50 protein-coding genes, 1 tRNA gene, 2 rRNA genes, 1 pseudogene and 3 riboswitches (2 of these 57 running past the window's edge) are annotated in these 57,671 nt (G+C 46.0%); of the genes and pseudogenes, 6 read left to right on the top strand and 48 right to left on the bottom strand.

Features of this window, described 5'->3' with window-relative positions; all coding sequences use genetic code 11:
* The 3 genes from NYR53_RS01145 to NYR53_RS01135 all read right to left on the bottom strand — a co-directional run.
* Positions 1-323, bottom strand: the 5' end (the start) of a protein-coding gene (locus tag NYR53_RS01145; RefSeq protein WP_261303572.1) for a collagen binding domain-containing protein. 3,079 nt of this gene lie to the left of the window's left edge; the window shows 323 of its 3,402 coding nt (coding positions 1-323); it begins with the start codon at positions 321-323; its stop codon lies off the left edge, out of view.
* Between the two features lie 194 nt (positions 324-517).
* Positions 518-1,324: a transglutaminase-like domain-containing protein gene (locus NYR53_RS01140; protein WP_261303571.1), complete on the bottom strand. Its 807-nt coding sequence runs from the start codon at positions 1,322-1,324 to the stop codon at positions 518-520.
* 12 nt (positions 1,325-1,336) lie between these two features.
* Positions 1,337-1,424, bottom strand: a riboswitch (cyclic di-GMP riboswitch).
* Positions 1,425-1,509: 85 nt separating this feature from the next.
* On the bottom strand, positions 1,510-2,217 hold the full coding sequence (locus NYR53_RS01135) for a class D sortase (RefSeq protein WP_261303570.1): 708 nt from the start codon (positions 2,215-2,217) through the stop codon (positions 1,510-1,512).
* A gap of 511 nt (positions 2,218-2,728) precedes the next feature.
* On the opposite strand from NYR53_RS01135, the gene NYR53_RS01130 reads away from it, so the two are divergent.
* Positions 2,729-8,122, top strand: coding sequence for an SdrD B-like domain-containing protein (locus NYR53_RS01130; protein ID WP_261303569.1), 5,394 nt, complete (start codon positions 2,729-2,731; stop codon positions 8,120-8,122).
* An 84-nt stretch (positions 8,123-8,206) separates the two neighbouring features.
* Positions 8,207-9,019, top strand: a complete 813-nt coding sequence (gene srtB / locus NYR53_RS01125; protein ID WP_261303568.1) for a class B sortase — start codon at positions 8,207-8,209, stop codon at positions 9,017-9,019.
* Positions 9,020-9,043: 24 nt separating this feature from the next.
* Here srtB and NYR53_RS01120 read toward each other — a convergent pair whose 3' ends face one another.
* The 30 genes and pseudogenes from NYR53_RS01120 to NYR53_RS00975 all read right to left on the bottom strand — a co-directional run bounded on the left by NYR53_RS01120 (position 9,044) and on the right by NYR53_RS00975 (position 40,137).
* Positions 9,044-9,883, bottom strand: coding sequence for a transglutaminase domain-containing protein (locus NYR53_RS01120; RefSeq protein WP_261303567.1), 840 nt, complete (start codon positions 9,881-9,883; stop codon positions 9,044-9,046).
* 54 nt (positions 9,884-9,937) lie between these two features.
* Positions 9,938-10,021: riboswitch (cyclic di-GMP riboswitch) on the bottom strand.
* Positions 10,022-10,069: 48 nt separating this feature from the next.
* Complete coding sequence (locus tag NYR53_RS01115) at positions 10,070-11,200, bottom strand: response regulator (protein WP_261303566.1); 1,131 nt, start codon at positions 11,198-11,200, stop codon at positions 10,070-10,072.
* Between the two features lie 259 nt (positions 11,201-11,459).
* Entirely contained in the window at positions 11,460-13,952 is a 2,493-nt protein-coding gene (gene spoIIE, locus NYR53_RS01110) for a stage II sporulation protein E (RefSeq protein WP_261303565.1), read from the bottom strand.
* Positions 13,953-14,430: 478 nt separating this feature from the next.
* Positions 14,431-15,024: a S1 domain-containing RNA-binding protein gene (locus tag NYR53_RS01105; protein WP_261303564.1), complete on the bottom strand. Its 594-nt coding sequence runs from the start codon at positions 15,022-15,024 to the stop codon at positions 14,431-14,433.
* A 108-nt stretch (positions 15,025-15,132) separates the two neighbouring features.
* Entirely contained in the window at positions 15,133-15,456 is a 324-nt protein-coding gene (locus NYR53_RS01100) for an FtsB family cell division protein (protein ID WP_261303563.1), read from the bottom strand.
* A 15-nt stretch (positions 15,457-15,471) separates the two neighbouring features.
* The gene (gene yabQ, locus NYR53_RS01095; RefSeq protein ID WP_261303562.1) at positions 15,472-16,047 is read right to left on the bottom strand and encodes a spore cortex biosynthesis protein YabQ; all 576 of its coding nucleotides are present in this window, start codon (positions 16,045-16,047) and stop codon (positions 15,472-15,474) included.
* Positions 16,044-16,331, bottom strand: a complete 288-nt coding sequence (yabP, locus tag NYR53_RS01090) for a sporulation protein YabP (protein ID WP_029197777.1) — start codon at positions 16,329-16,331, stop codon at positions 16,044-16,046. The genes yabQ and yabP overlap by 4 nt, the downstream gene beginning before the upstream one ends.
* A 139-nt stretch (positions 16,332-16,470) precedes the next feature.
* The gene (locus NYR53_RS01085) at positions 16,471-16,734 is read right to left on the bottom strand and encodes an RNA-binding S4 domain-containing protein (protein WP_029197990.1); all 264 of its coding nucleotides are present in this window, start codon (positions 16,732-16,734) and stop codon (positions 16,471-16,473) included.
* Positions 16,734-17,006 carry an HU family DNA-binding protein gene (locus tag NYR53_RS01080; protein ID WP_029197991.1) on the bottom strand — a complete coding sequence of 91 codons (273 nt, stop codon included), beginning with the start codon at positions 17,004-17,006 and terminating at the stop codon, positions 16,734-16,736. Before NYR53_RS01080 ends, NYR53_RS01085 begins: the two co-directional genes overlap by 1 nt.
* Before the next feature lie 165 nt (positions 17,007-17,171).
* Positions 17,172-18,698 carry a bifunctional methyltransferase/pyrophosphohydrolase YabN gene (gene yabN, locus NYR53_RS01075; protein WP_261303561.1) on the bottom strand — a complete coding sequence of 509 codons (1,527 nt, stop codon included), beginning with the start codon at positions 18,696-18,698 and terminating at the stop codon, positions 17,172-17,174.
* A gap of 355 nt (positions 18,699-19,053) precedes the next feature.
* Positions 19,054-20,946: a putative polysaccharide biosynthesis protein gene (locus NYR53_RS01070; RefSeq protein WP_261303560.1), complete on the bottom strand. Its 1,893-nt coding sequence runs from the start codon at positions 20,944-20,946 to the stop codon at positions 19,054-19,056.
* A gap of 131 nt (positions 20,947-21,077) precedes the next feature.
* Positions 21,078-21,620, bottom strand: coding sequence for a stage V sporulation protein T (spoVT, locus tag NYR53_RS01065; RefSeq protein ID WP_261303559.1), 543 nt, complete (start codon positions 21,618-21,620; stop codon positions 21,078-21,080).
* A 243-nt stretch (positions 21,621-21,863) separates the two neighbouring features.
* Complete coding sequence (locus tag NYR53_RS01060; protein ID WP_261303558.1) at positions 21,864-22,922, bottom strand: peptidylprolyl isomerase; 1,059 nt, start codon at positions 22,920-22,922, stop codon at positions 21,864-21,866.
* Between the two features lie 43 nt (positions 22,923-22,965).
* Complete coding sequence (gene mfd / locus NYR53_RS01055; RefSeq protein ID WP_261303557.1) at positions 22,966-26,487, bottom strand: transcription-repair coupling factor; 3,522 nt, start codon at positions 26,485-26,487, stop codon at positions 22,966-22,968.
* 74 nt (positions 26,488-26,561) lie between these two features.
* A complete protein-coding gene (gene fin, locus NYR53_RS01050; protein WP_261306234.1) occupies positions 26,562-26,792 on the bottom strand; it encodes an anti-sigma-F factor Fin in 231 nt (76 codons plus the stop codon).
* A gap of 127 nt (positions 26,793-26,919) precedes the next feature.
* Positions 26,920-27,480: an aminoacyl-tRNA hydrolase gene (gene pth, locus NYR53_RS01045; protein WP_261303556.1), complete on the bottom strand. Its 561-nt coding sequence runs from the start codon at positions 27,478-27,480 to the stop codon at positions 26,920-26,922.
* Between the two features lie 391 nt (positions 27,481-27,871).
* Positions 27,872-28,519 (bottom strand): 50S ribosomal protein L25, encoded by a 648-nt coding sequence (locus NYR53_RS01040; RefSeq protein ID WP_261303555.1) that lies wholly within the window; start codon positions 28,517-28,519, stop codon positions 27,872-27,874.
* Between the two features lie 154 nt (positions 28,520-28,673).
* Entirely contained in the window at positions 28,674-30,086 is a 1,413-nt protein-coding gene (gene glmU / locus NYR53_RS01035) for a bifunctional UDP-N-acetylglucosamine diphosphorylase/glucosamine-1-phosphate N-acetyltransferase GlmU (RefSeq protein ID WP_290428982.1), read from the bottom strand.
* Between the two features lie 130 nt (positions 30,087-30,216).
* Complete coding sequence (gene spoVG / locus NYR53_RS01030; RefSeq protein WP_028557369.1) at positions 30,217-30,501, bottom strand: septation regulator SpoVG; 285 nt, start codon at positions 30,499-30,501, stop codon at positions 30,217-30,219.
* Between the two features lie 118 nt (positions 30,502-30,619).
* Positions 30,620-31,003 (bottom strand): RidA family protein, encoded by a 384-nt coding sequence (locus tag NYR53_RS01025; protein WP_171690726.1) that lies wholly within the window; start codon positions 31,001-31,003, stop codon positions 30,620-30,622.
* A gap of 4 nt (positions 31,004-31,007) precedes the next feature.
* Positions 31,008-31,844, bottom strand: a complete 837-nt coding sequence (purR, locus tag NYR53_RS01020) for a pur operon repressor (protein WP_261303553.1) — start codon at positions 31,842-31,844, stop codon at positions 31,008-31,010.
* 199 nt (positions 31,845-32,043) lie between these two features.
* Positions 32,044-32,898, bottom strand: a complete 855-nt coding sequence (gene ispE, locus NYR53_RS01015; RefSeq protein WP_261303552.1) for a 4-(cytidine 5'-diphospho)-2-C-methyl-D-erythritol kinase — start codon at positions 32,896-32,898, stop codon at positions 32,044-32,046.
* A gap of 480 nt (positions 32,899-33,378) precedes the next feature.
* Positions 33,379-33,549: pseudogene (locus NYR53_RS01010) on the bottom strand (small, acid-soluble spore protein, alpha/beta type); the annotation flags it as partial.
* Positions 33,550-33,654: 105 nt separating this feature from the next.
* Positions 33,655-33,930: a biofilm formation stimulator Veg gene (gene veg / locus NYR53_RS01005; protein ID WP_028557365.1), complete on the bottom strand. Its 276-nt coding sequence runs from the start codon at positions 33,928-33,930 to the stop codon at positions 33,655-33,657.
* A 294-nt stretch (positions 33,931-34,224) separates the two neighbouring features.
* The gene (yabG, locus tag NYR53_RS01000; protein WP_261303551.1) at positions 34,225-35,097 is read right to left on the bottom strand and encodes a sporulation peptidase YabG; all 873 of its coding nucleotides are present in this window, start codon (positions 35,095-35,097) and stop codon (positions 34,225-34,227) included.
* 54 nt (positions 35,098-35,151) lie between these two features.
* Positions 35,152-36,060, bottom strand: coding sequence for a 16S rRNA (adenine(1518)-N(6)/adenine(1519)-N(6))-dimethyltransferase RsmA (rsmA, locus tag NYR53_RS00995; RefSeq protein ID WP_261303550.1), 909 nt, complete (start codon positions 36,058-36,060; stop codon positions 35,152-35,154).
* Between the two features lie 667 nt (positions 36,061-36,727).
* Positions 36,728-37,648: an IS3 family transposase gene (locus NYR53_RS00990; protein ID WP_261306233.1), complete on the bottom strand. Its 921-nt coding sequence runs from the start codon at positions 37,646-37,648 to the stop codon at positions 36,728-36,730.
* An 11-nt stretch (positions 37,649-37,659) separates the two neighbouring features.
* Positions 37,660-37,980, bottom strand: a complete 321-nt coding sequence (locus NYR53_RS00985) for a helix-turn-helix domain-containing protein (RefSeq protein WP_261300830.1) — start codon at positions 37,978-37,980, stop codon at positions 37,660-37,662.
* A gap of 264 nt (positions 37,981-38,244) precedes the next feature.
* Positions 38,245-38,787 carry a ribonuclease M5 gene (gene rnmV, locus NYR53_RS00980; protein WP_261303549.1) on the bottom strand — a complete coding sequence of 181 codons (543 nt, stop codon included), beginning with the start codon at positions 38,785-38,787 and terminating at the stop codon, positions 38,245-38,247.
* A gap of 210 nt (positions 38,788-38,997) precedes the next feature.
* Positions 38,998-40,137 (bottom strand): resuscitation-promoting factor, encoded by a 1,140-nt coding sequence (locus NYR53_RS00975; RefSeq protein WP_261303548.1) that lies wholly within the window; start codon positions 40,135-40,137, stop codon positions 38,998-39,000.
* A 293-nt stretch (positions 40,138-40,430) separates the two neighbouring features.
* Positions 40,431-40,616: riboswitch (cyclic di-AMP (ydaO/yuaA leader) on the bottom strand.
* Between the two features lie 282 nt (positions 40,617-40,898).
* Between NYR53_RS00975 and NYR53_RS00970 the strand changes: the two genes are divergently transcribed.
* Both NYR53_RS00970 and NYR53_RS00965 read left to right on the top strand, forming a co-directional pair.
* Complete coding sequence (locus NYR53_RS00970) at positions 40,899-41,642, top strand: ABC transporter ATP-binding protein (protein ID WP_261303547.1); 744 nt, start codon at positions 40,899-40,901, stop codon at positions 41,640-41,642.
* Entirely contained in the window at positions 41,639-42,871 is a 1,233-nt protein-coding gene (locus NYR53_RS00965) for an ABC transporter permease (RefSeq protein ID WP_261303546.1), read from the top strand. Before NYR53_RS00970 ends, NYR53_RS00965 begins: the two co-directional genes overlap by 4 nt.
* On the opposite strand, the gene NYR53_RS00960 is transcribed toward NYR53_RS00965, so the two are convergent.
* Both NYR53_RS00960 and NYR53_RS00955 read right to left on the bottom strand, forming a co-directional pair.
* Entirely contained in the window at positions 42,857-43,624 is a 768-nt protein-coding gene (locus NYR53_RS00960; RefSeq protein WP_261303545.1) for a TatD family hydrolase, read from the bottom strand. The two genes, NYR53_RS00965 and NYR53_RS00960, sit on opposite strands and share 15 nt — an antisense overlap.
* Before the next feature lie 47 nt (positions 43,625-43,671).
* Positions 43,672-44,949, bottom strand: a complete 1,278-nt coding sequence (locus tag NYR53_RS00955) for an HD domain-containing protein (RefSeq protein WP_261303544.1) — start codon at positions 44,947-44,949, stop codon at positions 43,672-43,674.
* Between the two features lie 370 nt (positions 44,950-45,319).
* On the opposite strand from NYR53_RS00955, the gene NYR53_RS00950 reads away from it, so the two are divergent.
* On the top strand, positions 45,320-45,574 hold the full coding sequence (locus NYR53_RS00950) for an AbrB/MazE/SpoVT family DNA-binding domain-containing protein (RefSeq protein WP_028609554.1): 255 nt from the start codon (positions 45,320-45,322) through the stop codon (positions 45,572-45,574).
* Positions 45,575-45,744: 170 nt separating this feature from the next.
* Here NYR53_RS00950 and rsmI read toward each other — a convergent pair whose 3' ends face one another.
* The 10 genes from rsmI to NYR53_RS00900 form a co-directional block, all read right to left on the bottom strand.
* Complete coding sequence (rsmI, locus tag NYR53_RS00945; protein ID WP_261303543.1) at positions 45,745-46,632, bottom strand: 16S rRNA (cytidine(1402)-2'-O)-methyltransferase; 888 nt, start codon at positions 46,630-46,632, stop codon at positions 45,745-45,747.
* Positions 46,633-46,705: 73 nt separating this feature from the next.
* Positions 46,706-47,467 (bottom strand): tRNA1(Val) (adenine(37)-N6)-methyltransferase, encoded by a 762-nt coding sequence (locus tag NYR53_RS00940; protein ID WP_261303542.1) that lies wholly within the window; start codon positions 47,465-47,467, stop codon positions 46,706-46,708.
* Positions 47,468-47,548: 81 nt separating this feature from the next.
* The gene (gene yabA / locus NYR53_RS00935; RefSeq protein ID WP_029198494.1) at positions 47,549-47,890 is read right to left on the bottom strand and encodes a DNA replication initiation control protein YabA; all 342 of its coding nucleotides are present in this window, start codon (positions 47,888-47,890) and stop codon (positions 47,549-47,551) included.
* Positions 47,891-47,949: 59 nt separating this feature from the next.
* Positions 47,950-48,753 (bottom strand): PSP1 domain-containing protein, encoded by an 804-nt coding sequence (locus NYR53_RS00930; RefSeq protein WP_171649141.1) that lies wholly within the window; start codon positions 48,751-48,753, stop codon positions 47,950-47,952.
* A 1-nt stretch (position 48,754) separates the two neighbouring features.
* Positions 48,755-49,732, bottom strand: coding sequence for a DNA polymerase III subunit delta' (gene holB, locus NYR53_RS00925; RefSeq protein WP_261303541.1), 978 nt, complete (start codon positions 49,730-49,732; stop codon positions 48,755-48,757).
* Between the two features lie 40 nt (positions 49,733-49,772).
* Entirely contained in the window at positions 49,773-50,219 is a 447-nt protein-coding gene (locus tag NYR53_RS00920) for a YaaR family protein (protein WP_261303540.1), read from the bottom strand.
* 135 nt (positions 50,220-50,354) lie between these two features.
* A complete protein-coding gene (gene darA / locus NYR53_RS00915; RefSeq protein ID WP_029198490.1) occupies positions 50,355-50,684 on the bottom strand; it encodes a cyclic di-AMP receptor DarA in 330 nt (109 codons plus the stop codon).
* A gap of 46 nt (positions 50,685-50,730) precedes the next feature.
* A complete protein-coding gene (gene tmk / locus NYR53_RS00910) occupies positions 50,731-51,390 on the bottom strand; it encodes a dTMP kinase (RefSeq protein WP_261303539.1) in 660 nt (219 codons plus the stop codon).
* 40 nt (positions 51,391-51,430) lie between these two features.
* Complete coding sequence (locus tag NYR53_RS00905; protein WP_261303538.1) at positions 51,431-52,933, bottom strand: aminotransferase class I/II-fold pyridoxal phosphate-dependent enzyme; 1,503 nt, start codon at positions 52,931-52,933, stop codon at positions 51,431-51,433.
* A gap of 104 nt (positions 52,934-53,037) precedes the next feature.
* Positions 53,038-53,238, bottom strand: a complete 201-nt coding sequence (locus NYR53_RS00900; RefSeq protein ID WP_261303537.1) for a sigma factor G inhibitor Gin — start codon at positions 53,236-53,238, stop codon at positions 53,038-53,040.
* 135 nt (positions 53,239-53,373) lie between these two features.
* Between NYR53_RS00900 and NYR53_RS00895 the strand changes: the two genes are divergently transcribed.
* A complete protein-coding gene (locus tag NYR53_RS00895; protein ID WP_261303536.1) occupies positions 53,374-53,901 on the top strand; it encodes a hypothetical protein in 528 nt (175 codons plus the stop codon).
* Between the two features lie 311 nt (positions 53,902-54,212).
* On the opposite strand, the gene rrf is transcribed toward NYR53_RS00895, so the two are convergent.
* The 3 genes from rrf to NYR53_RS00880 all read right to left on the bottom strand — a co-directional run.
* Positions 54,213-54,329, bottom strand: a 5S ribosomal RNA gene (gene rrf / locus NYR53_RS00890).
* A gap of 66 nt (positions 54,330-54,395) precedes the next feature.
* Positions 54,396-57,313 (bottom strand): 23S ribosomal RNA (locus NYR53_RS00885).
* Positions 57,314-57,625: 312 nt separating this feature from the next.
* Positions 57,626-57,671 (bottom strand) — tRNA-Ala (locus NYR53_RS00880) (it continues 30 nt past the right edge of the window).

Here is a 57,671-nt window from a genome sequence, read left to right as displayed (position 1 = left end):
TGCCCCATGACCAAACCACCGCTGATATTGTTGAAAAGCAAAAATTGCTGCGGCAGAGTGAATGTAAACGTATCACCACTATGGTACCCATGACCGTTTGGCAGCGACCATGTATAGTCTAGCTGCACTGTGGAGTTTGGCTCATAAACATTGCCGGTCACGACTTGACCTGCGCTGTCATATACAGCCATCGTCACGCTGTCAAGAATATTGTTTGAAATCGTGTTCGCACTGGCCTTAGTAATAAAGCCAATCCCGTAAATACTCTGCATAAAAATTAATAAAGTAATCAGCAGTGCACTCGTTTTTTTCTTCAACATCATTTCATACCTCCATTCATGGATCAATGTTTATAGAGATTATTTATGTGTGCTACCTCCTATGACTTTGAAACAAAATGTATCATTATCAATGATATATGATACAAGATGTATTGTAAATATTGGAATTTATTGTTTTTCACATGGGAAGCACAAAAAAACCTGTACTCCGTTGAGTACAGGTTTCATCATTTCTTCTAATATATTTTGGAAATTTGATAATTATGATCGTTTTTTATAATATCTATTGTTTCACCAGCTTGTATATGTATAGCGTCATACGTGGTGTCGATCGTCACCCATTCCTTACTTTCCTTTAGGAAAACTTGATTCCACGCATGATAAGTATTTGGCGCATGGCTTTCATATCCCATAACCAGACGTGTTGGAATTCCCTCGCTTCTTGCCATTGCCGCAAAAGTAGCTGCAAAGTCATAACAAATTCCGCCCGACGCTTCGTAGGCCGTATCCAGATTAGGCACGTAACTATCTGCTACAGTTTGGGCCTTCTCATAATCATACTGAAAATGTGTCGTGATATATCCATAAATGGCCCTTATTTTGTCGATATCTTTGTCTTTATCTCCAACTAATTGCTTAGCTTCAACGACCGCCTTCGATTCATCGTTCCAATCGATCAACGGAATGGACTGCAGAAATACGGCATTCTCGTCTTCCATTTCTAAATCTATTTGTTCTTGCGCAACAACTTTATATTTATTAGCTCCTATGGACTCGCCAATCAGCACTTTATACGGTCCGTTTCCCAGCTGCAAAGGGTACTGATCCCCTTCTTCGAAGGTGTAGTCATATTTGATATTTTCTCTCATTATTCGAACGAGAACTTTGGTGTTTTTATCTTTTGAATAATGAACCGATATAATTCCTTTATTCAGAGCCTCTTTATCTATCATGGATGGATTGGAAGCTGCAAATATCCCTTGCGGAGCGAAAGTAAACAGAAATACTGCTAGGATCACTGGTATAAATGGTTTCTTAAGCACAAAAAATCCCCTTTCGGTAACTGGCTGCCAACTTAGTTCGGCTAAGGAAGGCCCTTTAGTTTTGCGTCTCTAGTTTTCGCTAGATTTGCCTTTATCGGAGGAACGCACCGAATCCCTATAATCACTATAGTGATAGTGCAATCTTAACATAGGCTTGTCTCTCTGAATAGACAAAATATTACATTTTATTCCTTAGACTGCACCATAATTCCCTTAATCGCAATACGGTGAGTCGGATTTTCCATAGGATGGCAAGTTATTAGCGTAATCTCCCGATCTTTGCCGTTGCCCTTCAGCACCCAGACATCCTCTGGGAGGACATACAGTTTGTCCACTACCTTGTAGATATACGTTTTACTCCCTGTATTCACTTCTATGAAATCCCCTTCGGTGACTTCATCTAATCGATTAAAATTTTTCCCGTAGGTCAGGTTTCGATGACCAGCAATCGCATAATTACCAACAGCTCCTGCTTTGCCCGTTTTGGCGATACTGGCAACGGAAATCTTCAAATTATTCACGGTTGCATCTGTCAGAATAGGGAGCTTCAAATCAATTTTATCAATAGTGAGGACACCCTCTATATTCTTCTGCGGCAAAGTTAATGGCTTCGGTGTCATTTTCATTTCCGCGGCCAAGGGGCTTGGCTGGCTAGTTGGCTGGCCGCTTGACGGCAGAGCTTCCACATCGGGACTGGAAGAAGGCACGACCAACACCGTATCTGTCTCCTCCTCGATGTCAGAAGCTGTCTGATCCATGTTCTGCAGATTTTCCTGCCATTGTTTCAAAATTTTGTTCTGCTGATAGCTCTCATAACGATCGTTTAGCGTTGGATAAAGAAAAAGGATAATCCCAAGAACGATAACTAACAGTGATAGCTTTTTTCTAATCACCAGCGGTACCACCTTTCTCTTGGATCTCATACAACCACAATCATTCCGAAAAAGTTTCCGTTAAGAATATGCCTATTTCTATTCTAGATATTTGAGTAAATTCCTTTCTTATCTTTCCAGCAGGTGTTACAGCAAATAATGATTCGGTAACATAGAATTTTGTCGTTTTTGCAAGAAATTGTTCAGAATTTGTTCAGTCTTATTTGGTGTAATAAAAAGAATTCTTTTTTTGGCATAGTTCGTTTTATAGTCATTAACTGGTAAAAGTTTATCATTTTTCCGAGGAGGTGAAGGACAAATAGAGCAATCTCCACGACTACACAGGCATTTCTTACTCTGATTACAGGATTGTTCGTCCTCATACATAGATTAACGCAGAAACAATAGCACTTATTTCTTATGCCAGGAAGAAGAATCAGGATTTACAGTTGTTTAAGAGACATGCAGTTGGAATATTTTGAAAATAAAATACATTGCCAGCTCATGTTATCTGATTATGGGGGAGCAATGTATGGAACATTTATTGGGTTTGAAAAGAAGCAGAACCCTCTTGCATTTGCCTAAAAGAGTGCTGTTCTTGCTTATGGCTTTATCATTGGCGGTATTACCTTATTACAATTTTGTTGCGTCTGCCGCTATTTCTTTGTCTTTGGAAAAAACAGTAGATAAAACATCAGCAGTACCTGGGGAAACGATCACGTATACGATCAAGTATGCGAATCCGAGTACGACGGAAGATGCCGTGAATATGGTCATCACTGACGTTTTGCCAAATACATTGGACTACGTAGGCGTCGACACCTCGGCTGATGTCGATCATGTCGATTTAAGTACTCCTGGTACAGTTAAATTCGTCATGGATAACCCGCTACCTGCTGGTACAACGGGCGTGCTTAAGCTGAAGACCAAATTCAAGTCAGGGGTAACTCAGCAAGGAGACACCGCGCAGAATACCGCAACAGCTAAAGCTGATAATAGCGGCTCGGTTTCGTCAACTGCACAAGTAGTTACGGCAACTCTGAATCCTGATAACTGGTCGATATCTAAAACCAAAATCCTCCCTACGGTTGATCCTGTTTTGAACAGTGATGTCACCTATCAGGTTAAGCTAAAAGGGAACAGCGCACTTGGTGGCGCAAATATTCAAAACGTTGGAATTTACGACACTCTGCCTGTCGGCTCTACATTTGTTTCAGCCACTGGCGGCGGGGTTTATAGTTCCGTGTACGGCAATGTCTACTGGAGTCTTCCTACATTAAATGCTGGACAGGAAGTCACCTATAATGTCGTGTTAAACTTTCCGAGTCCTACGTTTCAAGTAGGCAATTCGGTAACGAATTCCGTTTACGCTGCAGGTACCAGCCTGAGTGGGGCTGCTCTTACTACAAATACAGCATCCGCTACCCACCTACTTTCAGCTCCAACGCCAGGCGTTTACGGTATCAACAAAGACTCCCGCCAGACTAATGATGAGTATGCTGTCGGTCAGACCGTAGATTACAAAATCAATGGCTTTGGGAATAGCGGCAATGTCCCTTTGAATAGCTTTATTGTCGAGGACAATATACCGAAAGAAATTAATTTAACCCAGATTTCAACAGGTACCTACGCGAATAACACGGATGTCAAAGTCACCTTAGACTACCAGAAAAATGGCGTCGGCGTCTGGATTCCGTGGACTGGTGGCGCGGGTCTCGACACAAGCATCAACCAAACTTTAGATGTATCTTCCTTAGGCCTTATAGGCTCAGATTATGTATCTAAGGTCCGCTGGACCTACGGAACAACGTCAGATGGAACGGTACCAAGCGGTTTCCGCATTGCTTCTGATATGCATGTGAAAGGCACTCTGCTTAGCACCGATCATCTCGGAGGCGCTGTGGTTCCCGATGTAACCACCTTTGACAACACAGCTACACTTAATGCTAAGTATTTGTCAACCCCGCTGACTCAGAGTAGTGATACCAGCACCGTCAAGGTTGTTCACCCTCGACCTTGGATATTAGCAGATAAATCAGTCACAAGCAGTTCCTCTGTTAGAGAAGGCGATACAGTTACTTATAAACTGAGGGTTCAGAATCATCCTTTTGCGACTGGGGATTTGGATTCACCGGTTGTCCTTGATTTTTTCCCTAACGAATTAGAGAACTTTACAGTCGTCGGTGTTCCAGATCAACATACTACGACACCCAGTGTTGCACCCACGTTCTCCAACCATCCTGAAACGATAAGTACAGTTTCGTATTCGGTTTACCGCTGGGAATTCCCAGGTGCCATTTTGAAACCAGGCGATTACATTGATGTTACCGTTAGCGGTAAAGTCAAAAGCCATACAGTTAATGGTAATTTCAGTAATACCATGTATGCAACGTCTGCAATCACAAATGATTATAAAGGCACGACAGTGAATGACAGCCCCGACGATTGGGATGATATTCCAGCTACGACGCAATTCGTAAAGGACATATCCAACGTATACGTGATATTCACTGGATCACTTGAATCCGTCAAATGGGTAAAAGGTGAAGTCGATGGAGCGTTCACGAAATATCCGGCTAACGGAGAAACGCTTCCCGGCGGGAAAGCGATGTATCAATTGCGTGTAAGTAACACGAATTCTAACGGCCCAATCTCCAACATCGTCATTATCGATAAGCTGCCACGTATCGGAGATACTGGAGTCGTTGACACCAGCGGTCGTAGTTCCGCTTGGAAGCCTTATCTAGTGAATAATGTTACTGGCGCAAATGGCGGCATATTTTCCATTGTAAAGTCCAATGATATTACTCATGTTTTACGCCCAGCAACAGGTGTTACCATTTATTACTCGACCAGTTTGAATCCTGACGTGGCCGATATATCCGATCCACTTCACCGGAGTCATCATACAGGCTGGAGCACTGATCTGCCTCAAGATATTACAAGTGTAACTGCGTTGAAGTTTGATTTGGGCAACAATGTTCTCGGACAAGGAGAAACCGTCATCTTAGAATGGGACATGCGAGCACCGGTAAGTGCACCAAGAAACCAGATCGCTTGGAACTCATTTGGGTATGGCGCTACTTATCCTGACGAGGGCGGACCTCAGGCATTCTTGCCAACAGAACCTATTAAGGTGGGCTTTCTAATAAAAAATGTCGATCCCGCTGGCACTGGAAATTTAGGTGATTTCATCTGGAATGATACGAATGCCAATGGTATTCAGGATGCTGGAGAAGACGGAATCAATGGGATTCTTGTGAATCTTTACAAAAATTCTGATCTTACACACCCAATATCCTACACTAGAACTGGTGATGAGCATGGTACGAATAAACATGGTTATTATGAATTCCCTAATCTTCAAGCAGATGATTACACAGTAGAATTCGTTATGCCGGCTGGTTACTTCCTCTCACCTCATGATGCAGGTTCGGATGACGCCAAAGACAGTGATTTCACTCTATTTGACACTCCAACCAGAACATATCGGGTCACAACAAACCTTGGGAATCAAGAGACCGATATGACACTTGACGCTGGTATCTATACCAAAGGATCGATTGGAGATTTTGTTTGGTTAGATAAGGATGCCGATGGCCAGCAGGATGCAGGAGAACCTGGCTTAGCAGGTGTAACGGTTAAACTCTATAACGCAGCTGACCTCACGACTTCTTTAAGTACTGCTACTACCGATATCAATGGTAAATATAGCTTCCCGGGTCTAGACCCAGGCAATTATCGCGTAAAGTTCATTAAACCAACCGGTTACAAATCCTCGCTGAATGATCAAAGCGGCGATGACGCCCTTGACTCTGACCGGGATGAAGTGACGGAATTAAGCCACACCGTGGTATTGAGCTCAGGCGAAAATGACCTAACCGTGGATGCAGGTTTTTACTTAGGCGAGATAGGCGACCTGGTCTGGCACGACAAAAATGCGAATGGCATTCAGGATGCAGGTGAGCCCGGAATCTCAGGAGTAACGGTTAAGCTTTATAACGCAAGCAACCTTTCAACAGCTTTGACTACTACAACGACCAACGGAAGCGGTATTTATAATTTCTCTAGCCTTCTTCCAGGCAGCTATGTAGTCAAATTTACCCACCCAAATGGTTATGATTTCTTCTCTCCATCCAATCAGGGAGCAGACGATGCAAAAGATAGCGATGCGATCTTTACTAGCCGAACGGATGCCGATGCAAGTATTAACAACATTACGCTCAATGATGGCGGACGTGATTATACCTTTGATACCGGTTTATTCAATCCAGCCAAACTTGGGGATAAAGTCTTCCTTGATGCTAACAAGAATGGCCTACAAGACATAGGAGAAGCACCGGTACCAGGCATCAAAGTTAACCTGTACAAGACTTCGAATCCAACTACAGTATTTGATTCAACATTTACTGATGTTACAGGGATCTATCAATTTACAAATCTGGATCCAGGCAGCTATTTCGTTGAATTTATTACGCCGGCCGGTTATGGTATTACACCCAAGGATCAAGGCAGTGATGATACACTCGATTCTGATGCTGAGCCAGCTACAGGAAAAACAGCTAGCGTCACGTTGTCCTCAGGTGATAATAATACGACATTGGATGCAGGACTTTATCTACTAACGAATGGTTCTCTAGGAGACATCGTCTGGGATGATTTGAATGCAAACGGCTTGCAGGATGCTGGGGAACCCGGCATATCGGGTGTAACGGTGGAGTTGTACGATGCAAATACGAACGCTCATCTTGCTACCAAAACCACCAATGCTGGAGGACTCTACCTCTTTACTAACCTACTTCTAACAGGCAACTATAAAGTGAAATTCCTTAAACCGAATGGGTTCAAGGAGAGTCCAGCCAATGCTGGAAGTGATGATAGTAAAGACTCGGATAGAGACCTATCGACTGGATTCAGTCATGATGTATCATTGCTTACAAGTATTAATGATTTGACGGTAGACGCTGGCTTCTATAAGCTCGCCACACTTGGCGACAAGTTGTTCGTCGATGCCAATACAAACGGCATCCAGGACGCAGGTGAAGTCGGGTATCCCAACGTTACAGTCAAACTGTATCGCTCCGACGCTCCGACAACTGCTATCCTAACAACAACTACGGATACGAACGGCAACTATCTCTTCGAAAACCTAGAGCCAGGTTCTTACATTGTTAGCTTCGCATCCGTTAGCGGATATAGCTTTACATCTAAGAAGGTAGGTTCAGATCCTGCTGTTGATTCCAATGTATATAATGCTGGTATTACGGATAGCATTGTTTTACAGTCAGGTGAGGATAATCGAACCGTTGATGCAGGAATCTATGAGTACCGAAATAGCGGCGGCGGTGGCGGCTATATACCGCCAGTAACAGAACCACCTGTTACACCTGCACCAACTCCAGGACCTACACCAGCGCCATCGCCTGGAACTACTCCTGGGACAACAACACCACCTGTACCTACGCCAGGTACACCAACACCTGCGCCAACTCCAGGACCTACACCTACGCCAGTTCCGGAGCAACCTGTTGTCACGGATGAGAATACACCAGTAACTGGTGAAATCCCGAACGCAGCACCGAATTCCGAAGGTGAGAAAATCCCTAATCAGGTGACCGTTGAAGACCAGCCTGAGAACGGAACCGTGGAATTGACAGATGACGGTAAATGGGTCTATACACCAAAAGAAGGATTTAACGGAGACGACTCCTTCACTATCGGAGTTAAGAATGATAATGGCGATATTGATTATCAAAAAATTCAGGTAAGTGTCCTTCCTAAGGGCACCAAAAAAGGCTCTACATCCCTAGTTCCAAAAACGGGCCAAGATGCTCACAGTAATTACTATCTAACTGGGCTAGCAATGGTTCTTGCTGGACTAGGCGCACTCGGAGCAACACGTTGGCTGCAGCGTAAATACAAGTAATACGAACAGGGGCGGCGCCATGCTGCCCCTGCTTCTTTATCAATGTACAATCATGCTACTATAGTCGTAGGAAGGAGGGAAATAATGATGGCAAGATTTTCAGTCACGCCAAAAAAATACCGAATTATCTATTGGGCAGCCTCATTATTCATCGTAGGAGGAATCACCCTTTTAGCCATAGACCTCTATACGCAGCATGTTGAAAGCAAGCAAGCCCAGCAGCTAAAAAGTCAACTTGCAAGTTTTCACCAAACCAGTACCACTTATCTGTCTCAGCCAATCAATTCCGATCCTGGGTATGGCCAAATGAAAGAAGACCCGAGCCCCGCAGCTAGTATTCCTCCCGATCGGATAAATTGGAGTAGTTTACTTGCCATCAACAAAGAAATCATTAGCTGGCTTCATATTGAAGGTACTAGTGTCGATTATCCGGTCGTACAACATAAGGACAATGATTACTATTTAAAAACAGACGCGGCAGGCAAAAAATCAATTTACGGCAGTATATTTATGGACTATCGCGTGGACATCAGCCAGCAACAGCGAAATACAATCATTTATGGGCATAACATGATAGATGGTTCTATGTTTGGAAGCCTTCAAAATTATAAAAACAAAGATTTTTATTTGGCACATCGCGACATTCTTTTAGAAACACCCGAAAGGAAAACAGCCTGGGAAATCTTTTCGGTTTATACCATTGATGCCAGTAAGTATACGGTCGATCTCTCCTATGAAAACGATCAAGCATTTCTCCAAGCGTTAGACCAATATCGTAAAAAATCATTGTATCAGACTACTGTCATTCCGCGAAAAGAAGATGAAATTCTCACACTGGTGACATGCAGTAATGAAACAGATGACACCCGTTTAGTTATCCATGCCATGAAAAAATAGGGACCCTGGACAGGTCCCTTTTACTTATTTTATATAAAGCTTATCTGCGACTGGATAGTCACTTTCCACCCATGTATGACCCAAGCTCAGGAGAGATTCATTTGTTATGTTGAAGTAGTCCGTTGACTGAACTCCTGGTTTATCGGGCGCAGGATCATCGAATACGGTATCCAACATATGCCAGTTATCCTCAATGTTCACTACATTCCACATGTGTGACTGTGCAGGATCGTCATTTAAATACCCTACTACTAGTTTACTGTCAATGCCGACTTTTTTGAGAAGCAAATTCGTTAAGATAGCGTAGCCTTGGCATACGGCTTTTTTGTTGTACAGTGCCGAATAGGCTGTATGTCCAATTTCATCTAAATCCTCATAAGAGGTATGCGAAACCACATAATCGTGAATCGCCGCTTCCTTTTCAAATGGGGTCATCTCAGTTGTCAGGATTTCACCCAGAATACGATCGATTTCCTTATTTACGAAATTATCCTGTTCAATGGTCGTAAGGTATTCGGGCTTTAACGTGATTGTGATGTTGCCAATACTCCCCTTCATTTTGTATGAAAGGCTCTTCATGTTCCAAAACAATTCCTCTTCTAAACTTGATTGCGTATGAGATATAGCATTCTTAATACCTTGAATGTAACTAGCCGAGTCTTTCGACTCCCTGGATGTATAAGTAATGATAATGGATTCCGGCTTTTTGGCGAGCTCACTTTGGAGCGTTTCTTCTAATTCTGTCAAATTACCAGCTTGTAAATTAGAGGAACTCGCATATGCCGTTTCAGCATTTACATTTGTTGTTACAAGAAACAGGACCATGGTCAATAGGGCGATAGCCATTCTAAATTTTGAATACACAAAAAAACCTCCTTTGTAATGAAGCCAAAAGAGGATAGAATGCTTATGCTACCTCCTGGCGGCCCGACGATCATAGCAAAGTGCTTTAGACTCGTGGCTTTGCGTCCCTGCCTTTCGACAGGTTTGCCTTTTTCAAAAGTTACTAGAATATATGCGTATCATATCATATCTACCATTGAAGTCAATTTAATTATTTGTTTTAAAAGTCTCGTTAAACCATTGCGTGATAGATGAACTCGGGGATATAGCAAGCTCCTCATCAAGACGATTGCGCAGCATCTCAAACTGCTGTTTAATTTCGGCAAAATTGCTAAGCATAAGATGCACCCGCATGAGACCAAAATAGCCGTCTTCGACGAGTGGATAATGATCTCTCATCTGCTGAAACATGTCTCCAGCTTCCGTTAAAAGCCCTTGATCCAGGCAGAAATTTGCAAATCTTCGAAGATACTTCCACCTAATGAGCCGCAAGCGTTCCCGCTCGGCTTCCGCCCATTGAAACTCCAATTCGGCCAAATAGTCTCCTTTGTAAATAGCAAGCAAATTTTTGTAGGTACCCACGGTAGACAAATTCATCTCAGGCGCTTGTTGAAGCTCTTGTTCCCATCCATCAACATCCACAAGAATATTGTCGAGTTCTAAACGGTAACCCTCTTTTTCGTAGATTACTTGAATAGTTAGTCCTAGATCTTTAAGCATCTTTCGAATTTGATATACAGTCGTATGTAGCAGCACAGCAGCGCGGTTCGGATCCAGATCAGGCCATAGCAGTTCCATGAGAAACTCCTTGCGAACGACCGGTCCTCGACGTTGATGAAGCAGGAATGTAAACAATTCTTGTGTCTTGCTTGTCCGCCATGAGAAGGAACGTATCCCTTCATCACCATTGATCCAGTGAAGGGATTGGAAACAGCAGATCTGCACAGCATTCATTATTATCTTATGGGAATGCCCAGGGACAATTATTTTGCGCAGCCTATCTAGCGTTTTGTTCAAACGGCCAGCAAATACAGGTTTTAGCAGATAGTCCAGCGCATTCAGTTCAAAAGCCTCCACAGCATACTGGTGAAACGCGGTCACAAAAACGATCCGCACGTCAGGCAGCAGTGTATATAACTGTTCAGCTAGTTCCATGCCACCAATCTCTGGCATTTCTAAGTCCAGGAAGATAGCATCCACTTGCTCTTGCTGGGCCATGATCAATGCTTCTCTGGGATCCACTAAAGCGGAAACAACTTCAATATCTTCATGATTGCCTAGCAGTTTCTCCATATTTCTTAATGCTAGAGGTTCATCATCAACCAATAAAACTCTCAACTCATCACCTCTTCTCGACATCCGAATCGATATCTAAGTTACTAAGCTCGGTGTGCTCTCTATATGTAAGCCTTCTCCGTATAAATAGTTGATCCGTCTATGACTATTTAGCACAATACCATCCGAACGGCATTTGCAACAATAGGCGGAATCCAGATATGCTATATATCGGAAAATAGTAAGCTAACTTGAAGATGTTGACCAAATCGTCATAAAAAGCCATAACAGCAAATGAGCTGTTATGGCTTCTATATCTCCATTAACTAACCGTCTTAGGACGCTCCATTCGCGTAATTCCTGGCCAGCGGAATGTGGCCCACTCTGGCTGCCTCTTCTCAACTCGCGCCACAACGACGGTCATATCATCTTGAATTTCGCCATGATGGTGGCGGAAAATCCTTTCTAATAAACAGTCCGCAAAATCCTGCGGCATCGTCGTATCAATTTCCTGAATCATCCGTTTCATCCACATCTCTTTGTTTACTGCATGTCCCGGTGCATCGTAGATACCGTCTGTCATCATGACAAGGATATCACCCGATTGGAGCGGAATCGAGACTAGATCAACATCAATCTCGCTCAGGATACCGACCGGCAGATTATTAGCCGATATCGAAATCACTTCCGTCCCGCGCTTAATGAAGCTGGGGGTGGAACCAATCTTCATGAACGTTGTGTTCGCGCTGTACATGTCGATCAAGGCCATATCTACGGTCGCGTACATCTCGTCCGAAGAGCGCAGCATCAACACCGAGTTCAGCGACTTGATCGCCAGCTTCTCGTCCATGCCTGACTGCAGCAGCTGCTGCAGGATGCTCAGAGCCGTCTGGCTCTCCGCACGCGCGCGCTCGCCGTTGCCCATGCCGTCGCTAAGCGCCACGGCATACTTGCCATTGCCCAGCTCCACCGTGGAGAAGCTGTCGCCTGAGAAGAGGTCGCCCCCTTTGGCTGCGCCGGCGACCCCGGTCTCAACCTCGTATTCCTTGGCGGAGCCGAATACGACCGTGCTGTAACCCTCGCCGCGCGAATGCATCTCCTCACGCATGACGGCGACGTTCTCGCCGATTATTTCACTCAAGAGCGGCGCAATGATTTTCCGGCATTCATCGAAGCCCTTCGTGTATTGATGAATGATCTCAATCTCGATATTTCCTTCATCCAAGGAAATGATGTCAATGGTATGGATGGATAAGCCCAGCTCCTCCAGGGCATTACGAATTTGTTCTTCTTGAAGGAACAGCTCCTGTCCTTCCCGTTTAATCTCCTTGGCCAAGTCCTCCATCACTTGGGACACACCCGAAAGCTGATCAGCTACGAGATGCCGGCTATCCATAATCTGCTTTTTCCAATGCAAATCATTCTTGTACAAGCCATACTGCTGCTTCATCACATCCAGCACTTGATCCGTGCGAATACATACCTTCCTCCATTCCGGTGGAATATTCTTCTTCGTCATATTCTCCTTCATCTCAATTTGGGTCATCATATCGGTCATATACGTATAGGTTTGATAAAACTTTTGATCCCAGCACTGGCTCTTCTTCCAGCAGGAATCACAAGCCTTCTGCGCAACCGCATTCATGAAATGTCCAACTTCCTCCTCCTTTCGGCTCACCGCATCATCGGTCGTCAACTGCTTAAAACTGCGCGCCAGCTGGCGGAACACTTCAGAGAACTGTTCCACACGTCCTGCTGTAACATCGCGAACCCGCTTCGCATAGTCCTGTTGGGATTTCAGATTTTCCTGCGTGCCGGGCACATATTTGGCAAGAATCAGAATCAGACTCCTAGGTGTCAACAGGAAGAGTGCAACAGCTGCAAGCGACTCCCATGTGGAGTTGATCACATCAGTCCCCGTTCCCATATAGAAAGCAAGTATCGATGACCCAAGCAGCATTCCGAAAGCAACAGCTAATCGATTACCATCCCTGAGAAGCCCTGCTAACATCCCCGAGAAAGCGAGTAAACTCATTTGATAAACCGCATTGCTATTCGCAAGACTTAGGATTAATCCTGTAATGACACCTACCGAAGCTCCGAAAGGCGCTCCTCCCACCAGCGCAAATAATAGAATTAGATACCGGGACAGCACATGCTCTACAGTAATTGGACCAACAACCCAGCTTACCGTCCCTGTCATCACAGAAGCCAATAAGATAATCAGACAAATAATTTCTTCATGTTTCAAATGGTAGTTCTTTCGCGTAAGCGTAAATACAGGTATAGCTTGAATAAAAATTAGAGTCAACACTAGACTTAGCAGTGCCTCAACGGAGACCATCATGAGTGTATACCAAGTTAGGTTCGAGACTACCAGCTCCGCAAAGAGCTGAACCAGCAAGGTCGAGCTGAATACTAACAATGGTGCTAATGAAAGGTCGGAGCGCTCAAATTTCTCTAAAGCTTTTTGGATGAGCAAGAACACGATGATTTCCGTAACTAGATAACCTGTATTCGAACTTAGTGAAAGTAAGCTTCCGGCAAATGCGGCAACACCTACCCAGTGTAAAATATCTCTCCTTGTAAAATAAATCACCGCAATGAACGCTAGAGCAAATGGAGATAGCTGTTCCAAAATCATCGCACGTCCAAGTAAGAAAGCCATCACGATGAGCAGTAGAGACCACTTCTTAGCTACAAAGGCTTGTACGAATCGATTTTCCACGGCTGCGCTGTGTGCGCTCGCTTTCGCTTTCTGCCATAATCCCGACCAACCGCCACCAATCACTGTGCTTAAGCTTCTTCTCTGCATGTTTTCGAACACCATCCATTTCTTTCCTTATTTGTTTCTCTAGTATAGAGACAATCTAGCAGAAAGTTTGTCAGAATGAGTTGATAGATTCAAAGAAATTTCCGACAAGCCGCGTTTGCTTTGTCACCATGCCTCAGCCCTTGCCTAGCCTCGTTTTACCATGTAGAAAACGTTTCCAAAAGTCTGATTGCCTCGAACTTTCGCACTGCGTATGGGGGAGATACCCGTAATTCCATGTCGATTGTTCTTTACGTTTTTTTAATTATTTGACCTTGGATAAAAAAATACTTGAGGTTGCCAGTTGAACCAATACAGCCAATCTCCCCTCACGAAGCTGCTAAGGCTTACCATTTGCGAAAGGCATAGCTCCTTATCGAATGATGAGGCATGTCATCCCAAATAGGGCTAATCTTCACTTACCCCTGAATACAAAAAAAACCACACTCGCCTAAGCGAATGTGGTTCGTTATTGCATCTATTAGTCTCTTCTTCCGCCTCGGCCACCGCGTTTGGACTCGGTGTTCTTTTTCAAAGACGAAATCCGCTCTTCACTATCTTTAAGGAACCGAGATACTTTATCTTCGAACGAAAACGGTCTAGCTCCGCCTTGCTGCTTGTTAAAACCGCCGCGACCACCACCGCCGCCGCCTCGATTGAAGCCACCGCCGCCACCTGGACGACCGCCACCACCGGGACCACCACTTGGAGGACCACTACGTTCTCCACCGCTACTTGGACGACCACCTTGGTAGCCTCCTGGACGATCTCCACTTGGACGTCCTTGATAGCTGCTGCCACCTGTACGTTCAGGACGAGCTGGTCTTTCCTCAACTGGCTTGTCAACCGTTTGCTTGATCGACAGTCCGATCTTGCCATCCTTGTCCACGTTAATCACTTTGACCAATACTTTGTCATCCAGCTTTAAATGGTCATTAACGTCTTTCACATAATTGTCCGCGATCTCCGAAATGTGAACAAGACCGGTAACTCCTTCAGCAAGCTCGACGAATGCTCCAAAGTGAGTAATCCCCGTCACTCTACCCTCTAACTTGGTGCCAACTTCAATTGCCATAAAGTAAAATGTTCCTCCCTTAAAATGTTGAAAACACTGGCTACGCCGATTATAACCGATGCAGAAACCACGGTCAACACGGCAACAGCCTCTTCTTCTTGTTGATTTTTATTGCGACTTTGAGACACTCAGTGGCGTCTCTCCGGTTTTACTATAATGAAAATCTCGGCGAATAATTTGATCCAAATATTCGTCATTATGAAGTCGAGCGATTTCTTTCGTTGTTTGCTCTTTGAGTTTCTTGGCCTCAACAAGCTGCTGCTCCATGTTCGCTACGACACTACTCTTCTCTTGCAGCTTAGCGAACTGCCCCCAGATGTTCACAGCAGCCCAGCTCATAAAACATAGGACAAAAATCATTAGAAAACGCAGTCTTCGTTTCGAGCCTATACTGTTGCTGCGCTTGGTTGGAACGGTTGCTTTAGCATGCATGAATAGGAATGCCTCCTACTTTGAGAATAACCTGCGTAAGATCAATAGGATATTACCCTTAAGTTTCTTCAACCAAACAGGGATAACCAAATATTTATGCACAGGCCGAGTCATCCAAAGGAGTAATCTCCACACAGGATAAAGCAATTGTAGCACAATTCTATAAAGGAATATAGCTACAGCTAGCAAAAAGCCTAAAATTATCACAGTTAGACGATATAAGCCAATAATCGGTTTAATGAGAACCAATTCGACTGTTTTTGCAATGAAACGGTAAATAGCTATCGTAATTCGAACGAGAAGCAGCGTAAGACGGATGACCCAAGTGCTGAGGAAGGCAAAATAAAAACAAATACCGATACCCATCCCCAGAAAAATAAATATTCGAACTTGTCCTTCATTACTGTAAATGAGCAGACGGAACACGAGGATTGTCGCCACAATCCAATAAACCATATCAATGAACGGAATCGTCCAGCGCGGCATTCTCAGCTTGCCAGAGAGCACACGAAACACATCGAAGATCGCACCTATGGCGATTCCGCTCAGGAACATCATGAAGATCGTATGGAACTGAACGTTAAGGGTCACTTAAATAACTTACCAAGGAACCCCTTGGATTTCTCCTGGGTATTTCCATCCACATAAGCTAATTCGTGAATAATTCCTTCTATGGCGACCAACCCTTGTTCCAAACTTAAGTTCTTGATGTGCAAATTCTGTCCTTTAATCATCAAGTAGCCCATCTCCGTTTCAAGGAGGAACTCTTCACTGTCAAAGCTTTCTACGTTCAAAACTCCGGAGATCTCCAAGAGCTTGCGATTCAGCATTTTGATTTCTTGACGCTTATTCGTGTTTTTCACGGGTTCAATCATGGCCTGTACCCCTCCTTCATCTATCATTACGATATGGGAGGATGTCCTCTTTTAGAACCATGCATTAGCTGTCATTCAAATATAAAAATAGCCCAAGACTCCTATTCAGGAATCTCAGGCTATTTCACAACTTATCGTGTTATTCGGATTGAAAAGCTTCTTCCTTCAGCAGCGTGTACATCTGAGCAGCGTCTTCCTTGCGGGTCGACTCCGAAAGAACTTCCACTCGAATTGTCACCTTTTTCTGTCCGAATTGGATAGAGAGCTCATCTCCGACTTTCACGTGTGTACTCGCTTTGGCATCTCTACCGTTAATCCAGACACGCCCTTGATCGGACACGTCCTTCGCCACGGTGCGTCGTTTGATGAGACGAGATACTTTGAGAAACTTATCGATACGCATTATTTTACAGCGTCTTTAAGCTTGTTACCCGCTTTGAATGCAGGAACATTGGATTCCGCGATCACGATTGGGTTTCCTGTTTGTGGGTTACGGCCTGTACGACCAGAGCGTTTGCGAGTTTCGAATGTTCCGAAACCGATTAGTTGAACTTTATCTCCGGATGAAAGAGCGTCCGTTACTTCACCAAGGAATCCGTTAAGTACGACTTCAACGTCTTTCTTAGTAAGTCCGCTTTTTTCTGCAATGTTGTTGATCAAATCTGTTTTGTTCATGTGGTTTACTTACCTCCCAAAAATGTTTGAAGATCTAGTCTTCTATTATGTACCCATTTTGCAAAGCTGAGAGACTTTAAACTATTGTTCAAAGATCCCTATATTAGATTTCCATATTCAACCTTACACCAAACTTAGTATTCTGCTTTTTTCGGCAAAATCCTTCTAATGCTGGCCAAGTTTTGCAACTTTTTTTGCTTCCTGCCATAAATTTTCCATCTCTGATAATTCAGTTTGTTCAAAAGAAAGCCCTTTTAAACGTAATTGATCTTCGATATACGAAAATCTCTTAACGAATTTGCGGTTCGTGTGCGCAATCGCCTCTTCTGGATCAACCTTCAAGAATCTAGCAACATTGACGATAGAGAAAAGAACGTCGCCCAGCTCCTCGAGCCGATCTTGAGCCCCTGCTTCGGATGGATTAGCGATGGCTTCGCGAAGCTCAGTTAACTCTTCATCCACCTTATTCAGGACATCATCCAGCTCTGACCAATCAAAACCAACTGTAGCGGCCTTCTTCTGAAGCTTCAGCGCCTTCATGAGGCCTGGCAGCTCGCGTGGCACTCCGTCCAGAACGGATTGCTTCGTAACGTCAATGCCCTTCTTACGCTTCTCCTCCGTCTTCATGGCATTCCAGTTCACGAGAGCTTCGTCTGCATCCTCAGCCTTGTTCTCACCGAATACATGGGGGTGACGGCGGATGAGTTTCTCATTCAACGTGGCGATGACATCATACACGGTGAACGTGCCAATTTCCTCTTCCATCTGCGCATGCAGCATCACTTGTAAAAGCAAATCACCGAGCTCCTCACACATGTGCTCCGGATCGTCCTCATCTATCGTTTCAAGAACCTCGTACGCTTCCTCGATAAGATTTTTGCGCAGACTGGCATGCGTTTGCTCACGATCCCAAGGGCAGCCTTCCGGGCTGCGCAGGATTTGAACAATTTCATGCAATCGGCCAAAAGTGCGGTAATACAGCTCATCCTGCTCGCTCCGCGGCACCCAAACGAGAGACAAATTGCCGTAACCTTTGACATGATCCAACTCATGTAGAGGCACTTCGATCATTTGCTCCTCGCCCGTTACACCTAAGGAATGACCGACAACGACACGATAATCATCAGGGTAAGCCTCCATAAGGCTGATCTTAAGATCCGATGCCGTAAGGCTATCATACACTTGTCCAATAACCGTATGAAGCTGCGGATTAAGCGTATAACGGCTCAGGCTGGTCGCGTCAAGCAATTGAAAGCCATCAATCGGGTCAAAACCAAAACGTAGAAACGCTTGATCCAGAAAGCTCTCCCCACCGATGATTTGGAGCGAGATGCCCTCGGATGGGCAACGTTGTTTCAGAAGCTGTACCGTATATTCCGCCACCATCGGATGGCCTGGCACTGCATAAATAACCTCGGAAGATTGCGTCTTGGCGGATTGGATGAGCGCCTCTGCGATCGATTCGTACACTTGTTCAAAGGTTTGATGCGCTAGGTAATTCTCGTCGAACGTTTGGTAAGGAATCTGATTCGTATCCAGCATCTGAACCATAGGATGATCTAGCGTTCGCAGGTATAGATCAGCTTGCTCCTTGGCAGCCAGCTGCAGCTTTTTCCAGACACCTAGTGTGAGCTGGTCTTCGTCCCCCGTGCCGAGTCCGAGGACGGTTATTTGCGGGTTCGTTGTTGACATGTAGGAAACACCTCCTGATTGTTGGTTAACTGCTATGTAACGATGGGACTATAGATAATGCAAAAATTTCTATACTAATCGGCGCGAGCTCAGAACCCTATCCAGAGTTACAACACCTGTTCCCCATCCTACTGACGCTTGCTGCAGAAAGTGCAGGTAATTCGAGCTCAGAAGCACTATCTAGCGAGTTTTACTGTATAATGTGCAGCTAATTTAAAGGAAATCAGCTGATTCGGCTGTTTGGATGACATTTAACTGTAGGAAATGCAGCAAATTGACGAAAAACTACGAAGTAGCGTTGATTTTACTGCAGTTTTTGCAGCTTATTAGAGCTTATTAACCTAATAAGAAGCCATTAGCCATGGTCGCGAGGGCGGGGGGCGGCGGATGTCTTAGCCGCCCCTAGCTTCGCCAGGACCGGCGCCAGCTTCCGGTCCAGCTCCGGCATCAGCCGCAGCTCCTCGTGGCTGATGCTGCCGCTGCGCAGCAGCGCCAGCGCGTAGACGGCTGCGCCGCCGACTACGCATACCAAGGCGATTGCGCTAGCGCTCAATCGCTCAGGCACGTGCCATGCCGCCGCAGCAGGCATGGCCAACAGCTGCAGCGCTGCGAGGCAGCCGCCCATCAGCCCCACGGCAAGCGTGGGACTGACGGCGTACGGCCGCAGCGCGAAGCGCGCCCCGGTGCAGCGGCGCAGCTGCACCAGATTCAGCCCCGCCGCAGCGGCATAGGCGATCACCGCGCTGAGCGCGGCGCCGTCGATGCCCCAGCGGGGCATCAACACCACGTTGCCGAGTGCTTTCAGCACGATGGCAACGAGCAGGGCCTTCACCGGCGTGCGGATCGCGCCGGCGCCCTGGAGAACGCTGGCCGAGACTGCGTTCAGCGTACTAAACAAGGCCGTGAAGGCAAGCACGGCCATCGTCCAGCTGGCCTCATCGCTTTTGTATAACATCACGTTAATAGGCACAGCTGCAAAGGCAAGTCCGAACGAGGCTCCGAGCCCGATGAGCCAGGAGAGCCTTATCGCCATCTCAGCCCTAAAGCGGATAAGATCGTCCTGTCTTCTTGCCTTGGCTTCTGCAAGAGCAGGAACTAGCACAGCGGACATAGAGGAAGCAATCATGACAACAAGCTGAACGAGAGGAAGCCCTCGGTTATAAAGCCCGAACTGCCGCATAGCCTCCCCCTCGCTCCCTTGCGCAGTCTCGAGAAGACGCGGCATGGTAAACGTGTCGACAAGCGTGAGCAGTGGAACCACGATGGCACCCAAACAAACGGGAATCGCATAAGCCGTAATGCGTTTTGCCCACTCCCAGGAGGAGAGCTCTTTGCGCGGCAAAACATCTTCCTTTCGATTTCCATCATCTGGCACCTGCCAATTTCGCACCTTCGACAGCAGCCTATGACCTTCACTCATTACATCCTGTCTCTGTCCCTCTGTATCCTTAAACTGCCTCCAGTCATCTTCACTCTTTGCTCCCTGCCCTCGTCCCTCTACATCCCCAGACTGCCTCCGGTCATCCTCATTCTCTCCAGACTCCCGCTCCCGTCTCATCGCCTTCCGCCAATAAACATACATCACCAATAGCCCAGCCGCAGCACCTGTCACAGAGCCAAACGTAGCCCCTGCAGCAATCCACTCCTCGTCATAAGCTAATGCCACCATATAGAGCAGCAGTGCTACCATGGTGATCACTCTTATAAGCTGCTCAATCACTTGTGAAACAGCCGTCGGCACCATATTTTGATACCCTTGAAAATAACCGCGCAGGACCGCAAGCATCGGGGATAGCAGCAGCGCGAAGGATACACTTCGGATCGCCTTTTCTGTCTGGCTAATGCCAATCCAGCTGGCAATCTCACTAGCTCCAAAGTACAACAGAACAAACACGACAAAACCCGTGCCCATTAATATCGCTGTAGAGACATGGACAATACGTCTAGCCCCTTGATGATCACCTTCCATCGCTCGCTCGGCTACGAACTTGGATACAGCAACCGGAAATCCGGCAGTAGCCGCAAACAAAATCAGAATATAGAGCGGATAAACCGCATTATAAATACCAAAAGCCGTATCACCGGCAACATTTTGCAGCGGAATCTTCTGCAGTGTTCCCAATAGTTTAGAGAGAATCGCGGCAGCCCCAAGTAGAGCAGCACCTCTTAACAGCTTGGCACCCTGTTTACCGACATTCCTCTGGAGCTCCTCTTTATGACCTTGATGCCCCTTGTCGTCGTCCCCCATCCTACTTCTCCTCTACCCTGACTTCATACATATAGACATATTATAACGAAATCCGTCATGGCAGACAAAAAAAGCTTCACTTACAGATGCGGGGCATCTCGGTAAGGAAGCCTTTATGTCTTATTTTTCTTTCATTGCTCCATCTGCTTTGCCAAAAATCCAGCCGCTGTCTCCACCATCTTAACTTCCATATTCCCCATTTTCACATTCTCATCTTTGGAGAGCAAAATGACACATCCAATAGGGTCACCGCCGGCTACGATCGGAGCAGCCACGAATGAAGAAAACGTTTCATTGGTATCCTTAATAAGCTCAAATTGTCCACTGCCGCTTTCCAGGATTGCTTTACGATTTTCCATACAGGATTCAACAATCGATCCAACCGACTTTTCGAAATAGTCTTTCTTGGACCCCCCAGCCATCGCAATAATGTTGTCTCGATCTGAGATCAGGGCCACATGACTTGTGCTTTCAAATAATGATTCTGCATACTCCTTGGCAAAATCACCAAGTTCACCAATAGGTGAATACTTCTTAAGAATCACTTCACCATCTCGATCCACGAAAATTTCCAAAGGGTCACCTTCGCGAATGCGTAGTGTGCGTCGTATTTCCTTGGGAATCACAACTCTCCCTAAATCATCTATCCGACGGACAATTCCAGTTGCTTTCATACCTCTAGATGCCTCACTTTCCGCTCAGTAATTAGATACGACAGGAGCATGAAATCTTGTATGCTAGATCGGGATTTGGTGGGAACTCGAATTCTATCCATAGTATTCTTCACTTCCCATTCTTCTATGCAGACGCTTTTCTTCGGAATTTACTTTATTTAGCTTTGCATCCTGCTGCGATTATCATGTCCAAAAATAACAAATAAAAACAGGATGCCCGTTATCGGACATCCTGGTAAGTTCTTACTTTGCAGCTGGACTAGCCGCCGGGCTTGCTGCCGGACTTGCAGCAGGACTTGATGCTGGAGCTGGGCTCGCTTCCGGTTTCGGCAGATTGTTGGTTTGAATCAAGTTCGGATATTCTTTCTCCGCAAATTCAGACAGGGATTTCTCCGCAAGCTGAGATTTGATTTGTGTTTTGAGCGTATCATCCAGTGGCTTCGTGCTTCTGGACTCTACTTTCATCACGTGGTAACCAAAAGAGGATTCAACCGGATCACTGATTGTGTTCAAAGGAAGCGTACTAGCTGCTTGCTTGAATTCAGGCACCCATTGATTGATGTCTGCATCTTTATACGTACCGCCAGCATCTTTGGAGCCTGGATCGTCGGAATATTCTTTCGCAAGTGCTGCGAAATCGCCGCCTTTATCCAGTTTCCCTTTCACTTCTTTGGCTCTTGCCAAAGCTTCATCTTTAGTACGTAAATCTTTTTGTGTAGCCGCATCCTTCAAGGAGATCAGAATGTGGCTAACTGTTGCAATATCAAAAGCATGAGTAGCTGCTTGTTCTTTGTAGGCATCCTGAACAGCTTGATCAGTGATTTTGCTCTCCATGCTGCCCATCGTATAGAAGCTCATTTTCATTAATGACTCGATATCTTTAAGCTCGATACCATTGTCTTTTAACTGCTTGTCCATTCCGCCTTCTTGCTTACCGAAGTAATCCGTGATGGCTTTCATTTGTTCTGTCACTTGTTTGTCAGCATCAGCTTTCACTTTATCATCCGCTTTAGCCGACAGCACACGGAAAGTTACCATTTGCTTCAACATATCTTGTTGAAAAGCTGGGTCTGTCATGAATTGCGCCAGCTGCGGTGAGAACATTTTGTTCACACTGATGAAAGAGTTAAACTCTCCGCGTGTAATTTTACCGCCCTCTTTATACGTAGCAATCACATCACTCGGATTACCGGCAGTTGCTGCAGTAGCAGAAGGTGAAGTTGAAGGTGAAGCCGTCGCTGCACCTTCCTTTTTACTTCCACATGCGCTTAAGACTGAAAATGCAAGGAGCAATGCTACCATGCTTAAAATCCATTTTCTCGAAAAACGTCGTTGTGTATTAGTATCATTTGGCAACATCCTGTAATTCCCCTTTCGTTTTCAGAACATCCTTATATTGTACCAGAAACTTCTCCACCAATTCGATGGAAGCTTCTGGTTTCATGCCTTTACATCGAATAACGATATGAAGCTGCGGGTCCGCGTTCAACTTGATACGACCATCAAAGCCTTTGGACAATGCAATAAGCTTCTGCCCTTCCAGCCTGCCATTCTGGTCAATATGCACCTTGATTAGGTAATCATCCCCTTTTTGGCTGATCGTTTCAATCCGGTACTCCGAACCGTATGCTTTCAAACGAGCCACTGACAGTAAGTTGAACACGGCCTGCGGCAGATCACCGAAGCGATCAACTAGCTCATCATGCAGATCCGCGGCTTCTTCCAACGTTCGAATGGCGGCCACTTTTTTGTAAATTTCGATTTTTTGCATGCTGTCGTAGATGTAGTCGGATGGTAAATACGCATCCAATTGTATATCGATGGAAGTATTCCATTCCGGCTCTGGAATGACGGCTTCCCCATCTATTTCTAGTTTCAGCTTTGCAATTTCTTCCGCTAGCATTTGGGAGTACAAATCAAATCCGACAGATGCAATGAAACCATGCTGCTCAGCGCCAAGCAAGTTGCCAGCGCCACGAATCGATAAATCCCTCATCGCAATTTTAAAGCCTGATCCAAGTTCTGTAAACTCTTTAATCGCTTGGAGGCGTTTCTCCGCCACTTCCGTAAGCACTTTATCCCGTTGATACGTGAAGTAAGCATACGCTACGCGATTAGATCGTCCTACTCGTCCACGCAGCTGATACAGCTGGGACAGCCCCATTTTATCCGCATCGTGAACAATCAGTGTGTTAACATTCGGAATATCGACACCCGTCTCGATAATACTCGTGCTTACTAGCACATCGTATTCGCCATCGAGGAAATCAAGGATCGTCTTCTCCAGCTCCTGCTCGCCCATTTGTCCATGTGCCACGGTAACGCGAGCATCCGGAATCATCATGGAAATTTGATCAGCGATCTGAGTGATACCTTGTACACGGTTATATAAATAATACACTTGACCTTCACGCGCTAATTCCCGCTCAATCGCCTCTCGAACCAGCGTTGGCCCGTACTCGACCACATAGGTTTGGACAGGGAACCTATTTTCCGGCGGAGTCTCGATGACCGATAAATCACGAACACCTAACATGGACATGTGTAACGTCCTCGGAATCGGTGTTGCCGTCAGTGTGAGCACGTCCACATTCGTCTTGAGCCGTTTCAGCTTCTCTTTGTGGGACACGCCAAAACGCTGCTCCTCATCGACGATAAGGAGTCCAAGATCTTTAAACTGCACGTCCTGCGATAATAGGCGGTGGGTACCAATAACGACGTCAACGGTCCCTTTCTTGACACCTTTCATTACTTCGGTCTGCTCCTTCTTGGAGCGGAAACGACTTAACACTTTTACATTAAAAGGATAGCCTGAGAACCGCTCACGGAACGTCTCGTAATGCTGCTGAGCCAAAATCGTCGTCGGCACCAAAACAGCAACCTGTTTGCCGTCAATCGCTGCCTTGAAGGCCGCGCGTACCGCAACTTCCGTCTTCCCGTAGCCTACGTCGCCGCAGAGCAAACGGTCCATCGGACGCGCTTTCTCCATGTCCCCCTTAATTTCTTCGATCGCGCGAAGCTGATCCCGCGTTTCATCGTAAGGGAACATCGCTTCGAATTCATTTTGATAAGAGCTGTCTTTACTGAATCCGTAGCCAGTTGCAGCTTGGCGCTCTGCATAGAGCTTGATCAGCTCATCGGCAATATCCTTAACAGATGCCCGCGCCTTGCTCTTCACTCTAGCCCAGTCAGCGCCTCCGAGCTTATAAACCTTCGGTTCCTTCTCTTCAGAACCTACATATTTCTGAATCAAATCAATCTGGTCAATCGGTACAGACAGCTTATCGCCGCCAGCGTACATGATGTGGAGGTAATCCTTATGAATACCGCCAACTTCCAATGTTCCGATCCCAACATACTTCCCGATCCCATGATTCACGTGTACAACGTAGTCGCCGACCTTAAGCTCTTGATAGCTTTTGATTCGCTCAGCGTTCTCCAGCTTCTTCTCAACCTTACGCGCTTTACGCTGTTTCTGTGTGAAAATTTCGCCTTCCGTGATAACAACCAAATGAATCGAAGGCATTTCAAACCCAGTTTGCAGATTGCCATCTACGATTTCGGGAACGTCAATTTGGTAGTCCTGCAGCACCCGACGAACACGTTCAGCGCGGTCCTCTCCATTAGCCAGCAAAATGACATTGCTTCCATTTTTCTTCCAGCGTTCCATCTCCGCTTTGAGGAGATTCATTTGACCGTGGAAGTTTTGCATGACGCGGCAAACGAAGTTTACGATATTTTGCGGTTGAATTCCTGCCACTTGTCGTAGAAATAACGATACATATAAGGTCGGGAAAGGCCTGCGATGCAGCAGAGATTCATACGATTTGGACAGCACAAAAGCCGGCAAGCTCTTCCCCTCTGTCAGCGCATGCATCATCCACTCTGCCTCGTCGCGTTCTAGCTGCTTTGCTGTCTCCAGCAATCGAGCCGGTTCGTCGATGATCAGCACAGTATCCTTAGGCATGTAGTCCATGAGGGTCTGTCTTTCCGTATATAAAAGCGAAATATATTTATAAATACCAGGGAACGTCTGCCCTTCACGAAGCAGTTCAATATCATGTCCGATGCCTTCGAGCAGCTTGTCTTTGGCTGATCGGTCCGTCATTTTCTCCAACTGATCTTGAAGCAGCTCATAGGCATGCTGGGCGGCCGATTGTAACCGCTTTCTATCCGCTTGAATCTCGCGACACGGAGGAATCGTGATTGCGTTTAATTTATCAATTGAACGTTGGTCACTTACATCGAAAGTACGAATAGAGTCGACTTCGACATCGAACAACTCAATCCGAATGGCGTTCTCTGACGTTAGTGGGAATAAATCCAGAATTCCGCCGCGTACACTCATTTCACCTTTGGTCTCAACCCGCTCCACACGCTCGTAACCCAGACTGGATAAAGTAGCTAGGAGCTCATCCAACTGCACAGTATCCCCTACGTTGACCGTAACGCGGGCTTCTTCGAATACTTGCTTAAGCGGAAGCAGTCGTCGCACACCAGCAAAAGGGGCAATAACAACTCCACGGAAGCCGCCAGCAAGCTTGGTGAGAACGTCAATACGCTGCGCTAGCATCTCAGGGCTGGAAGCCGCTTCTTCTGTCGTCAAAAGCTCTTGAGATGGGTAGAGCAGCACTTTACCAGGTGATAGACATTCTAGTAAATCCTCCGCTATTTTCTGAGCGGCGAACATATTGTGAGTAACAATGAACAACGGACGCTCTAACTCACGGGCAAGAGTGGCAATCATGACTTGCCTGGAGGAACCGGTAAGTCCGGCAACGAGCTGCTCTTTCATATCGGACCTGAGGCCTGTCACGATCGTTTGAAAGTCGCTATCCGTAGAAAAAGCTTGAATTAAAGCTTGCAAACAAGTACACTCCCCTCACAAAAAGAAGCCTCGGCACACTTGCCTCGGCTATTAACTCTTTATCTTCATCAATTTTACTGCAACGGACTGGCCAGCAGGGACAATTCTGGGTTTGCATCTAACGCCTCACGACAGTAATCGCAAACGACCCTTACCGTAACATCTCCATTCGTGTTATACGATATTATATCTCTACGCTCATCGGGGGTCAAGAAATGGAAGCCTAACTGCTGCTCCGTGATCGAACTTTGATTAATTTCCCCAACAAAGGTATGACAATGTCTGCAAATATACTTAATCATAATGTATGCCTCCTTCGACTATTCGATTACATCCTAGTATGGCCATTCTTCGGAGAAATTAGCCGAAAGTGCCATTGTCATTTTCGAATAGTCTACTTACATACAATATGTCTGAAGCGGGTGGCTTCACTTATTTATTGAACTTGGCCATCGTCTTTTCGAATGACTCACTCAGACTGAACAGCATGGCTTCGCAGGTGAGATCAAGCACTTCATCAATCGACTTCATCTCGTCTTTGGAAAAGTTAGATAAGACATAATCGGCAATATTATAGCCGGGCGCAGGCCTGTTCACACCCACTCGAATGCGATTGAAGCTTTGCGTTCCAGCGTGCTGAATAATGGATTTAATCCCATTGTGACCGCCAGGGCTGCCTTGATAACGGAGTCGAATTTGACCGAATGATGTATCCATATCATCATAAACGATCGTCACGTCTTCCAGTTTCGCTTTATAAAAGTCCAAGAACGCTCGCATGGATTCCCCCGAAAGATTCATATAAGTCATCGGTTTAAGCAAATACACCTTCGTACCATTCACCACACCTTCGCCTAGAAGCCCCTTACTTTTATTTTGAAAAGAAGTAATACCCCATTTGGCAGCAAAACGGTCAATGGCCATGAAACCAACATTGTGTCGATTCATCTCATATTGTTTTCCCGGATTACCCAGTCCAATAAAACATTTCATCTTCTTCTAAATCCTCCTAAAGTTAAACTAAAAAATCCTTTGCGGAACCATCATCTAGAGGTTATTGTTTACCTATATGAGAAACTAACCATCAAATTTAAAGCTGTGGGTGAATCAGTCCTATGTATCTAAATGGTCAACAGCTTTCAACTGATCTTCATTTTCAAGATCATGCTGAATCCTGTATTCCCGTCCAAGTATACTATCAAAATGTACATAAGGATATAGGCTTCATTGAAATCTACACCTTGTACTTTATCAAAGTAAATAATACGTTCTACAACCGAAATACGCACGTTTTTCTTTCGCGACCCGGATATTAAGCGCTTACATCAAAGGGATAAAGGATACCCTCCACATATCGGTGAGGGTTCCTTGTCGTGCGTTTGGACTATACCGGTTGTTCTTCAGTCGCAGCCTCGTTCGATGTTTCCGCTTGTCCAACCTTTTCTTCATTATTGGCTGGCTCTTCTACAGCAATTTCTTTCTGAGGTGCAAGAACCGTAAGCACCAAATCATGAGACTCAGACTTCACTTCAATCCCCGCAGGGACGGAGAGTTGGTTTACTAGTATGTTGTCTCCGAGTCCGACGTTCGAAATGTCCACCTTGATCGAGCTTGGTATCTGACTTGGTAAACACCGTATCTCCAGCTCATGCATCTGAATCTGAACAATGCCTCCTTCTTTGGCCCCCTCAGCCTCACCAATAAATTCCAAGGCGACAACCGTTTTAACTGGCTCATCCATATTAATTTGATGAAAATCGATATGGAGCAGCCGCTCCCGTTTTAATTTGTCTCGCTGGATCTCGTTGATCATAACTGGTTGCTTGCCACTGCCGTCTGGCATATCCAAATCAATAATAGCATGAGGATTTTGGCGCAGCAGCGCTACTAATTCTTTCTGATCAACCGTAATAACCGCAGAGCCTATCTTTTCGCCATATACAACTGCAGGCACTCTACCTTGGATACGCAGCTGCTTAATATCCGATTTCGTTGTTTCTTTGCGGGATTCCGCTTTTAATGAAAATGCCATAAGAAAAAGAACCTCCTAAGGGTTTTGCTCAGCAAGCTTGCTTGGATAAGCAGTGCCAAGTGGGTAACAGCTAGTTCATAGCCTACCCAACCTCAAGAAGTTCCATCCAATTTCATCCTCACAAAGTGAGATTTACCGTTCCTTGATGATGAATTTACTCACTAATCTCTTTGTTCTTTTTACTTTCCTTCTTCGCTTTTGCTCGCGCTCTAATTTTATCAGCATAGCCCGGCTTGTTGGATTGTCTCTCGCGGGCAATCGCTAGATCGCCATCATCTACGGAATGTGTAATAGTGGAGCCTGCAACGACATAAGCGCCCTTGCCAATTTTCACAGGAGCAATCAAATTCACATTACTGCCCACAAAGGCATCATCGCCAATCTCCGTTAAACTCTTATTGAATCCGTCATAGTTCACGGTAATGGCGCCGCAGCCGATGTTCACATTCGTACCAACAACCGCATCCCCTACATAGCTTAAATGAGAAACTTTCGAACCCTCACCTAGCGTCGCATTCTTAATCTCAACAAAGTCGCCAATTTTCACTTGCTTCCCAATATTAGCGCCAGGTCTCAAATAAGCATACGGCCCTACGCTAGCTTCATTATCCACATAGGCTTCCTGAAGGACGGATTGTTTAATCGTAACCTCATCTCTAACCGTCGAGTCGATAATTTCCGTATGCGGTCCAATTGTACATTGTTCCCCAATCACCGTGCGCCCCCGCAAAATAGTGCCCGGCAGCAGCACCGTATCCATACCGATGGTAACATCTTTTTCAATGTACGTATTAGATGGATCTACAATGGTAACCCCGTTCAGCATGTGTTCACGGTTGATACGTGCTTTAAACAACCGCTCGGCTTCAGCAAGTGCAACACGATCGTTCACACCGATTGACTCTGCACTGTCTTCCATACAGTAGCCTTGAACAACTTCTCCAGCTCCTGTCATAATCCCAATAACATCGGTCAGATAGTATTCATTTTGCGTATTATTGTTCGTAACTGACGCTAAGGCCTTGAATAGTTTCCGATTATCGAAAATATAAGTACCTGTGTTGATCTCCTGAACTGCCGCTTCCTCGCTGCTACTGTCCTTCTGCTCTACAATCCTTGCTACTCGGCCGTCTTCTCCGCGAATAATACGTCCATAACCATAAGGCTCATCGAGTTTTGCTGTCAGAATTGTCGCAGACGCTCCAGACAGCTCATGCAGCTCAATGGCGCTCGTCAAGGTGGCTTCCGATATCAGCGGTGTATCGCCGCAAATGACAACCGTCATCCCTTCCTCTTCGGCAAGAGCATCCTTCGCTTGAAGAACAGCATGCCCCGTGCCCAACTGCTGTTCCTGTAAAGCATACTCCACGCGATCTCCCAGATGTCCCTTCACGGCTTCCGCCCCGAATCCAACAATGACCAATGTTCTTGTTACTTCTATATGCTGCAGCGTGTCCACAACGTGTTCCACCATTGGCTTACCTACAACCGGATGAAGCACCTTGTACAGCTTCGATTTCATGCGTTTTCCTTGTCCTGCCGCCAGTACAATCCCCATGAGTTTCAACTAACATCCAACCCCTTTAATATAAATAGTTACACACTACTATATGTATAATCGATGAGTTCTCCACCAAATATAGCATCATTACCACCTAAAAGAAAAGAGAGCCCAAGGGCTCTCTCAATAATCTGAATTATGCGCCTTCTTCAATTACCTCTTCTTCTACCGCTGCGCGATCGTATTCAGCTAGGACAGCCGCTTGAATTTTCTCGCGTGTTGTGGAAGAAATCGGATGAGCGATATCACGGAATTCACCATCCGGTGTTCGTTTGCTTGGCATAGCCACGAACATCCCATTATTACCGTCGATGACACGTATGTCATGAACGACGAACTCGTTATCAATGGTAATGGAAGCAATCGCCTTCATCCTCCCCTCGGAGTTGACCCGGCGGAGTCTTACATCTGTAATTTGCACTTGTGTTCACCACCTTTTTCCATCTCTGAGACTTGGGTGTAATATTCCACATCGTCGTGCAAATTCCTTCTTCTTTTTTTGAAATTTTCGATAATTTTATACAATCTTAATGTAACTGTTAAATTTCGACAGAAATCACAGCAATTAACTCGATTTCGACAAAAACATCGCGGGGTAATCTGGCCACTTCGACAGTGGATCTAGCCGGTTTATGATCTCCGAAGTATGAACCATAAATTTCATTTAGTTCTGCAAACTGATTCATATCCTTCAAAAAAACCGTCGCTTTCACAACTTGATCGAATGATGAGCCTGCCGCTTCCAGCACACCCTTCAAATTCGCGAACACTTGATGAGCTTGTTCCTTAATTCCGCCCTCTACAATCTGTCCATCCAAGCCAAGTGGAATTTGTCCAGAAGTAAAGAGAAGGTTTCCTAGCTTTACCGCTTGCGAGTAAGGTCCGATTGCAGCTGGTGCTGCTGTTGTTGAAATAAGTTCCATCGCTTTACGAATCTCCTTTTTTACTGTCAAAATAGTTGCCTGGCTCTACGGTGATTTGTTTGGTCTTGGAATCTACGCCATATAAACGAGCAAGCGATACATAGTGATCAACCAAATGCTCTTCAACCTCACAAGACTCCATGAATACACCAACCCCTTGAACAGAGGCTTTGAATTCCGCTAACAAATCCATCATACCGTGAATCGTACCGCCAACATGCATGAAATCATCAATGATAAGCACCTTGGACTCTTCTTTCAAAGCACGCCTCGCCAGTGACATCGTCTGGATCCGCTTGTTGGATCCTGAAACATAGTTGATGCTAACCGCTGATCCTTCCGTTACTCGACTATCCCTGCGGACAATCACAACGGGCAAATTCATATAAGTTGCCGTCGCATACGCGAGCGGAATGCCTTTCGTCTCTACCGTCATAATTACATCAATATCACGATCAGCGAAAGCAGATGCAAACGTCTTGCCAATTTCATTCAAATATTGAGGCTGCCCCATAATATCTGACATATACAAATATCCGCCTGGAAGAATCCGTTCTGGTTGCTGCAGTTGTAAACAAAGGCTCTGAATAAATTTCAGTGATACTTCTTTAGGCACTTTTGGTGAAAATTTCACACCTCCGGCGGCGCCCGCAAGAGTATTCAGCTCGCCTAGTCCTTCTTCTTCAAATACTTCCTTGATGATCGCTAAATCTTCACTTATGGAGGATTTAGCAGAGTTGTAACGCTCGGCAAAAGTCGTTAAAGGGATTAACGAATGGGGGCGGAATAACAAATATTGCGTCATTTCCACCAGCCTAGCGCTCCTTTTCAACTTTTTCATCGCACTACCCCCAAAAATCCGAATATTATAATGAAAATATACCATTTTTATACGTATTTATTCAAGCTTCTCATGAAAATTATATTGACATCAACATAACATCAATATAACACAATTTATTGCGATGGTTGGAGTCATAGTCCACCCTCTATACAATGAAAAAGAGCCCTTCGCGGGCCCTGCAACCGTCCTACTTCATTTACGTCAACATCCGCACTGCGTAAACATCCTTACAAAACCCACGAAGCCCATTATAAATCCGGGGTACCTTCGCTTCCTTGGATACGAGACCGAATACCGTCGGCCCGCTGCCCGACATCAGTACACCATCCGCACCAAGCCTCTGCATGCATTCTTTGAGATGTCTCACCTCGGGATAAAGGTCCAGCGTCACTTCTTCAAGCACATTGCCGAGGCTTCCGCAAAGTTGATCGAATCGCTTCTCCCGAATCGCGTTCAGCACACCTTCCGTCGAAGGATGATGCTTAATCTCGCGTGCATTCAGCTTGCTGTAAATCTCCGATGTGGACACATTAATGGGCGGCTTCGCCAGTACGACCCAGCACTGAGGCGGCGAGACGATAGGCTCCAGCTTCTCTCCACGCCCTCTCGCGACAGCCGTGCCTCCCGTTACACAGAAGGGTACATCCGAGCCAAGCTCCGCTCCAAGCACCTGCAGCTCTTCCATAGGGATGTTTAAGTCCCAAAGCCGATTCAAACCTCTAAGCGTCGCTGCCGCATCGCTGCTGCCCCCTGCTAGACCCGCTGCCACGGGGATCTGCTTGTCCAAATGGATGTAGACGCCCTGTTTGACGTCGTAGCGATCCTTAATAAGGCGTGCTGCCTGAAAGGCTAAGTTCTTCTCATCCAGCGGAATATACCCCGCCTGACTGGATATGATGATGGTGTCCCGCGAAAGCTCCTGCATTTCGATCCGATCTGCTAGATCTACCATCGTCATGACCATCTCAACTTCATGGTAACCGTCCGATCTTTTATGTAAAACATCAAGGGATAAATTGATTTTAGCCGGTGCTTTTTCAAAAATCTTCATCAGATCACCTTCTTTTGCTCGTTTGCCGTTAAAATATTATAACAAAAGCGCAAAAAAAAAGCTAAAGCATTCGCTTTAGCTGTAGAAGGGACGCTGTTCCGCTTGCGCTGCCTGCTGTGACCCCGCAATTATTTGATTTAAACCCGCTGCATTAGGTTGCATTGGATTAGAAGGTCTATAGGTGTTTACATTGGTCGTGTTCTGCGTGTAGGTTGCAGGTGTATATGAGGATTGCATTTGCTGCGTTCCGCTATATTGATTCTGATTAAAGCTCGATTGAGACTGCGAATAGGTTTGTGGAGCAGGAACAGATGGATAGGTGGACTGATGATAATTCGACGGAGTGTAGCTAGACCTATTGGAAGTAGGTTGATTGTAGTTAGGTTGGTTGTAGTTAGGTTGGTTGTAGGTGGTTTGATTATAATTCGGCTGAGTATACGTTGATTGCGTCTGATTGGCGGAAGAAGCCGAAGGGTTATATTGTTTCACCAGCTGTTCCTGAGCAATTTGGATCGCCCGCTTCACCATGTTCCCTGCATCCTTCGTTCGGATGCCCTCCCAGCCCTCACGCTGCACCACATCATAGAACCCTAGATCTTTGGCTAATTCATATTTAAAGCTTTCCGACATGATCCCTCTTCTGCGACTCATAATTGGAACCTCCTTAGAGTTTTGCTATAGTATGCCCAACCCGGTAAGGTCCATTCAAATGCAAAAACAGACCCTTGGGGTCTGCTCATATAGGAATGCATTAAGCTAATGTTGGATGTAGGTGATGCGAACCTGTCCATCGTCATTACACACGGTAACTTCAACGGATTCGGTAAGGATATCGGCGTAGCTGTACGACACTCGTTTGAAAGCGTGGGATTCTTGATCTAATTTCACAATAAACACAGAAGGGTAGGTTTCTTCTAAAACTCCAGAACGCTCGACAGTCTTTCGACGGCCGCCATTCGCTCTTAACATGATCTTCTGCCCAACGTGGGGCTCCAAACTGCGTTTGATCTCCAACAGCGCATTTTTTGCCATTGTCAACTACCACCTCTTTCCTAGTTAATTATAACCCATTCAGACAGGCATGTCAAACGAGGGCAAATATTATATCAGCACCACATTCCTGTTGTCAACGGCATTTTCACTTAATTTTCGAAATCCCCCTCTTACAGGTTGTCTCCAAAGTTCGCAAATTATTCACACTTTTCCACTAAAAAAAGAACACTCACCCAGTCAGCCCCCTCCAAGGAGTAGAATGACAGGTAAGTGTTACTGCAGCATACCGTATATGATGTCGGTTCATGTTGTTTTTACTTGTACCAAGGCTATTTAGACATGATCTTCTGTATGTTGAATACCTGGAACTCCCATGCGATAGCTCCCTCTCGTCTCTACCCCACCTAACCCTTCCAGACCTGTCACCGTCAAGTCAACGATATCAAGCATGGATATGGTATCCTTCACGGAAGTATATGACAGTTTAGCCGCGATACAAAGCGGATCTAAGGCGTGAATGAGTATACGAGCAGGAGAACTCGCAAAATTAGCTCCAGCCCTCAGTAGGGCCTCAAAATGAGACTGACAAGCACCAGCCACAATAATCATGGAGTCCCGGTTGCGCTCATACTGCCTAGCAATCTGCACCGCATTCACGAAATTTTGTGAATTCTTATAGCTGGAAAGGCTGCTTGGACCTCGACCCTTACGTTGCTTAAGTATTCCGTCATGACCGGTAACGACAACAATGTCTGGCTTAATTTGCGGAAGCAGCCTATGAAGAGCATCCGCCATTTGTGCTTCAGGAATATAAAACCCCTCGGCAGGCACACGCAATTCCCCATAGATCTGCATACTTTTACGTAAGTAAGTTGGATCGCCATCTAGGTGCAGCACTTTGCCAGGCACTTCGAAGTAGCTTTTATTGACATTTTCTTTATGGTTAATTGAGAGTTGGTTTTTCTCCTGCAGCTGCAGCTGGGATACAGCCAGTCGACGGAGCGACTCCCGAAATTCAGGTGAACTCGATCGCGGATGATCCATGACATCAGTCGGATTTGAAATGGTCAAATCCATTAGAGGCGCATCCGCTAGCAGCCTGTAATCCACACCACGCAGGATAGCCTTCAGCTGCTCTATGCGCTCAATCTTAAACATGACGTCGCCGCCATAGGATTTACGGGTAACAAAGTCTCCTTGCCTCATCGCACAATCCCCTCCTAAGGGTATCCTATGGCGAGACTAGGCATTTGGTGCGGGTTATTTGCAGCCGTGCGCGAGAAGAGTCGACGACAAGCGCGCGAACTCTTCCATACTGAGTGTTTCGCCGCGACGCGAAGGCTCTATGTTAATGCCGAGCAGCAGCGCTTCCAGCTCAGGCTTGTTCTCTTTCGTAAAGAACCGCGCAGCTAGGTTATTGTAAAGGGTTTTGCGCCGCTGGACGAAGGACGCTTGGACGACGGCGAAGAAGAAGTCCACGTCCGCCACCTCGACCGGCGGGGTTTTGCGCACACGCAGCCGAATCACGGCGGAGTCGACGTTCGGCTGCGGTACGAAGACGGTGCGAGGCACGATCGTGACAAGCTCCGGCTCGCAGTGGAACTGCACGGCAATGCTGAGGCTGCCGTAATCTTTGGTGCCCGGGCGAGCCGCCATGCGGTCGGCCACCTCTTTTTGAATCATCACGACGATATTCTCCAAGGGAAGCTTCTCTTCGAGAAGCTTCATGATGATCGGCGTCGTGATGTAGTAGGGCAGGTTGGCGACGACACTGACGCCATCCATGCCCTCGAAGTGCTGCCGGAACAACTCCGGCAGGTCGGTCTTCAAGATGTCACCATGGACAACAGTAGCATGGGGATAGGGCTCCAGCGTCTCGTCCAGGATGGGCAGCAGACGCTGATCGATCTCGACGGCCAAGACACGTCCAGCGAGCTTGGCCAGCTGCTGCGTGAGCGCCCCAATGCCGGGGCCGATCTCAAGCGCAGCCTTGTTCGGCCCGAGCTCAGCGGCCAAAACAATCTTGCTTAGGATATTTTGGTCAATCAGGAAGTTTTGGCCCAAGCTTTTTTTGAGCACCAGACCATTTCTCTTAATAATTTGTTTCGTTTTACTTGGTGTAGCCACGTCATCGGCTGTTACAATCACTTCATTATTGGGTACATTCATGATATAACCTCATTATCTATAGGTTCTGGATTTCAAATTCTTCATTGTGATTAAAGTGATTCAAAGAGCACTCAAACTCTTTACCAGATCTCATTCAATTATTTCCTAAGTGGCACTTTACTGAAACTCGGTATGCTTAGCCTTGTAAGATCATGCGAGCTTGCTGTATGAAATTAAGTTGGAGATGTTGCAGAAAGTGCAACAATTAGTGCTCAAATCCCGTCTATATGACTAGAATGTTGCATTCCGTACAACACTTGATACCTCATGCAAAGTTTTTCCACAAACCATCTCAGAAATATTGCACAAACTACAACTTTTTCATAATAATGGCCATTTTAACTTAGAAATGTTGAACACCGAGACCGTCGATTCATTCATCCAATCTTGTTCAACACAGAGGTCTCATAATTCGGAAACCGCGTCCTATTTGTTCACTTGGTGAATTCATAATAGCGGTTGAATAATGTTGTAAAAAGCGCAACAATCGCTGCCTAAATCTCGCCTTTTCCCTTCGTTGTTGCATATTGCACAACAATTTGGTCCTATTTAGGCCATTTCTCAACAAATGGGCTCGAAATGTTGTACAAACGGCTAGGCCCCCTAAAACCGGAGTCTTGCCCACCAAAAATGATTCATGCGTAGAATATCGCGTTTTTTCAAGCTATTACATCGCTTTATGAAAGGCAGAAGTGTCATCCAGCGTCTTGACCCATGCTGAAAACATCTTCGGAGGTTTTCGGTTTAAACTACCATGCATCCTGCGGTTATTGTAGAAGTCCATGTAACGATCGAGTGCATCATAAGCCTCTTCAAAGGTCATGAAGTCTCTTATGCCGAACAAGTGACGTTCAAGTAGACTGTGAAACGACTCAATGTAAGCATTCATATTCGGCGTCCTTGGCGGAATGCGTTCATGGACGACGTCTAGGCACTCGCACATATCTCCAAACAGTTTGCTTACGAATTGCGGGCCGTTATCTGTACGGATTACAGGCATCTCTTCTCCAGGGTTTAGCCGGCTCTGTATCGCATAACAAAGCGTCTGGACCGCATGCTTGGCCTCACATACCGGACCTCTGTACTGTTTAACGACGACACGGTCAAACACATCAATGATGCTGAGCATATAAAAGAATCGCTCCTGTCCAATGACGTATCCGTACTTGATATCCATTTGCCATAATTGGTTGGAGCCTGTTACTACTCGGTTCTTCGGCAGCCTGCGCGGATGTGTCTGTATGCGCTGGCGTGGCTTTTGAAGAATGCCTAACTCTTTGCATAAGCGATACGATTTCTTTTTGTCCAGCCTCACGTTATATTGGTCACGAATACATTGTGCAAGAAGCTTGTAGCCATAGACATGTTCTTCGCCCTCTATGAGCTCAAGCAGCCACGCGTTGATTTGTTCGTCACACACTTGTTCACCCGTAAACGTATGTGAGTATCCAGGCACAGGGCGCCCTCTCCGGCTTTCTTTGGAACATTCAGATAGCGGGGTGGTAGCTCTCTTCTTACGATCGTAATAGGTGGACTCTGAAAGGCCAAGGATACGCAGAACCAACGCTACTGGTTCACCCCGCTTAATAAATGGTTCTGCTACTTCGAATTTCTCGGATAAGCGGGGTCTTTCTTTTTTAGCAATTCGCGCAGGATCTCAAGCTCTAGCTCTTTCTCGCCAAGTACTTTAACGGCTTTTTCATAGCGTTGTTCTACATCTTGTAGACGCTGCAATTCTTGCAGATGCTCGTCAGCCACTGGGATTTCTTCCGGAGGAATAGAGTCACGGTGATCTCTGATCCACAAACGGATGGTTTCAGGATGGATGTCATACATGCGGGCTAATACCCCCACCTTAATACCAGCCAATGCTTCCTTAACAATTTTAAGCCGTGCTTCTTCTTTCAGCCTTTTCCCCATACTGAATCATCTCCTTGTCCCTAGTTTAAATTATTGGGTGGGAGGACTCCAGTTTAATTAGGGGGCCTAGGAGCAAACTGCAACTTCAAGTTGCGAAATAGTCTTTTGGCGTGTGAATTGTTGTAGAAAATGCAACTTTGGTATCCACTACAGCCCATCTGCCCTCACGAGATGTATGACACTAATTGGAGTTGTATTCCAGTTACGAGGAGGCATAATGAATGAATGACGATCTACACACAAAAACAACAACAAGCATCGATTCTACTTATCAGCTTCCAAATGCTCCAAAGCCGCCTCAAATTCCTCACGCGAGATCTGAAACATCGCACAGCGCTTGTAAAACTGCTTGCCATTGCAATAGCCAATCCCTAACGCTTTCCCCACAATCAGCCGGCGAGAAGCCGCCTCAGCATGAACAATCAACCCTGCGGCCATGAGATCCTCCATGGTCAGCTGTGAAACCGACGCCGTATATTCCGTACGGAGCTTCTGAAGGGCCTGACGAATCGTCTCAGGCGTCGCATTCTCAACGCCGATATCACCCTTGTACTCAGCCTGCTCCTGCGTAATGAAGGCATGCTTGCAGCCAGGCACCTTGGCTGCTACAATCTTCCGAATCCGTTCACCTGCGTGATCCGGATCGGTGAAGATAATAACGCCTCTGCGCTGCTGCGCAAGTGCAATACGTTTTAGCACGGCTTGTCCGATTGCAGAGCCGCCAGTTTCAATGGTATCCGCCTCTACCGCTCGGCGGATAGCAGCTGTATCGTCTTTACCTTCTACGACAATCACTTCTTTAATCATAAGCGGTTCCCTTCCCAGTACCAAGGATAAACGACTCCGTCGTCCTTCAGGGACGAGCGCGTTTGTCGAGGTTGATGCGGAGCTAAAGTATAGAACTTATACTTTCTTATTCAACGTAGAAAAAGAAGAGGGGTCCCCTCTTCTTTCGCCCAGGTTGTTACCTGGCAACGTATATATGACATTCTTCCCGCTGAAACAGACGTTTACACGTTAATTTTCAGACGGCTTTTTCGGTCCTACCACATAGACGGTGTACCCTTGCTTCGTTCCGAATTTATTGGCATAACCATGATCTTCAAAGTAAACATCAATCATTTGGCCTTTCACACCGCTGCCAATATCTTCAGCACGGCGGAAGCCAATACCCTCAATGTAAACCCACCATCCGAGCGGGATGACTTTGGGATCAACGGCAATCGTTCTGCCTTCTGTCACCGTAGTCCCTGTATAGGTTTTACCAAAACCCGGTGAATCTTCGGATTTACCCGTAGATGCGACGTCAGCTGAATAGGCAGTCAACTTCACATTCTTCAGGATTTGTTTGTACCCAAATGTTACACCATTCTTCGAAACCTCATCCACACTAGGCGATGAAGACGAGAGAACAACAACAGGGTTTTTCGTGCCCACGGACACGACTTTCTTAATACTTTCTGTTTGTACTTCTTCACCCACAACTGCTTCCGCGACTAAAACACCGTCTTCGAAAGTCTTTTCTTTCTTCTTCAAGAGCACGCCCTCTTTACCTTCTTGGACGACTTGCTCTTTGCCTTTGAGCAGCGATGCGTCACTCTTCTTTTCCGTATCGAACGCAATCGGCTCAGTCACTTCCTCCGTCTCTTTTTTCACACGGACGATTTTGATTTCATCGCCTGAGCTCAGAGCGGCTGTCGGTTCGGGAGTTAAACGATCGTGCTCCCCAAGTGCAATATGTAAACGTTGCAATGCACTTTCTACCGTTCTTGCAGTTGTGTAAACAGTGGTGGTCTTTCCATCAGCAGTCAATTGAATTGGTGAGGCATGTTCGATGACAATTTTGTCTCCACCCTTGATTGTTGTCGTTGGCGCAGCAGAAATTTCATCGTGTTCACCAATTTTTATGGCTTGTTCATCCAGTAGGCGTTGCAGGACCCATTGTTTCGTATGCACAATGGTTTCTTGTCCATTCACAACCACGGATACGCTCTTGGTAGCCGTACCGTACAACAACACCAAAAACATGAAAGTCATTGCGATTGAAATTATGGCTAAGCTTAAAATCAAACGCAAGTTTTCATGCTTCCATCGCAATGCGAAGGACATGCTGGATGATCGTTTTACATGGGTCTCGCTAATAGAGATACTGCCCACTTCTTCGGTCCTCCTTCAAAGCCTCGCCGCCAGGTTACAGCATGATTAGATTTGACGCGACTAAGGTTTTTTAGTTTAACTTAATGTGTTCGCCATCAGCAGTACGGTGCTATACCGCTACCTTCTGGTCGTCCCACACCAGTTTGCCTATTCAACATTCATATGAATTCCGGGCAATTTTTAGTCGTCCGAATTGTGTATAGCCCTTTATGAAGACAAAAAGCCAGCAAGAAGAGGACTCTTCTCGCTGGCTTTTTTTGCATAGTAAAATACACAAATAGCACGCACGACAATCGTTACCTCTCTTACGCTTACGAGGTTAGCTGACGGATTCGGACGTGAGAGTCGCCCTACTAAGAGCATACGAAGTATACTCTAAGATTCACCCCTGTTACTCACTCTGTTCACTCAAGAAGCATGCTTCTTCAGCTTACAGTGGTTCCCCCGTTCCCATAAATGGAACTCAGCGAATGGAAAAATGGCAAATTGGTTATTAAGTTATTATGAAAAGTATATTACGCTGTTAATCTTAACCTGTAAAGGGATTGACACCTACTAAAAAGGGCTAAATCGACTAAAATTCGATTAAATAGGCAATTAAACTGCCCTATTTCTACTTATATCTCACTATAACGTACGTATACTAACTCTTTTCAACTATTCACCCCTAAACTAGGCTTAAAATACAAATTTGTTTATAATGATCGTATAGGAAAGCGATTCATAAATACCAATAATTTGCTAATCAGGGAGGCAATGAGATGGGCTCCATTCTACAAGTTGACTCTTTATACGGGGGATATTTACCAAATAAACCCGTTCTTCATGACCTAACCTTTTCTATTCGTCAAGGTGAAATGATGGGTCTGATCGGACTTAATGGCGCGGGTAAAAGTACGACAATCAAAAACATTCTCGGCCTTCTTCAACCACAAAAAGGAACGATTCGAATCAACGGACTAACTTTAGCTGAAAATCCTTTGTCCTATCGCGCAACCTACGCTTATGTACCTGAAAGTCCTGAGCTCTACGAAGAGCTTACGATCCGTGAACACCTTGAGCTAACCGCTATGGCCTACGGCTTGTCGAAGGACGACTACTTGGCTCGATCCAACTCACTTTTGGAGCAGTTTCAAATGAAGGACAAGCTGAACAGCTTCGCCAGTCATTTATCCAAAGGAATGAAACAGAAAGTCATGATTATGAACGCATTTCTGATCGAACCCTCGTTATATATTATCGATGAACCCTTTCTCGGCCTCGATCCTTTAGCGATCCGTTCCTTGTTAGAATTAATGGTCAAAATGAAACATAAAGGAGCATCATTCCTCATCTCATCGCATATTTTGTCTACGATTGAAAAATATTGCGATAATTACGTTGTCCTTCATCGTGGCCGTATGGTTGCTCAGGGGGATTTAGTCGAATTACGCGAGCAAACCGAACTCCCGAGAGCGTCACTAGACGACATTTTCTACAAGCTCGTACAAGGGGATTCGTTATGAGAAATATGGACATCAACACCCGTACCTTATGGCAGCAGAGATTCGAACATTATATGAAGGAATCCATGGGCTATTGGCAATACGCAGCGCGTAGTAATTTCATCGGTCTCGTGTTGTTTCTTGTCATCGTTTCTTCCTATTATTATGCAAAAATACTACAGCGTCTTCCGACAGACTATCCCTATCTATGGATCGTACTTTTGCTGCTCGTTCCGCTTCTATCTTCAAGTCCCATTCGTACATTGGTAAGGAAAGCAGACCGCATGTTTTTGTTACGGATCGAACATCAAATGGGCGCTTATTTCCGAAGCGGATTCATGTACAGTTTGACACTGCAAGCTTTTGGGACATTTATCGCCTGGGTCATTTTATGGCCGCTTTATCACCACTGCCTCGGCGCTTCAGAGCAGCATTTCTTACTGATGCTTGCACTACTTCTTCTATTAAAGATAGCAAATTTATTAGCTAGTTGGCAGGAGAGTCGTTTTACCCATGAGCGCACCAGATTAGCTTCAGTTAGCTTTCGCTGGGTGGCAACAACCGCTCTCGTTTCGCTGCAATTCCTAACCAGCATTTTATGGGCAAGTGGTGCTGCACTGCTTCTCATTTCCGTATGGTTAGCAGCCGTTCATTTCGTATCGAAATACGTTATCGGTTGGGACTACTTGATTACCAAGGAAAATCAGCAGCAAGCTCGGCTTTACGCCTTTTTCAGCTGGTTCGTCGATGTGCCTCAGATGGGAACGCGAATAGCCCGCCGAAGTTGGATCAGCGGGCTAACACGGTTCATACCTTTTAGACAAGATGCTGCCTATTTGTACCTATATATGAAGACATTGCTGCGTACGGAGCTGTTCGCGATCGTACTGCGCATCACCTTGTTAGGTGTACTAGCTATAGCCGTTTCAAGCAGCGGTACGGCAAGGAGCTTAATCTTCCTGATTGCTCTTGTAATTTCACTTGTCCAGTTATCGTCGCTCGAGCGCGCTCATCGCTATACATTCTGGCTGGAAATGTACCCGCTCAATCCAAATTCCAAAGCTGGTTCGCTAGCCTTTATCATTTGGTCGGTCTTGATGTTAGAGCTATGTATCCTGACGATCCCTCTTATGATTCGTTCTTCACCAATCTATCTACTCGTTCCACTCATCAGTCTCATCTTCATTTCTTTCAGCTGCGGTATTGTGCTTCGCCGTAAGTTCGAGAAAAACGTTCTACTTGAGACCTAGCAACCGAACGGCATTGTTTGTTGTTATTTGCGCAATTTCTTCCAAAGTCATATCCCGAATTTCCGCGGCTGTCTCAGCTACCAAGCGAACATAGCCGGTTTCATTACGCTTGCCGCGGAAAGGATGCGGGGTTAGATAGGGAGCATCGGTCTCAATTAACAAACGATCTAATGGAACTTGCGCCAGCACTTCCTTCGGTTGCCTAGCGTTCTTAAACGTAACTGGACCTCCAAAAGAAATATAAAAATTCATATCCAGACACTGCTTCGCCGTCTCCCAGCTTCCAGAGAAGCAATGCATGATGCCCCCCACTTCCTCGGCCTTCTCTTCTTTTAAAATGTGCAAAATATCTTGATGGGCATCTCGATTATGTATAACAATGGGCATCCCCAATTTACGCGCTAGACGAATTTGCTCCCGAAATACCCGCTGCTGTACATCCCTCGGTGACTTATCCCAGTAGTAATCCAGTCCAATTTCCCCAATGGCGACAACTTTCTCATGCTTGCACAACTCTTCAATCCATTCTAAGTCGCCAGGCATCATATCAATGGCATCAACAGGATGCCACCCTACGGTAGAATAGATGAAATCATACCTCTCAGCGAGGGCAATTGAACTGGGTATGGTCTCCCGATTGAAGCCTACATTCACTATTCTTGTCACTCCGGCGTCCAGTGCTCGCTGAATCACTTCGTCTTGATCTTCATTAAATTGTTCGGCATTTAAATGTGTGTGTGAATCCGTTAGCATAATCGTTCTCCCTTATGTTGAATATTCTGCAGCACTTATTTTTCTAGCTAATCTTGCTCACCAAGCAATGCCCATAAATCAGGATAATCGGTAGCGTTCAATCGTTCCAACAGCTCCTCCGGGTAATAAACATGATGCTTACCCATTTGGAAGCCACTGATGGACTGAACAATTTCAGATCGATGTGTAATTTCCGTTAAATTCTCCCTATGATCCAGCAGAAAAATAGGCAAATTATCATCCGTTTCCCCCGGTCTATACACGTCATAGGATTGATTCGATGGAAAATCAATTTCCATATAATAAGTAGGGTCAAATCCGACCTCAGCCATCACTTTTTCCATCAGCTTAATTTGACGTTGATTAGACTCATCAAAGGTACTGTATTTGTACAACTTACGATCCAAAAACCGTTTACACATATCGGCCAAAATAGGATCTTTCTCATTACTCCAGAAAGTTAACATCGTCTGCATAACGGACTCATCCAATAACAAATAATCTTCGAGCGAAATTTTATTCTGAATCAGATGTAAAATGGGTTCCACCATAAATCCGAACGAATAGTCTTCTTCGTATAAATGTTTGGCACGCGCAAAAACTTTGTGCAGCAAAATTTCCGCACTACGTGTCACGGGATGGAAATACACCTGCCAGTACATTTGATAACGAGACATTAAATAATCTTCTACGGCATGCATTCCGCTTTCTTTGACAACAATGTGCCCCTTATAGGGCCTAATAACACGAAGAATCCGCTCCAGATCAAACGTGCCATAATTTACACCAGTGAAATAGGCGTCGCGCAGCAAATAGTCCATGCGGTCTGCATCCAGCTGACTGGATACAAGGCTAACCACAATTTCTTCACTATACGATTTACAAATAACTCCCGCCACTTTTTTCGGAAAGTCAGGTGATACTCGGCTGAGGACTTTGTTCACATCGGTATCTCCAAGGACAATTCTGCATGACCAGTCTTCATGTCTCGTTCCGAAAGCTTTTTCAATGGAATGAGAGAAGGGTCCGTGTCCCAGATCATGGAGCAATGCCGCACAAAGACAAAGCAGACGTTCCTCTTGAGGCCAATCCTCATAGTGATTGCGTTCGAATTGTGAAATAATTTTCCGAGTGATTTCGTACACACCAAGTGAATGCGAGAATCTACTATGCTCAGCTCCATGAAAGGTTAAATAAGAGGTACCTAATTGCCTTATGCGGCGCAATCTCTGGAACTCACGCGTATTAATTAAATCCCAAATCGTATTGTCCTGCACGTAAATATATTTATGAACCGGATCTTTAAAAACCTTCTCTTCCTTCATCCATTCACAACCTCTCTTTAGCAAATTTAAATATTTTCGACAAATTCGCTGTGCTACTTCGACATTTTTGTCGGATTCTGTCGAATTACGAATTCCAGTTTCTTTACCTAACTAGCTTAGCTATTCACTTAGTAAATTTTAGCTTTTTGAGGAGGACATACGTAATATATTATTTACATTCCCTTATTCTACTTGGTTTTTCTCATATTTTAAACAGAAACAAGATTTAAACTTTTTTTGAATAACAGGCTTAAAAAGGCGAAAATATGGTTGACTATTTTGGGAATCGTTGGTATCATTAGGCAAGAAGATATGTCGAAACATGACGATATTGATAAATTTTTGATAAAATCGAAAGGGGTTTATATATATGATGAAATCTACAGGAATTGTAAGAAAAGTTGACGAATTGGGTCGCGTTGTTATTCCAATCGAGTTGCGCCGCACGTTGGGAATTGGTGAGAAAGACGCTTTGGAGATTTATGTAGACGGCGAGCGCATCATGTTGAAGAAATATGAGCCTGCTTGTATTTTCTGTGGTAATGCGGAAAACGTTTCTTACTTCAAAGGAAAAATTGTTTGTCATATTTGTTTATCAGAAATGCCAACACCTGTGACAAAATAAGAAAAGTAGTATATAATAGAAGTAGCACTTATCCTATTGGTAATTCTAACCTTTTTCATATCTCCTCTAATCTCTAATTTGTTGGCTTCGGCCACGGATTAGAGATCTTTTTTTGTCCGGAGAATGATATAGCGCTGAGTGCGGCGGGAACGCTGCACTTCCCGTGCGCCTTAGCGCTCGAGTAGTGCATTGTATACATCACGCTTGGAAAGTCCGCGATCGCTTGCGACCAACTTCAGTGCATCCTTGCGATCAATCCCGCTTTGCTCGTAGTGCCGGGCATGCTCGCCCAGCGTCATCGCCTCCCACCAGCCATCGGCTGCTTCGCGGGCTGCCTTCTCCGATGCGCCTTCGGCGATCACGCAGTACTCACCCTGAGGCGGGTACTGCTCTAAATGCGCGAGGCACTCTGCGATGGTGCCGCGCAGGAACTCCTCGTACCGCTTCGTCAGCTCGCGGGCGAGACACACCCGGCGCTCCGCCCCCCACACTTCCGCCATGCGGGCAAGTGTTTTCTCCACGCGGTGCGGCGATTCATAGAACAGCAGCGTATCCTGCGTATGCTGCAGCCCTTCAAGCACCTTCGTCTGATCCTTTTTCTCCCGGGGGAGAAACCCGACGAAGGCGAAACGCTCTGTCGGTAAGCCTGATGCAATCAGCGCCGACAGGGCCGCATTCGCGCCGGGAATGGGCACCACCGGCACGCCTTGCTCCACGGCCATCCTCACCAGGTCATAACCTGGATCGGAAATGGCCGGCAAACCCGCATCGCTGACGAGCGCGATGCTCTGCCCTTCAAGCAGCAAGCGGACGAGTTCGGGTCCGCTTGCTTGCTTGTTGTGTTCGTGATAGCTGACGAGTCGCGTAGCGACCTCGAAGTGCGTCAGCAGCTTGCGTGTTTGCCGCGTGTCCTCAGCGGCAATCATGCTCACTTCCTTCAGGGTGCGAATCGCACGGAAGGTCATATCTTCTAGGTTGCCTATCGGTGTGGCAACCAGGTACAGCGTGCCTACGCCGCTTCCATCCTCGCGATAGCTCTTTTGTACATTCAAACTCACTGTTATTTCCCTCTTCACTTTTTATAATTATTCTACGAAAACTCTAAAGCATATGCTTACAATGCCAGTTTTCTTATGAAAACTCTAAGGAGCTTCTGCCCCCGTAATAAATTTCTTTCAGCTCTTTACAGTATTCTTGACTATCATCATAAACAATAAGCGGCGGTAAGGTACGGATCTCTGGCTTTCCATCCTTCATTCCTTCGATCAACACCATCATCGCTTCTTCCCCAGCACGTGCGTGCACATAGCGAATGCGCTTCGGTTCAAGACGATACTGCCTCATTAAGCAGCAGATATCGATTAAACGCGTAGCCCGATGAACCATCGCCACTTTACCGCCAGCCTTCACCAGCTTTGCACTTGCCGCAATGACATCTTCCAAGTTGCAATATATTTCATGACGAGCAGCAGCGAAATGCTCATTGGCGTTCTGCTCGCCATTAGGTACTGGTAGATAAGGAGGATTCACCGTTACAACATCAAATTGGCCATGTCCTAAGGTTTCATGAATCGTTTTCAGATCCCCCCGAAGCATATGCAGCCGCTCTTCCAACCCGTTTATCTCGCTATTACGAACTGCCATATCCGCGAGCCGTTCTTGGATTTCAACGCCCCAAATCTCAGCTCGCGTCCGCGTTGTTAAGAGCAAGGGAACAACCCCATTACCTGTACATAAATCAATCATGCGCCCTTTGGGAGACACACTGCAGAACCGGCCTAGCAGGACAGCATCTAGTGAAAAGCTGAATACTTCATCACTCTGAATAATTTTCAAATCATACGTCAATAAATCATCAATTCGTTCGGTAGGTCTTAACTGTACTTGCTTCATACGTATTCTCCGTCATTCCCTTTCTAGTCTGCACATTATGGAAAAAAACCGTAAGGCATACACCCCTACGGTCAAAATCACTTATTTATTTAAAAAGGATAAGCAAAACAAACAATCTCCCTCGGTCCGAAGGTGTCCATAATACACATTGCAAATATGAAAACCTTCATTATACAAGCGAGTCAAATTATCATAACCTGCTCCAGGTAACGGAAGTGGTTCCTCCGCCTCTCCTACTGGTTGCTCGACAATCGTTTCCTCTTGTCGGATCAGTTTACGGAGCTGCTGATTTTCTATGCTTAATCTCTTATTTTCTTCGATGAGGTTAATAATTTGTTTCTTTAAGGCACCCAACTCGGCATAAGTGGCACCCATACGCTCTTCGATCCCATCTATTTGTCCAAAAATATCTTGTTTATCCACGCTTTCACCTCTAGTGCCATGCATGCTTACTGGCCAGCGCCTCCTTGGATACTATGCCTCTACTCCTGTTCAACTACATCATCGAAAGGTAAATCAAGTGCTTTACCAAGGTCAAACAATTGAACCTTTGCCGTACGTTCTTTGATATTTAATCCAAGTACTTTACCATTCCCAAAAGAAGTAATGACTTGTCTACCTACGGTTGGCAATGAATCCTTCGCGCTCTCGTAGTTATCATGTTCATATTTCAAGCAACACATTAGCCGTCCGCATAATCCCGAAATTTTCGTTGGGTTAAGCGATAAGTTCTGGTCCTTCGCCATTTTAATGGATACGGGTTCAAAATCACCTAAGAACGAGGAACAGCACAGAATTCGCCCACACGGACCTATACCTCCAAGCATCTTCGCTTCATCCCGTACGCCAATTTGGCGCAGTTCGATTCTGGTCCGGAAAATACTCGCCAAATCCTTCACGAGCTCCCGGAAATCAACGCGTCCTTCAGCCGTAAAATAAAAAATAATTTTATTGCGATCAAAGGTATACTCTACGTCCACGAGCTTCATCTTAAGACTATGGTCTTTAATTTTCTCGTGACACGTTTGGAACGCATCCTTGGCTGCTTTCTTATTCTCTTCAACCAAATCAGCATCCGAGTCATCCGCAATGCGAATCACCTTTTTGAGAGGAAGAACAACGTCATTTTCTTTGACATTCTTCTTTCCAACAACCACTTTGCCGTATTCCACTCCGCGAGCGGTTTCAACAATAACGGCACTTTCTTTCTCAATTGGCAAATCAATCGGATCAAAATAATATATTTTACCCGCTTTCTTGAAGCGGACGCCAACTACCGAATACATCTTACACCCCCTGCATCTCCACGAGCATTTTCTCTATAACCAGCTGAGAATTGGCGTTGAAACGCAGTCGTTTTTGTAAATCTACGGCTTGCTCCATCATACGCACCCATACTGAGACATCCCGGCTGAACGCGAGGGAGCTCATCCAGTCCAGCTGATCATTATAAACAAGCTTATCTCTGCGCTCCAGGCGCAGCTGTACCATATCTTTAAACCAGAGAATCAACAAGTCGAAAAGACTCGACATATGATCCGCTAGCTCCGTTTTCACAATCCGTTGCTGCACCGTAATCATGGAAGTAGGGAAACGTGTGAGCGTCTCCTTTGCTAATTGTAACACTACGGTTCTCATTTCTGCAAACCAATTCGCAGCAATTAACTCTCTAGCAGCTTGCAATCCTGCTGTTAAATGTGCCGCAGGCTGTACAAGCGACGCGGGATGACCCTCTTCCAGAAGCGTTAAGACCATTTGCTCACGCGGCATTGGCGTGAAATTAATCCACTGCGCCCGCGATTGAATCGTTGGCAGCAAGGCATTACCATTCTCAGTAATGAGAATCGCGACCACACGTGAGTTCGGTTCTTCTAGAAACTTCAACAGGCTATTAGCAGCCTGTACGGTCATTTTATCCGCATGATATAGGATATATATTTTGGTTCCGGAGGCTGTAGCGCGGTAAGCAAACTCCTTTTGCAGCTCACGAATTTGCTCGATCTTAATTGAAGCTCCATCAGGCGTAACCATGTGTAAATCCGGATGATTACCATGCTCCACCTTACGGCATTCCAAACATTCACCGCATGACTCATCGGTCCCGTGCTGGCAGTAGATCGCTTTAGCCAAAGCTATGGCCATCTCCGAACGCCCAGTTCCTACTGGCCCGCTAAATATATAGGCGTGAGACAGCTTGTCTTGCCGCAGCCCATTCTGCAGAAGCTGCTTGGCCGCTGCTTGCCCCGGTATGGCTTGAAAGGACATTAGACATACGCTCCATCCGAAACATATATTTTCTTATATGTTAAAATAACAAGTTAATCAGCATTCCTCGGATTTCTCCGATTTTTTGCAAAATTTCAATTCGACCCTGCTCGTTTTCTAGCAATTCATCTGCTAAAGAAAGCAGTTCAAGATCGATTTCTTCCAAAAGCTTATATCGTTTCGAACGGCCGCGGCGATCCCAACCCTTCGTATCTCTTAAATTAACACCACGGCGAGCGGTTTCCTCTAGAAACTGCTTAATCAGCAGCTTGTATTGCAAAAGCTCTCGCACCGTCATCGCCCGCGACAAACGGTCACCCTGCAGCGTAATTTGCTGCACCATTTTGGATAACTGCTCCTGCGTAAATTTCTCATCTTGCTGCTGCATAATGTCAGAGAAATTCCGGGGGGCCATCTGTGGCGGCGGGACGTTCTCATTCACTTTGACGTTTTTACCTATGGGCTGCCACCCCGGATTAATTTTCAAGACGCATCCATCCTTGTGTATGTCTGATTAAACCTCGGATAAACGGGATCGCCGTCCTTGTCTAACAAGGAACAGCGCCGTCTGTCAAGGTTAATGCGAAGCATTAAGTTGTCAAAACTTATACTTCTTATCAACTTAGTAATGCTCGAAGCGCTCAACCGGCAATACGAAAACCGCGGCTCCACCCACTTGAACTTCCACAGGGAATGGAATATAGGAATCCGTCGTTCCTCCCATTGGAGAAACCGGTGTAACAAGCTGTTCCCGAATTTTGCAATTGGTGCGAATAACCTGCATGACCTCTTGCACCCTCTCATCTTCCGTACCAATCATAAAAGTCGTGTTTCCCGCACGTAAAAATCCACCAGTGCTTGCCAGCTTCGTGGCGCGAAACCCTTCTTTTATTAAAGCATTAGAGAGACGGTTACTGTCTTTATCTTGTACAACGGCTACGACTAGTTTCATGGGTGATTCCTCCCTTTTATTATAAACTAAGAATGGATTTTCTGCTTTAACCGGAAAAATGTTCCTCAAACAAACGATTACAGTCCGTCCATATCTCTTTTGCAATCTCCTCTTCGTTACGGTTTGCATTAACAACTCTCACCCGTTCAGGATGATCAGCTGCTATCTGATGAAATCCTTCCCGGACTCGGCTGTGATAATCTACATTTTTCTGTTCAATGCGATCCAGCTGCTGAGCATTCACGCCCGTACCCGATGCTCTATGGTGAAGTCTCGCCAAGCTTACTTCCACTGGCACATCTAAGATGTATGTTCGGGTTGCTTGTAGTCCTGAACTGGCATAACGCGAGATGGATTTTACCATATCTACATCTACACCAAGCCCATATGCTTGATAAGCAACACTTGCATCAATGAACCGATCACATAGCACAATTCGGCCGGCAGCGAGTGCCGGAAGAATGAATTGATGTACATGCTGTGCTCTAGATGCTGCGTAAAGCAAAACTTCCGCTTGATCCACCATCTCCTTATTCACAGGGTCAAGAATAATACTGCGGATTTGATCACTGATTGCCGTTCCGCCCGGTTCTCTCGTAACGAGGACATCATGCCCTTGTTGCTTGAGCTCCTCAGCCAATTTCTTAAGCTGTGTTGTTTTCCCAGCGCCGTCCGGCCCTTCAAATGTAATAAATATTCCGTTCACGCTTCCTCCTGCATGCTGCTTTACCAGATCATAGAATGGTTTATGTGTATATCCTTAGCTTTTGTGTCTGCCCAAATTCTGTTCCTTGAATCTTGATTCCGTTTGCGGCCAATTGCAATAAGGCTTCGGCCACAGAAGCCGAGATGATTTCGCCAGGGTATAAATAGGGAATTCCCGGTGGATAAGGGATTACCATATCCGCAGAACGCTTCCCGACCGCCCCCTGAACACTAACCTGACTAAACGCGCTGTCTCGTGATGCTTTGGAGATATCTCTCATATCAAAAGCAACTGGAGAAGAGATTGAAGTATAGTAGGGTAATTTAAGTATATTCGAGATTGGCCCTTGAAGTTCCTTCTTTTGTATGGGAAGGTCCAAACAAATGTTAGTTAATGCTTCGACAAGTCTCAACATATCCGCTCTGGTGGAAGCAGGGGTGAATACAAGAAGCACTTGACGCCCGTCCGTCATTTCGACAAAGCAGTCTTGAGCTTCTAGCCTATCTTTGAGCTCGGTGCCAGATAACATATTCGTCGCATCATAGATGGCTATTTTAAATGGATCTGTCGTTTCAATTTCTTGACTCTGATTTCCCGGAAGCTCTCTTGAGTGATATCCAAATTCGGTAAGATCATCAAGCAGCGACCTGAACTCTTTGACCACAGCAAGTCCTTGCTCTAGCCAGTTCCTGCCTTCCGTATGCATCTTTTTCCTAGCTAAATCTAATGATGCCATTAATGGATAAGAGGGACTCGAGCTCTGCAGCATTGCAAGCAGCTGTTGAATTGCTATTCGGTCTATCCGCGGTCCTTGGACATGCAGCATAGCCCCCATGGTCATTGCGGTTAGCATCTTGTGCGTGGATTGTACCACAGCATCAGCCCCTTGCGATAATGCAGATGCCGGCACCTCAGGATGAAATCCATAGTGCGCCCCGTGCGCTTCATCTACCAACAGCAGCTTCCCCTGTTCATGCATCAATTCAGCGAAAGGCTTGAGATTAACGCCATTACCGTAGTAATTAGGATTAGTTATAAAAAGCCCCTTAGCCTCTGGATACAGCACTAACGCTTGCTTAACATCTTCGATAGCTAAACTTGTTGCCACACCTGATTCCGGATGAATGCCAGGAGCTATGAACACTGCCTTGGCACCGGCAAGCATTAGCCCATGAATAACTGACTTATGTACATTCCTCTGCACCAGAATGATGTCATCTTTCCCACATACGGCAGAAATCATGGCTAAATTACCAACCGTACTCCCACCTATCAGAAAATAAGTTTCCTCCGCTCCGAAGCAATCCGCCGCTAGCTGCTCGGCCTCACGAATGACACCCTCTGCCTGATGTAAATCGTCAAGACCCGTAATTTCCGTATAATCGATAGACATCACCGTCTTTAGAAAGCTTGTCCCTTCATCTAATAAGCCTTGCCCGGATTTATGACCAGGTACATGAAAACTTACAGGGTTCTTATCGTAATGGGCGACCATTGCTTCAAAAAGCGGCGCTCGTGACTGATTTGCATATTGACTGCTCATGTTGACACGACTCCTTGAGCTCCGTGAGCTTTCTATTTTATACCCTTATAGTAGTGGATTGACGCTAAAAAAACAAAAAAAGCTTCCATAAGAAGCTTCTCCCATTAGTTCATATATTGTTTCGAATTGCCGATATAAAATGCTTTCTTCATCTGCCTCACAAAAAACGGATATTTCTGATCATTTACATTCGTTTTGACCATTTCATTGCTGCACTCATCGCAGATAAAGGCCCTAATAATATGAATTCCGCCAATCCGCTGCTGCTCGCAGATCATACATATCCCTATTCGGTTCTCCTCCATATGATCACCCCACGATCTTTTACTATTAGTATATCCGAATCCCAATTCTCCTAAACTAGCTAAACGCTCATATTTTGGAAGGCATGTGCCGATATAGTCTTATATCAGGTTAACCGCCTTGCGGAGGTCATCAACATGTCAACCAAACAGGAGCCAAATCTCTCCAAACAATCTACCATTTATAGCTATACTTTAATGAAGCGAATATATCATTCCTTGTATAAAATAATTGTTTATTTTATGCTGCTGTTCCTAGCGGTCCTTTACAAATTTGACCCTACAAACTGGCTGCCACTCCTGGTCAGCTATCCGCTTCTACTTATATTCCATTCTTTGCTCATCCGGATCTATTTTCAGTTTACAATTGGAATGGCTATGAGAGGTTGGTCTTACCGCTTTGGTATCTTTTGGTGTGGACTTTTGCCAGAAGGGAATGCCTCCATTCGACTGGTATCCAAAATACAGCTGACTTTATTTTGGATTGGCCTTGCTATGATCACACTTCTTTATCCATGGATACCTGACAAATGGTTAATCCATCTCACGATCTTTCATTTCTGGATGCTCATGCCGCGGCTGTGGATGCTTTTCCGGTTTCGTCCGTACCGCAAAGCTGGATTGATTAAGATCACAGGTAAGGACACATCTTGCTACATGCAGTAGCTGTTCTTGAAATGTTGAGATAAGAGCCCGTAGGGGCTCTTATTTGTATTAAAGATAGAATAGATAATGGAATAGCAGTCTTTAGAAGCCTCTATTCTGTTGATAATCGTTCTATCCTGCCTTTTTCTCAGAAATAGAAGTCTGTAGCGTATGCTATTTGCTGAATTTCGTTAAAAAGCAATCGAATAGAAGCCTTTATAGACTCCTATCCCGGAATTTGTTCGTTTCATCCTAGGTCCTTATCTCTTCATCGATCTGTATAAATAGAAAAAGAACCTTACGAGGATTTCTCCTTGTAAGGTTCTTCGTGTGCTTGGCAACGTTCTACTCTCCCAGAACCCTGCGGTTCAAGTACCATCGACGCTGGAGGGCTTAACGGTCGTGTTCGAGATGGGAACGCGTGGGTCCCCTCCGCCATCATCACCAAACAGTCAAAGCGTGTTTGCGCCTTGAAAACTAGATACGAAACTTGCGTAAAGTAACACTCAGGGTTTGTGGTTAAGCCCTCGACCGATTAGTATTCGTCAGCTGCATGCATTGCTGCACTTCCACCTCGAACCTATCAACCTCGTCGTCTACAAGGGGTCTTACATACTGGGAAATCTCATCTTGAGGGGGGCTTCGCGCTTAGATGCTTTCAGCGCTTATCCCCTCCGTACATAGCTACCCAGCGATGCCTCTGGCGAGACAACTGGTACACCAGCGGTACGTCCATCCCGGTCCTCTCGTACTAAGGACAGCTCCTCTCAAATTTCCTACGCCCGCGACAGATAGGGACCGAACTGTCTCACGACGTTCTGAACCCAGCTCGCGTACCGCTTTAATGGGCGAACAGCCCAACCCTTGGGACCTACTTCAGCCCCAGGATGCGATGAGCCGACATCGAGGTGCCAAACCTCCCCGTCGATGTGGACTCTTGGGGGAGATAAGCCTGTTATCCCCAGGGTAGCTTTTATCCGTTGAGCGATGGCCCTTCCATTCGGTACCACCGGATCACTAAGTCCGACTTTCGTCCCTGCTCGACTTGTAGGTCTCGCAGTCAAGCTCCCTTATGCCTTTGCACTCTGCGAATGATTTCCAACCATTCTGAGGGAACCTTTAAACGCCTCCGTTACATTTTAGGAGGCGACCGCCCCAGTCAAACTGCCCACCTGACACTGTCCCCATACCGGATTACGGTACCAGGTTAGAACTCCGATACGATCAGGGTGGTATCCCAACGGCGCCTCCACCCAAGCTGGCGCTCAGGCTTCAAAGGCTCCCACCTATCCTGTACAGATCGTACCAAAGTCCAATATCAAGCTGCAGTAAAGCTCCATGGGGTCTTTCCGTCTTGTCGCGGGTAACCTGCATCTTCACAGGTATTAAAATTTCACCGGATCTCTCGTTGAGACAGCGCCCAAGTCGTTACGCCATTCGTGCGGGTCAGAATTTACCTGACAAGGAATTTCGCTACCTTAGGACCGTTATAGTTACGGCCGCCGTTTACTGGGGCTTCAATTCATAGCTTCGGGTTTAACCCCTAACCACTCCTCTTAACCTTCCAGCACCGGGCAGGCGTCAGCCCGTATACTTCGCCTTGCGGCTTCGCACAGACCTGTGTTTTTGCTAAACAGTCGCTTGGGCCTTTTCACTGCGGCCCCCTCGGGCTATTCACCCTACCGAGGCACCCCTTCTCCCGAAGTTACGGGGTCATTTTGCCGAGTTCCTTAACGAGAGTTCTTCCGCGCGCCTTAGAATTCTCTTCTCACCCACCTGTGTCGGTTTGCGGTACGGGCACCTTCGCCTGGCTAGAAGCTTTTCTTGGCAGTGTGAACTCATGACCTTCGGTACTTAAAGTTTCCCTCCCCATCACAGCCCAGCCTTACGGTTAGCGGATTTGCCTACTAACCAGCCTCACTGCTTGGACGAGCATCCATCAGCTCGCGTCACTATCCTTCTGCGTCACTCCATCGCTCATAACGGCTACGGTGGTACAGGAATTTCCACCTGTTGTCCATCGACTACGCCTTTCGGCCTCGCCTTAGGTCCCGACTTACCCTGAGCGGACGAGCCTTCCTCAGGAACCCTTAGGTTTTCGGCGGATCAGATTCTCACTGATCTTTTCGTTACTTATACCGGCATTCTCACTTGTATGCGCTCCACCTGTCCTTACGGTCAGAATTCAACGTACATACAACGCTCCCCTACCCATGCACATACGTGCAAGCCATAGCTTCGGTGGCGTGTTTAGCCCCGTTACATTTTCGGCGCAGAGTCACTCGACCAGTGAGCTATTACGCACTCTTTCAATGGTGGCTGCTTCTAAGCCAACATCCTGGTTGTCTGTGCAACTCCACATCCTTTCCCACTTAACACACACTTGGGGACCTTAGCTGATGGTCTGGGCTGTTTCCCTTTTGACAATGGATCTTAGCACTCACTGTCTGACTCCCGGATTTAAGTTTGTGGCATTCAGAGTTTGACTGGACTTGGTAACCCTTGGCGGGCCCCGCACCCAATCAGTGCTTTACCTCCACAACTCCACATCCGAGGCTAGCCCTAAAGCTATTTCGGGGAGAACCAGCTATCTCCGAGTTCGATTGGAATTTCTCCGCTACCCCCACCTCATCCCCGCATTTTTCAACATGCGTGGGTTCGGGCCTCCAGTGAGTGTTACCTCACCTTCACCCTGGACAGGGGTAGATCACACGGTTTCGGGTCTACGTCCACGTACTCAAGCGCCCTATTCAGACTCGCTTTCGCTGCGGCTCCGCCTTTTCAGCTTAACCTCGCACGGGAACGTAACTCGCCGGTTCATTCTACAAAAGGCACGCCATCACCCATATAGAGGGCTCTGACTTCTTGTAAGCACACGGTTTCAGGTTCTTTTTCACTCCGCTTCCGCGGTGCTTTTCACCTTTCCCTCACGGTACTGCTTCACTATCGGTCACTAGGGAGTATTTAGCCTTGGCAGATGGTCCTGCCGGATTCCGACGGGGTTTCACGTGACCCGCCGTACTCAGGATACCTCTAGGGGTTTCGTTCGATTTTGGCTACAGGGCTTTTACCTTCTATGCCGGACCTTTCCAGATCTCTTCGCCTACCGAACTAACCCCACATCGAGGTCCTACAACCCCAAGGGGCAAGCCCCTTGGTTTGGGCTATTCCGCTTTCGCTCGCCGCTACTGACGGAATCACTTTTGTTTTCTTTTCCTCCAGGTACTTAGATGTTTCAGTTCCCTGGGTATGCCTCTACTATTGCTATGTATTCACAATAGAGTAACTGCGCATTACCACAGCTGGGTTCCCCCATTCGGACATCCCCGGATCAAAGCCTGCTTACGGCTCCCCGAGGCATTTCGTCGTTCGCCACGTCCTTCTTCGGCTCCTAGTGCCTAGGCATCCTCCGTGTGCTCTTTCTAGCTTAACCTAATATAGGGATCTTTGATGAAATCAAAGTCTCTCCTATTGAAAGAGTTAAAGATTTTTGTGTGACCCGAAGGTCAGCACGACCTAAGTTCTTACTTTACGTTTTGTTTCGTTATCTAGTTTTCAAGGAACAATTTTTTCCCTTCGCCTCTCAGCGACAGGAACTATATCTTATCATGCCATATCAACATCGGCAACAATCAAAAATTACCAGTTGGTGATGTGTATAATAAGTTATATTGATGGTTAGCTTTCACTAGCCCTTGTGTCAACAACACCGCCTTATCGGCGGCGGAAGTATGCATTAGGTTAATGGTGGAGCCAAGCGGGATCGAACCGCTGACCTCCTGCTTGCAAGG

It is taken from the genome of Paenibacillus andongensis, from assembly GCF_025369935.1.
In the GTDB taxonomy this organism is placed as follows: domain Bacteria; phylum Bacillota; class Bacilli; order Paenibacillales; family NBRC-103111; genus Paenibacillus_E; species Paenibacillus_E andongensis.
Note: the sequence above shows the minus strand (reverse complement) of the source record. Positions and strands in the feature narration are given on the sequence as shown.

Bases quoted from the DNA above. Each gene is read 5' to 3' on its own strand.
- NYR53_RS01130 (WP_261303569.1), top strand. From the start codon at position 2,729: ATGGAACATTTATTGGGTTTGAAAAGAAGCAGAACCCTCTTGCATTTG.
- srtB (WP_261303568.1), top strand. From the start codon at position 8,207: ATGATGGCAAGATTTTCAGTCACGCCAAAAAAATACCGAATTATCTAT.
- spoIIE (WP_261303565.1), bottom strand. From the start codon at position 13,952: ATGCAGAGAAGAAGCTTAAGCACAGTGATTGGTGGCGGTTGGTCGGGA.
- NYR53_RS01105 (WP_261303564.1), bottom strand. From the start codon at position 15,024: ATGGCAATTGAAGTTGGCACCAAGTTAGAGGGTAGAGTGACGGGGATT.
- NYR53_RS01100 (WP_261303563.1), bottom strand. From the start codon at position 15,456: ATGCATGCTAAAGCAACCGTTCCAACCAAGCGCAGCAACAGTATAGGC.
- yabP (WP_029197777.1), bottom strand. From the start codon at position 16,331: ATGATTGAACCCGTGAAAAACACGAATAAGCGTCAAGAAATCAAAATG.
- NYR53_RS01085 (WP_029197990.1), bottom strand. From the start codon at position 16,734: ATGCGTATCGATAAGTTTCTCAAAGTATCTCGTCTCATCAAACGACGC.
- NYR53_RS01080 (WP_029197991.1), bottom strand. From the start codon at position 17,006: ATGAACAAAACAGATTTGATCAACAACATTGCAGAAAAAAGCGGACTT.
- yabN (WP_261303561.1), bottom strand. From the start codon at position 18,698: ATGTCAACAACGAACCCGCAAATAACCGTCCTCGGACTCGGCACGGGG.
- NYR53_RS01070 (WP_261303560.1), bottom strand. From the start codon at position 20,946: ATGGGGGACGACGACAAGGGGCATCAAGGTCATAAAGAGGAGCTCCAG.
- spoVT (WP_261303559.1), bottom strand. From the start codon at position 21,620: ATGAAAGCAACTGGAATTGTCCGTCGGATAGATGATTTAGGGAGAGTT.
- NYR53_RS01060 (WP_261303558.1), bottom strand. From the start codon at position 22,922: ATGGTAGCATTGCTCCTTGCATTTTCAGTCTTAAGCGCATGTGGAAGT.
- pth (WP_261303556.1), bottom strand. From the start codon at position 27,480: ATGAAATGTTTTATTGGACTGGGTAATCCGGGAAAACAATATGAGATG.
- NYR53_RS01040 (WP_261303555.1), bottom strand. From the start codon at position 28,519: ATGGCATTTTCATTAAAAGCGGAATCCCGCAAAGAAACAACGAAATCG.
- NYR53_RS01025 (WP_171690726.1), bottom strand. From the start codon at position 31,003: ATGGAACTTATTTCAACAACAGCAGCACCAGCTGCAATCGGACCTTAC.
- purR (WP_261303553.1), bottom strand. From the start codon at position 31,844: ATGAAAAAGTTGAAAAGGAGCGCTAGGCTGGTGGAAATGACGCAATAT.
- ispE (WP_261303552.1), bottom strand. From the start codon at position 32,898: ATGAAGATTTTTGAAAAAGCACCGGCTAAAATCAATTTATCCCTTGAT.
- veg (WP_028557365.1), bottom strand. From the start codon at position 33,930: ATGGCAAAAAATGCGCTGTTGGAGATCAAACGCAGTTTGGAGCCCCAC.
- yabG (WP_261303551.1), bottom strand. From the start codon at position 35,097: ATGAGGCAAGGAGACTTTGTTACCCGTAAATCCTATGGCGGCGACGTC.
- rsmA (WP_261303550.1), bottom strand. From the start codon at position 36,060: ATGAATGTACCCAATAATGAAGTGATTGTAACAGCCGATGACGTGGCT.
- NYR53_RS00985 (WP_261300830.1), bottom strand. From the start codon at position 37,980: ATGGGGAAAAGGCTGAAAGAAGAAGCACGGCTTAAAATTGTTAAGGAA.
- rnmV (WP_261303549.1), bottom strand. From the start codon at position 38,787: ATGATTAAAGAAGTGATTGTCGTAGAAGGTAAAGACGATACAGCTGCT.
- NYR53_RS00970 (WP_261303547.1), top strand. From the start codon at position 40,899: ATGGGCTCCATTCTACAAGTTGACTCTTTATACGGGGGATATTTACCA.
- NYR53_RS00965 (WP_261303546.1), top strand. From the start codon at position 41,639: ATGAGAAATATGGACATCAACACCCGTACCTTATGGCAGCAGAGATTC.
- NYR53_RS00960 (WP_261303545.1), bottom strand. From the start codon at position 43,624: ATGCTAACGGATTCACACACACATTTAAATGCCGAACAATTTAATGAA.
- NYR53_RS00955 (WP_261303544.1), bottom strand. From the start codon at position 44,949: ATGAAGGAAGAGAAGGTTTTTAAAGATCCGGTTCATAAATATATTTAC.
- NYR53_RS00950 (WP_028609554.1), top strand. From the start codon at position 45,320: ATGATGAAATCTACAGGAATTGTAAGAAAAGTTGACGAATTGGGTCGC.
- NYR53_RS00940 (WP_261303542.1), bottom strand. From the start codon at position 47,467: ATGAAGCAAGTACAGTTAAGACCTACCGAACGAATTGATGATTTATTG.
- NYR53_RS00930 (WP_171649141.1), bottom strand. From the start codon at position 48,753: ATGTATTCGGTAGTTGGCGTCCGCTTCAAGAAAGCGGGTAAAATATAT.
- holB (WP_261303541.1), bottom strand. From the start codon at position 49,732: ATGTCCTTTCAAGCCATACCGGGGCAAGCAGCGGCCAAGCAGCTTCTG.
- darA (WP_029198490.1), bottom strand. From the start codon at position 50,684: ATGAAACTAGTCGTAGCCGTTGTACAAGATAAAGACAGTAACCGTCTC.
- NYR53_RS00905 (WP_261303538.1), bottom strand. From the start codon at position 52,933: ATGAGCAGTCAATATGCAAATCAGTCACGAGCGCCGCTTTTTGAAGCA.
- NYR53_RS00900 (WP_261303537.1), bottom strand. From the start codon at position 53,238: ATGGAGGAGAACCGAATAGGGATATGTATGATCTGCGAGCAGCAGCGG.
- NYR53_RS00895 (WP_261303536.1), top strand. From the start codon at position 53,374: ATGTCAACCAAACAGGAGCCAAATCTCTCCAAACAATCTACCATTTAT.